51 protein-coding genes, 4 tRNA genes and 1 riboswitch (1 of these 56 only partly in view) are annotated in these 57111 nt (G+C 60.5%); of the genes, 19 read left to right on the forward strand and 36 right to left on the reverse strand.

Going from position 1 to position 57111, the window contains the following annotated elements; all coding sequences use genetic code 11:
* From ACYASU_RS07660 to ACYASU_RS07690, 7 genes are all read right to left on the reverse strand, one after another.
* Positions 1-253: hypothetical protein (locus ACYASU_RS07660; protein WP_463582446.1), on the reverse strand; the 253-nt coding region annotated here is incomplete at its 3' end.
* Positions 254-420: 167 nt separating this feature from the next.
* Complete coding sequence (locus ACYASU_RS07665; protein WP_074890378.1) at positions 421-603, reverse strand: hypothetical protein; 183 nt, start codon at positions 601-603, stop codon at positions 421-423.
* Positions 604-786: 183 nt separating this feature from the next.
* A complete protein-coding gene (locus ACYASU_RS07670) occupies positions 787-1956 on the reverse strand; it encodes a lactonase family protein (protein WP_463582447.1) in 1170 nt (389 codons plus the stop codon).
* 240 nt (positions 1957-2196) lie between these two features.
* Positions 2197-2502: a DUF5629 family protein gene (locus ACYASU_RS07675; RefSeq protein ID WP_282372188.1), complete on the reverse strand. Its 306-nt coding sequence runs from the start codon at positions 2500-2502 to the stop codon at positions 2197-2199.
* Between the two features lie 83 nt (positions 2503-2585).
* Complete coding sequence (locus tag ACYASU_RS07680; protein ID WP_423572652.1) at positions 2586-3911, reverse strand: MFS transporter; 1326 nt, start codon at positions 3909-3911, stop codon at positions 2586-2588.
* Positions 3912-4127: 216 nt separating this feature from the next.
* A complete protein-coding gene (gene araD1 / locus ACYASU_RS07685) occupies positions 4128-5120 on the reverse strand; it encodes an AraD1 family protein (protein ID WP_463582448.1) in 993 nt (330 codons plus the stop codon).
* 51 nt (positions 5121-5171) lie between these two features.
* On the reverse strand, positions 5172-6488 hold the full coding sequence (locus ACYASU_RS07690) for an MFS transporter (RefSeq protein ID WP_192171020.1): 1317 nt from the start codon (positions 6486-6488) through the stop codon (positions 5172-5174).
* A gap of 230 nt (positions 6489-6718) precedes the next feature.
* On the opposite strand from ACYASU_RS07690, the gene ACYASU_RS07695 reads away from it, so the two are divergent.
* Positions 6719-8461: an IlvD/Edd family dehydratase gene (locus ACYASU_RS07695; RefSeq protein ID WP_346625420.1), complete on the forward strand. Its 1743-nt coding sequence runs from the start codon at positions 6719-6721 to the stop codon at positions 8459-8461.
* Between the two features lie 409 nt (positions 8462-8870).
* Positions 8871-9593: a FadR/GntR family transcriptional regulator gene (locus tag ACYASU_RS07700; protein WP_133773389.1), complete on the forward strand. Its 723-nt coding sequence runs from the start codon at positions 8871-8873 to the stop codon at positions 9591-9593.
* Between the two features lie 91 nt (positions 9594-9684).
* Here ACYASU_RS07700 and ACYASU_RS07705 read toward each other — a convergent pair whose 3' ends face one another.
* Positions 9685-10377 carry a sensor histidine kinase gene (locus ACYASU_RS07705; RefSeq protein ID WP_463582449.1) on the reverse strand — a complete coding sequence of 231 codons (693 nt, stop codon included), beginning with the start codon at positions 10375-10377 and terminating at the stop codon, positions 9685-9687.
* Positions 10374-11978: a tetratricopeptide repeat-containing response regulator gene (locus ACYASU_RS07710; RefSeq protein WP_192171017.1), complete on the reverse strand. Its 1605-nt coding sequence runs from the start codon at positions 11976-11978 to the stop codon at positions 10374-10376. The genes ACYASU_RS07705 and ACYASU_RS07710 overlap by 4 nt, the downstream gene beginning before the upstream one ends.
* Positions 11979-12288: 310 nt before the next feature.
* On the opposite strand from ACYASU_RS07710, the gene ACYASU_RS07715 reads away from it, so the two are divergent.
* From ACYASU_RS07715 to ACYASU_RS07730, 4 genes are all read left to right on the forward strand, one after another.
* Positions 12289-13929 (forward strand): methyl-accepting chemotaxis protein, encoded by a 1641-nt coding sequence (locus ACYASU_RS07715; protein WP_463582450.1) that lies wholly within the window; start codon positions 12289-12291, stop codon positions 13927-13929.
* Between the two features lie 378 nt (positions 13930-14307).
* Positions 14308-15948, forward strand: a complete 1641-nt coding sequence (gene mqo, locus ACYASU_RS07720) for a malate dehydrogenase (quinone) (protein ID WP_192171015.1) — start codon at positions 14308-14310, stop codon at positions 15946-15948.
* Between the two features lie 205 nt (positions 15949-16153).
* Complete coding sequence (locus ACYASU_RS07725; protein ID WP_463582451.1) at positions 16154-16750, forward strand: chemotaxis protein CheB; 597 nt, start codon at positions 16154-16156, stop codon at positions 16748-16750.
* Positions 16751-16770: 20 nt separating this feature from the next.
* The gene (locus tag ACYASU_RS07730) at positions 16771-18348 is read left to right on the forward strand and encodes a sensor domain-containing diguanylate cyclase (protein ID WP_463582498.1); all 1578 of its coding nucleotides are present in this window, start codon (positions 16771-16773) and stop codon (positions 18346-18348) included.
* Between the two features lie 83 nt (positions 18349-18431).
* Here ACYASU_RS07730 and ACYASU_RS07735 read toward each other — a convergent pair.
* Positions 18432-18503, reverse strand: a tRNA-Arg gene (locus tag ACYASU_RS07735).
* Between the two features lie 286 nt (positions 18504-18789).
* Between ACYASU_RS07735 and ACYASU_RS07740 the strand changes: the two genes are divergently transcribed.
* From ACYASU_RS07740 to ACYASU_RS07750, 3 genes are all read left to right on the forward strand, one after another.
* Complete coding sequence (locus ACYASU_RS07740) at positions 18790-19038, forward strand: hypothetical protein (RefSeq protein WP_282372432.1); 249 nt, start codon at positions 18790-18792, stop codon at positions 19036-19038.
* Positions 19039-19112: 74 nt separating this feature from the next.
* On the forward strand, positions 19113-19310 hold the full coding sequence (locus tag ACYASU_RS07745; protein ID WP_463582452.1) for a PA3371 family protein: 198 nt from the start codon (positions 19113-19115) through the stop codon (positions 19308-19310).
* Between the two features lie 414 nt (positions 19311-19724).
* Complete coding sequence (locus ACYASU_RS07750) at positions 19725-20051, forward strand: Arc family DNA-binding protein (RefSeq protein ID WP_192171010.1); 327 nt, start codon at positions 19725-19727, stop codon at positions 20049-20051.
* A 126-nt stretch (positions 20052-20177) separates the two neighbouring features.
* On the opposite strand, the gene mgtE is transcribed toward ACYASU_RS07750, so the two are convergent.
* A complete protein-coding gene (gene mgtE / locus ACYASU_RS07755; protein ID WP_192171009.1) occupies positions 20178-21620 on the reverse strand; it encodes a magnesium transporter in 1443 nt (480 codons plus the stop codon).
* A gap of 321 nt (positions 21621-21941) precedes the next feature.
* On the opposite strand from mgtE, the gene ACYASU_RS07760 reads away from it, so the two are divergent.
* Positions 21942-22427, forward strand: coding sequence for a DUF4124 domain-containing protein (locus ACYASU_RS07760; protein WP_463582499.1), 486 nt, complete (start codon positions 21942-21944; stop codon positions 22425-22427).
* 41 nt (positions 22428-22468) lie between these two features.
* Here the strand turns inward: ACYASU_RS07760 and ACYASU_RS07765 are convergent.
* From ACYASU_RS07765 to ltaE, 7 genes are all read right to left on the reverse strand, one after another.
* Positions 22469-22545, reverse strand: a tRNA-Arg gene (locus ACYASU_RS07765).
* Between the two features lie 139 nt (positions 22546-22684).
* Positions 22685-22761, reverse strand: a tRNA-Arg gene (locus ACYASU_RS07770).
* Between the two features lie 107 nt (positions 22762-22868).
* Positions 22869-22959, reverse strand: a tRNA-Ser gene (locus tag ACYASU_RS07775).
* Between the two features lie 62 nt (positions 22960-23021).
* Entirely contained in the window at positions 23022-23210 is a 189-nt protein-coding gene (gene csrA, locus ACYASU_RS07780) for a carbon storage regulator CsrA (protein WP_002554426.1), read from the reverse strand.
* 178 nt (positions 23211-23388) lie between these two features.
* Entirely contained in the window at positions 23389-24621 is a 1233-nt protein-coding gene (locus ACYASU_RS07785; protein WP_065986190.1) for an aspartate kinase, read from the reverse strand.
* A gap of 90 nt (positions 24622-24711) precedes the next feature.
* Positions 24712-27330, reverse strand: a complete 2619-nt coding sequence (alaS, locus tag ACYASU_RS07790) for an alanine--tRNA ligase (protein WP_282372434.1) — start codon at positions 27328-27330, stop codon at positions 24712-24714.
* Positions 27331-27472: 142 nt separating this feature from the next.
* Positions 27473-28477 carry a low-specificity L-threonine aldolase gene (ltaE, locus tag ACYASU_RS07795; RefSeq protein WP_463582453.1) on the reverse strand — a complete coding sequence of 335 codons (1005 nt, stop codon included), beginning with the start codon at positions 28475-28477 and terminating at the stop codon, positions 27473-27475.
* 183 nt (positions 28478-28660) lie between these two features.
* A riboswitch (FMN riboswitch) is annotated at positions 28661-28819 on the forward strand.
* 125 nt (positions 28820-28944) lie between these two features.
* Between ltaE and ACYASU_RS07800 the strand changes: the two genes are divergently transcribed.
* Positions 28945-29439, forward strand: coding sequence for a 6,7-dimethyl-8-ribityllumazine synthase (locus ACYASU_RS07800; RefSeq protein WP_463582454.1), 495 nt, complete (start codon positions 28945-28947; stop codon positions 29437-29439).
* Between the two features lie 291 nt (positions 29440-29730).
* On the opposite strand, the gene astE is transcribed toward ACYASU_RS07800, so the two are convergent.
* The 14 genes from astE to acs form a co-directional block, all read right to left on the reverse strand.
* Positions 29731-30738, reverse strand: a complete 1008-nt coding sequence (gene astE / locus ACYASU_RS07805; protein WP_463582455.1) for a succinylglutamate desuccinylase — start codon at positions 30736-30738, stop codon at positions 29731-29733.
* Between the two features lie 20 nt (positions 30739-30758).
* Positions 30759-31052: a topoisomerase II gene (locus ACYASU_RS07810; protein WP_065986195.1), complete on the reverse strand. Its 294-nt coding sequence runs from the start codon at positions 31050-31052 to the stop codon at positions 30759-30761.
* Between the two features lie 76 nt (positions 31053-31128).
* Positions 31129-32475, reverse strand: a complete 1347-nt coding sequence (gene astB / locus ACYASU_RS07815) for an N-succinylarginine dihydrolase (RefSeq protein ID WP_463582456.1) — start codon at positions 32473-32475, stop codon at positions 31129-31131.
* Between the two features lie 70 nt (positions 32476-32545).
* Positions 32546-34015 carry a succinylglutamate-semialdehyde dehydrogenase gene (astD, locus tag ACYASU_RS07820; RefSeq protein WP_463582457.1) on the reverse strand — a complete coding sequence of 490 codons (1470 nt, stop codon included), beginning with the start codon at positions 34013-34015 and terminating at the stop codon, positions 32546-32548.
* On the reverse strand, positions 34012-35037 hold the full coding sequence (gene astA / locus ACYASU_RS07825) for an arginine N-succinyltransferase (protein ID WP_108121441.1): 1026 nt from the start codon (positions 35035-35037) through the stop codon (positions 34012-34014). Before astA ends, astD begins: the two co-directional genes overlap by 4 nt.
* Before the next feature lie 121 nt (positions 35038-35158).
* Positions 35159-36190, reverse strand: coding sequence for an arginine/ornithine succinyltransferase subunit alpha (gene aruF / locus ACYASU_RS07830; protein WP_192171002.1), 1032 nt, complete (start codon positions 36188-36190; stop codon positions 35159-35161).
* A 193-nt stretch (positions 36191-36383) separates the two neighbouring features.
* A complete protein-coding gene (locus ACYASU_RS07835; RefSeq protein ID WP_463582458.1) occupies positions 36384-37604 on the reverse strand; it encodes an aspartate aminotransferase family protein in 1221 nt (406 codons plus the stop codon).
* Between the two features lie 224 nt (positions 37605-37828).
* Positions 37829-38812, reverse strand: a complete 984-nt coding sequence (gene argR, locus ACYASU_RS07840; protein ID WP_192171000.1) for a transcriptional regulator ArgR — start codon at positions 38810-38812, stop codon at positions 37829-37831.
* A gap of 149 nt (positions 38813-38961) precedes the next feature.
* Complete coding sequence (locus tag ACYASU_RS07845; protein ID WP_192170999.1) at positions 38962-39726, reverse strand: ABC transporter ATP-binding protein; 765 nt, start codon at positions 39724-39726, stop codon at positions 38962-38964.
* Between the two features lie 21 nt (positions 39727-39747).
* Positions 39748-40860: a succinylglutamate desuccinylase/aspartoacylase family protein gene (locus ACYASU_RS07850; RefSeq protein WP_282373507.1), complete on the reverse strand. Its 1113-nt coding sequence runs from the start codon at positions 40858-40860 to the stop codon at positions 39748-39750.
* A 1-nt stretch (position 40861) separates the two neighbouring features.
* Positions 40862-41560, reverse strand: coding sequence for an ABC transporter permease (locus ACYASU_RS07855; RefSeq protein ID WP_133773343.1), 699 nt, complete (start codon positions 41558-41560; stop codon positions 40862-40864).
* The gene (locus ACYASU_RS07860) at positions 41557-42246 is read right to left on the reverse strand and encodes an ABC transporter permease (protein ID WP_065986205.1); all 690 of its coding nucleotides are present in this window, start codon (positions 42244-42246) and stop codon (positions 41557-41559) included. Before ACYASU_RS07860 ends, ACYASU_RS07855 begins: the two co-directional genes overlap by 4 nt.
* A gap of 91 nt (positions 42247-42337) precedes the next feature.
* Positions 42338-43114: an ABC transporter substrate-binding protein gene (locus ACYASU_RS07865; protein ID WP_463582459.1), complete on the reverse strand. Its 777-nt coding sequence runs from the start codon at positions 43112-43114 to the stop codon at positions 42338-42340.
* A gap of 1295 nt (positions 43115-44409) precedes the next feature.
* Positions 44410-46365, reverse strand: a complete 1956-nt coding sequence (acs, locus tag ACYASU_RS07870; protein WP_122624629.1) for an acetate--CoA ligase — start codon at positions 46363-46365, stop codon at positions 44410-44412.
* Positions 46366-46814: 449 nt separating this feature from the next.
* Here acs and ACYASU_RS07875 point away from each other — a divergent pair, with 449 nt between their 5' ends.
* Positions 46815-47081 (forward strand): DUF2790 domain-containing protein, encoded by a 267-nt coding sequence (locus ACYASU_RS07875; protein WP_133773333.1) that lies wholly within the window; start codon positions 46815-46817, stop codon positions 47079-47081.
* Positions 47082-47224: 143 nt separating this feature from the next.
* Here the strand turns inward: ACYASU_RS07875 and ACYASU_RS07880 are convergent, their stop codons facing one another.
* Positions 47225-48778, reverse strand: coding sequence for a sigma-54-dependent transcriptional regulator (locus ACYASU_RS07880; protein WP_346631111.1), 1554 nt, complete (start codon positions 48776-48778; stop codon positions 47225-47227).
* A 271-nt stretch (positions 48779-49049) separates the two neighbouring features.
* Between ACYASU_RS07880 and phhA the strand changes: the two genes are divergently transcribed.
* From phhA to ACYASU_RS07905, 5 genes are all read left to right on the forward strand, one after another.
* Positions 49050-49838, forward strand: coding sequence for a phenylalanine 4-monooxygenase (gene phhA / locus ACYASU_RS07885; RefSeq protein ID WP_463582460.1), 789 nt, complete (start codon positions 49050-49052; stop codon positions 49836-49838).
* A gap of 52 nt (positions 49839-49890) precedes the next feature.
* Positions 49891-50247, forward strand: coding sequence for a 4a-hydroxytetrahydrobiopterin dehydratase (locus ACYASU_RS07890; RefSeq protein WP_074890313.1), 357 nt, complete (start codon positions 49891-49893; stop codon positions 50245-50247).
* Positions 50248-51444: an amino acid aminotransferase gene (locus ACYASU_RS07895; protein ID WP_463582461.1), complete on the forward strand. Its 1197-nt coding sequence runs from the start codon at positions 50248-50250 to the stop codon at positions 51442-51444.
* A 180-nt stretch (positions 51445-51624) separates the two neighbouring features.
* The gene (locus tag ACYASU_RS07900; protein ID WP_192170990.1) at positions 51625-51762 is read left to right on the forward strand and encodes a hypothetical protein; all 138 of its coding nucleotides are present in this window, start codon (positions 51625-51627) and stop codon (positions 51760-51762) included.
* A gap of 235 nt (positions 51763-51997) precedes the next feature.
* Positions 51998-53212, forward strand: a complete 1215-nt coding sequence (locus ACYASU_RS07905; protein WP_463582462.1) for an MFS transporter — start codon at positions 51998-52000, stop codon at positions 53210-53212.
* Between the two features lie 15 nt (positions 53213-53227).
* Here the strand turns inward: ACYASU_RS07905 and arfB are convergent, their stop codons facing one another.
* Together arfB and ACYASU_RS07915 are read right to left on the reverse strand one after the other, a co-directional pair.
* Positions 53228-53641: an alternative ribosome rescue aminoacyl-tRNA hydrolase ArfB gene (gene arfB, locus ACYASU_RS07910; RefSeq protein ID WP_172611221.1), complete on the reverse strand. Its 414-nt coding sequence runs from the start codon at positions 53639-53641 to the stop codon at positions 53228-53230.
* 53 nt (positions 53642-53694) lie between these two features.
* Positions 53695-55119 carry an amino acid permease gene (locus ACYASU_RS07915; RefSeq protein WP_463582463.1) on the reverse strand — a complete coding sequence of 475 codons (1425 nt, stop codon included), beginning with the start codon at positions 55117-55119 and terminating at the stop codon, positions 53695-53697.
* A gap of 484 nt (positions 55120-55603) precedes the next feature.
* On the opposite strand from ACYASU_RS07915, the gene ACYASU_RS07920 reads away from it, so the two are divergent.
* Positions 55604-55741, forward strand: coding sequence for a hypothetical protein (locus tag ACYASU_RS07920; RefSeq protein WP_163022139.1), 138 nt, complete (start codon positions 55604-55606; stop codon positions 55739-55741).
* A 69-nt stretch (positions 55742-55810) separates the two neighbouring features.
* Complete coding sequence (locus ACYASU_RS07925; protein ID WP_463582464.1) at positions 55811-56779, forward strand: M29 family metallopeptidase; 969 nt, start codon at positions 55811-55813, stop codon at positions 56777-56779.
* Positions 56780-56862: 83 nt separating this feature from the next.
* Here ACYASU_RS07925 and rluB read toward each other — a convergent pair whose 3' ends face one another.
* Positions 56863-57111 carry the end of a 23S rRNA pseudouridine(2605) synthase RluB gene (rluB, locus tag ACYASU_RS07930; RefSeq protein WP_192170986.1) on the reverse strand. It continues 999 nt past the right edge of the window, so the window shows 249 of its 1248 coding nt (coding positions 1000-1248); its start codon lies off the right edge, out of view; the stop codon is at positions 56863-56865.

Consider the following 57111-nt stretch of genomic DNA (forward strand, 5'->3'; position numbering starts at 1 on the left):
CATGCTTGGCCGCAAACTCGCTCGGATCGCGTTCTCCCTGATGAAAAATCAGAGCGAATATCAACCGAAAGGGGGGATTTTGGCTTGATGACAACCATAGAATCTCCCACATGATCGGTGTCTGCTGTCGGGAACCGGGCGTCGCCCCCTTGAATTCAAACCACAAAAAAACCCCATCGCTTATCCAGCAGACGGGGATCAAAGGGGAGGAATTCAGCGCTTTCGCGAACAAGCTCGCCGGCACTTGATGCATGGCCTGACACGCAGTGGTCAGTGGGTCGCATCAACCTGTAGAAGACGAAGTTGCTCGCGAAAGCGTTTCCGATTATCAAAGTTGCAGTTCACATCAGGTTCTTACAAATCCATTCCCCGGCAACGATACGTTCGTTAACGGGGAATGGATTCACTTCGAAATACTATTCATTGTTGAATCTTGTGATCCAGAGCGGCGTAGAAGTTGGCGCTTTGTTGCAGGTACTTCGGGGTGTAGCTCTGGGTCGAGCTGACTTTTTTGTCGGTCGCTTCAACACTCGCACTGGCAGGCAATGCAACAGTAGCGGAGATGGCGGACGCGGCGATGATGGAGAAGATATTGAAGTTCATGGTGGATACCTCGCTGTGGTGTGTCGTTTCAAGTCTTGACCGTCGTGGCCGTGGAATGAAAGTTACGCCCGAGGATGTTCTGGAAAAAATCTTTTCTGGCACTAGCCCTTATCACCTGAATTGATACAGGCCCAGAGCCCTTGAAAATCAAGGGATGGGCCTGCGTCAAAGCGTCACGGGGTGTCAGTGTGCGGTGAGGAAATGGAAGTCGGACGGCGAATCGAAGTCGACTTTCTGCACGGTGTCGCCCAGCAGACCGGTTTTCGGGTCAACGCGGACGGTCACAATCTGGTTGCTTTTCTGGTTGGCGATCAGCACGAAGTGGCCGCTCGGGTCGAAGGCGAATTCGCGAGGTTCCTTGCCTTCCACGGTGCGGCGCTGGACTTCCTTGAGCTGGCCGTTCGCGGCATCGATGCTGAACACCAGCAGCTCGTTCACTTCGCCACGGTTGGCAACGTAGAGGAACTTGCCATCCGGCGACGTGTGCAGGCCCCCGGCGGCACGGTTTTGTTGACCTTCCTTGTTGGCGAGGTCAACCAGTTGGGTCTGCTTGAACACGCCGTTGTGATAATCAAACACCGCGACCTGGGCGCTCATTTCCATCGTCAGCCAGGCGTGCTTGCCGTCTTTGCTGAAGGTCAGGTGGCGCGGACCGCTGCCCGGTGGCAGGTCGACTGAAGGCACTTTCGCCGGCTTCAGCGGCTGAGGCTGTTTGGCGTCGTAGTTGAAGACAAACATCTTGTCAGCGCCCAGGTCCATGGCGATCAGGTACTTGCCGTCGGGCGTGGGTACCGCCGCGTGAACGTGGGACGAAGCCTGACGCTCCGGATTCACCTTGCTCGCTTCGTGGGTCGTGGTCTGCACCACCGGCGCCAGTTTGCCGTCCTTGCCGACCGGCACCACCGCCAGCACGCCACCCGGTTGCGGGTGGACGGCGTAGTTGGCGACGAAGAGGAAACGCCCGTCCAGGCTCAGGCTGGAATGGGTCGGCTCGTCGCCCTTGGTTTCGATCTGATTGAGGAACGACACCGCGTGGGTCTTGGGGTCGATAGCGTAGCTGCTGACCTTGCCGACGACGTCTTTCTGGCCCGGGCCGTTCTCGTTGACCGCGAACATATGACGCTGGTCTTTGGAGAGCGTCAGCCAGGACGGGTTGTCGCTCTTGATCACCTGATGCGGTTTGGCGTCGAGCTGGCCGGTCTGGGTGTTGAAGCCGAAGCGGTAAATGCCTTCGCTGGCGCCGGCGGTATAGGAACCGACCAGTACGTCGTAATCAGTCATGGGTTTGGCCTGAACGGAGAGCGCGGAAAGGCTGCTGGCGAGCGCTAACCACGGCAGAAGTCTGGGAGTCATTGGGCTGTTCTCTTTTTGGAGTTGTTGGCGCGCCGTGCACGCAGATGGTCACCGGCTATGACAGCGTATTGCGTAGAGTAGTTGCCGAGTGGGTGCTGTGAAACTGCGGGGACATGGCGCTTGGCGGGGCTGGATTGATTTATGGTTGGGCCGCGCGCGCCCGGGGACAGATTGATTTACGGTGAAGCGTTGTAAATAAATCAGTCCCCTCGATATTCACTGCAGTCCAATAGTGCGCGGTTATTCCTGCTCGCCCTCTTCATCGTCATCCTCGTCACTCGCCGCAATCCCTTGCAGCACGACAATGCGGTGGTCGGCGTTGCCGTCGTTGATGACCCAGCTCTGGAGCGCGGCATCGAACTCGGCGGCGTCGATCTGCGCCAGGGAGAAGCGCCAGACCTTGCGCTCGCGGCCGTCCATGCTTTCGATCTGGAGCATTTCATCGAGGGTGAATTCGAAAGCGTGCAGGCCGTCGATTTCGATCATGCTCTGGGCGGTCAGCGCGGTCTGGAGCTCAGTGCGCAGGGATTGCGGTGTGGTGGTCATGGCAGTGGTTCGCATCAGTGAAAGCGCGAATGATAGGTGAAAAGACGCCGAAGCGCTGGCCTCGGCGTCTGACGACCGCAGGGTCAGTCCTGAACCGCTTCTTTCACGTAGTAGCGCGACGGGATGCCCCAGACAATCAGCGCGATGGCCAGCACGCTGACGGCGAATAACGCGAACAGCGCGGGCGTCGCCGTGCCGGTAAGGTCCTTGATCCGACCAACCATGAACGGCGCGATGATCCCGCCCAGTTGCCCGAGGGAGTTGATGAGCGCGATGCCCGCAGCGGCAGCGATACCGGTGAGGAAGCGCGGCGGGATGGTCCAGAAGATCGGCATCCAGGCGATGATGCCAGTCATGATCATGGTCATGCCGATCATCAACGGCACCAGTTGCCCGGGAAACAACGCACAGACCAGATAGCCCGCAGCAGTCAGCGTCGCGCAGCCCGCCATGTGCCAGCGGCGCTCGCCGTGGCGGTCGGAGCTGGCGCCGATCAGCAGGTTGCCGATCACCGCGCCCACGTACGGAATCACTGTCAGCAGACCAATATTCAGGGTGTCGGTCACGCCAGCGGTTTTGATCAGCTGCGGCATCCAGAACAACAGCCCGGTCAGCGCCATGACCAGACACAGGTAAATGCCTGACATGACGTAGGTGGTCGGGTGTTTCCAGATGTCTTTGACGGTCTGCTTGACGACGGGCTGGGCCTCTTTCGCCATGCGCGCCAGCACCACCTGTTTCTCCTGATCACTGAGCCAGGTGGCGTCTTCGATGCGGTCCTTGACCAGCCAGAACACCACGGCGCCGAGCAGGATGGACGGGATGCCTTCGATCAGAAACAGCCAGCGCCAGCCGGCCAGGCCCATGACACCGTCGAAGTGACCGAGGATCAGCCCGGCAATCGGACCGCCGACGATACCGCACAGGCAAATTGAGCTCTTGAAGTAGGAGTTCACCCGCGCCCGACGTGAGCCCGGATACCACTGGGTGAAGAAGTACAGCACACCGGGGACGAAGCCGGCTTCCATCACGCCGATCAGAAAGCGCAGCGTGTAGAACCAGAATTCGGTCTGCACGAACATCATGCAGGCGGACGCGATGCCCCACGAGACCATGATCCGCGCGATCCAGATCCGCGCGCCGATCTTGTGCAGCAGCACGTTGCTCGGCACTTCGAACAGGAAGTAGCCGACGAAAAACAGGCTCGCGCCCAGGCCGTAAACGGTTTCACTGAAGCCAAGGTCGCTGGCCATCTGCAGCTTGGCAAAGCTGATGTTGACGCGGTCCAGGTAGGCAAACAGGAAACAGGCGATGAACAACGGCACGATTCGCCAGCTCACCTTGCGGTAGATGCTGTCCTCGAGGGCGTCGGCATCGAGGCGTTCCAGCGGGATGGCAGTGGCGGTCATGGGTCGCACCTCGTTTTGTTTTTATGGGTGTCGTATCGAGCGCAGCAGCCAGCCACTGTAGGAGTGAGCTTGCTCGCGATAGCGAAATTCCGGTCACCCCTTTCAGTGACTGGATCACCGCTTCGCGAGCAAGCTCACTCCTACAGGATTTCTGCAACGCGGCGAATCACCACGCATGCAGTCCTGGCCATTCAAGCGTTCCGCAAGAGCGGGACATCAAAGCTGCTTGATGCCACCCGGCTGGAAAACCGCCTCGGCCGGCGCAATGCCGTTGATCAACGGCGCGCCAAACTCATGCTGGCTGATCTCGAACTTGTCCCCCGGCTGGGTCTTGATGCCATCGGCAAATGACAGCGTCGCGGTGCCAAAGAAATGCACATGCACATCCCCCGGCCGCAGGAACTGGGCGTATTTGAAGTGGTGGTATTCGAGGTTTTCCAGGCTGTGGCACATGTTGGCCTCGCCGCTCAGGAACTCCTTCTCCCACAGCACTTGCCCGTCGCGGCGGATGCGGCTGGTACCCGCCAGGTTCTGCGGCAGATCGCCGACGCGCAGCTCCGGGCCGAACGAGCAGGCGCGCAGCTTGGAATGGGCCAGGTACAGGTAGTTCTTACGCTCCATGATGTGATCGGAGAATTCGTTGCCGATGGCGAAACCCAGGCGGTAAGGCTTGCCGTCGTGACCGATCACGTACAGGCCGCTCAGCTCAGGCTCTTCGCCGGCGTCTTCGGAGAATGGCGGCTGCGGGAACGACTCGCCCGGACGGATGGCGATGCTGCCGTCGCCCTTGTAAAACCACTCCGGCTGCACGCCTGGCTGACCGGCTGCTGGCTTGCCGCCTTCCAGGCCCCATTTGAAGATGCGCATGGTGTCGGTCATGCCCGCTTCGTCATTGCCCTGCTGGTGCATTTTGTCCCGCGCCGACGCGCTGCCCAGATGGGTCAAGCCGGTGCCGCTGACCAGCAAGTGCGCGGGATCCGGGTGATCCAGCGGCGGCAGGATCATCAGATCGGCACGCAGCTGCGAGTAATCGTGGTTATCCCCCAAGCCCAGGCTGTCAACCTGCTCGGCGAGGGAGATCTTCTTGCCGATGGCCGCCAGGGCCAGATCACGGGTGCTGGTGGCGCCCTGGATTTCGCGCACCAGCGGACCGTCCACCAGACCGACGCGACGCTGGCCATTGCCCAGCTCGAACTGTACTAAATGCATGGGGTTCTCCTGTTTGGGGTCTACACCGCCACTCCACAGAGCGGCCTGAGGTTAACGAGAGCCGCGCGCGCTGGCGGCAAATTTCGATTCGGGCAAGGCGTGCTTGCGCTCCAGAACACGGTAGACCACACCGGTCAGAATCAGGCCGCAGATCATCACGCCCGAGAGGAAGTACAAGCCGCTGGCCAGGTTGCCGGTCAGTTCTTTCAGCCAGCCGATGACGAAGGGGCCGATGTAGCCGCCCAGATTGCCCACCGAGTTGATCAGCGCAATGCCCGCTGCGGCACTGGCGCCGGCGAAGAAACGACCAGGCAAGGTCCAGAACACCGCGGTGCAGGAGAACAGCGAGAACGCCACCAGCGACAGCGCCGCCAGTTGCAACACCGGCACCGTCAGGTAAGCGCTGAGGAACAAACCGATGGCGCCGATCACGTACAGCACCGCCAGATGACCATAGCGGTCATTGAGCCGATCGGAACTGCGCGGGACGATCAACAGGCCGACGATGCCAAAGATGTACGGCACCGCAGAAATGAAGCCCGTGGTCAGGTCGCTGCCGCCAAACTGTTTGATCAGCGTCGGCAGCCACAAGCCCAGGCCATAAATGCTCAGCGTGACGGGGAGATAAAACAGCGCCAGCAGCAGAACGCGTTTGTCTTTGAGCGCATGCAAGGGGTTGCCGTGGCGGGTCTGGCCGTATTCCTCCAGGTCTTTTTTCAGCTCGCCAGCGAGCCATTGTTTCTCGACCGGATCCATCCACTTCACGTCCTTCGGGCCATCAGGCAACCAGCGCAACACCGGCAAGGTGAGCAGAATCGCCGGAGCGCCGATGCACAGGAACAGCCACTGCCAGCCGTGCAGACCGGCCACGCCTTCCATGCCGAGCAAACCGCCGGAAATCGGGCCGGTGATCATCATCGCGATGGGTTGGGAAAGGATGAACAGGCCGAGGATCTTGCCGCGATGGCGGACCGGAAACCATTGGGTGATGTAGTACAGAACGCCGGGGAAGAAGCCCGCCTCGGCCGCGCCGAGCAGAAAGCGCATGACATAGAAGCTGGTCGGGCCCTGGACGAAGGCCATGCCCATGGTGATCGCGCCCCAGGTGAGCATGATCCGCGCGAACCAGCGCCGCGCGCCAAAGCGTTCGAGCATCAGGTTGCTGGGGATTTCCAACAGGAAGTAGCCAATGAAGAACAGGCCGGCGCCCATGCCATAGGCCGCGTCACCGATGCCGACGTCCGCGCCCATGTGCAGCTTGGCGAAGCCGACGGCGGAGCGATCCACATAAGCGATCAGGTAGAGCAGGATCAGAAAGGGAATGAGTTTCAGGGTGATGCGACGAATAAGCCTGAGTTCCTGGCTCATGGATGCGGTCCTCATTGTTTTTGTTATGGAAGCCTGCGGGGATCGCCTCTGCCTTCGTGTGCGCATTGCTGCGGATGAAGCCGGCGGGGTCGTCCCTCGGTTGAGATCGACTATATAGTATTACTATTTAAGACTACAACTCTTCCACTCGCGACATTTTCGGCCTATTTTAGTCAGCACCTGCAGCCTTTAGTCTTACAAATAAAGCCTAACAATAAGAGTGCCGATTTATGTCTGATTCCGCCAAGAAACCCGTGCTGCGCTCCGCCCAGTGGTTCGGTACCGCCGACAAGAACGGCTTCATGTACCGCAGCTGGATGAAGAACCAGGGCATCGCCGACCATCAGTTCCAGGGCAAGCCGATCATCGGCATCTGCAACACCTGGTCCGAACTCACCCCCTGCAACGCCCACTTCCGCACCATCGCCGAACACGTCAAACGCGGCGTGATCGAAGCCGGTGGTTTCCCGGTTGAATTTCCGGTCTTCTCCAACGGCGAATCGAACCTGCGGCCGACCGCCATGCTGACCCGCAACCTGGCGAGCATGGACGTTGAAGAGGCCATTCGCGGCAATCCCATCGACGGCGTGGTGCTGCTGACCGGTTGCGACAAGACCACCCCTGCCCTGTTGATGGGCGCTGCCAGCTGTGACATCCCGGCCATCGTCGTCACCGGCGGGCCGATGCTCAACGGCAAGCACAAGGGCAAGGACATCGGCGCCGGCACCATCGTCTGGCAGATGCACGAATCCTATAAAGCCGGACAGATCAGCCTCGACGAATTTCTCTCTGCCGAATCCGGCATGTCGCGCTCGGCCGGTACCTGCAACACCATGGGCACCGCTTCGACCATGGCGTGCATGGCCGAAGCGCTGGGTACGTCGCTGCCGCACAACGCGGCGATTCCTGCCGTCGATTCACGCCGTTACGTCCTGGCGCACATGTCCGGCATGCGGGCGGTGCAAATGGTCAACGAAGACCTGCGGCTGTCGAAAATCCTGACCCGCGAAGCGTTCGAAAACGCCATTCGCGTCAACGCGGCCATCGGTGGTTCGACCAACGCGGTGATCCACCTCAAGGCCATCGCCGGTCGCATCGGCGTGGACCTGGAACTGGACGACTGGACCCGCATCGGTCGCGGCACGCCGACGCTGGTGGACCTGCAGCCTTCCGGGCGCTTCTTGATGGAAGAGTTCTACTACGCTGGCGGCCTGCCTGCGGTGTTGCGTCGTCTGGGCGAGAACAACCTGATTCCCCACCCCGACGCCTTGACCGCCAACGGCAAGACGCTGTGGGAAAACGTGCAGAATTCGCCGATCTATGGCGACGACGAAGTGATCCGCGCCATCGACAATCCGCTGGTGGCCGATGGCGGTATCTGCGTGCTGCGCGGCAACCTTGCACCGCTGGGTGCGGTGCTCAAACCGTCCGCTGCCACGCCTGCGCTGATGAAGCACCGGGGTCGCGCGGTGGTGTTCGAGAACTTCGACATGTACAAGGCGCGCATCAACGATCCGGATCTGGACGTGGATGCCAGCAGCATTCTGGTGATGAAGAACTGCGGGCCGAAGGGTTATCCGGGCATGGCCGAAGTTGGGAACATGGGTCTGCCGGCCAAGCTGCTGGCCCAGGGCGTAACCGACATGGTGCGGATTTCCGATGCGCGCATGAGCGGCACGGCGTATGGGACTGTGGTTTTGCACGTGGCGCCCGAAGCAGCAGCGGGTGGTCCGTTGGCGGTGGTGCAGGAGGGGGATTTCATCGAGCTGGATTGCGCAACCGGCCGCCTGCACCTGGACATCCCGGAAGCGGAACTGGCCGCGCGTCTGGCTGACTGGCAAGCACCGCCACAGCTGTTGATTGGCGGATACCGTCAGCTGTACATCGATCATGTGATGCAAGCGGATCAGGGTTGCGACTTCGACTTCCTGGTCGGCATGCGCGGCTCGGAAGTGCCACGACACTCTCATTGATTGAAAGCCATTGATTGAACGCGCCACGCCGCCGGACCTGCGGCAGCGACCGGGGTGGCGCTCCACCTTGCTCGCGAATGCTGACTTCCAGCCGCTAGATGTCCAGCGGCTGGACTGGCGTCTTCGTGAGCAAGCTCACTCCCACAGGTCCTCGGCATGGCTCGAAATCTCAAGTCACCCACGGTCTCGTGGGAGCGAGGTTGCTCGCGAATACTGATTTTCCGCCACTAAAGATGCGGTGGCTGGACTGACTCTTTCGCGAGCAGGCTCGCTCCCACAGGATCTGCGTCAGTCGCGGGAATCCAGTTTGTTCAGCCGCAACCAATCCGGGTCATTTCGAGCGGCGCGTCTCTTTGTCCGCCAATGCTATGATGCGCCGCATTCACCGCTCAGGATTGCCCCGCGCCCCATGGATTACCGTAAGCCCTCCGACCGTAAAAGCATGCACTCGCGCATTGTCCAGGACATCGGCATGCAGATTGTCTCGGGCCGCTTCAAGCCCGATGACAAACTCCCCGCCGAAGCCCTGCTCTGCGAAGAATATGCCGTCAGTCGTCCTGTGCTGCGCGAAGCCACGCGGGTGTTGGTCGCCAAAGGGCTGGTGTATTCCCGGCCACGGGTGGGCACGGTGGTCAAGCCGCGCCGCGAATGGCACATCCTTGATCCGGACGTGCTGCACTGGCTGATGCAAAGCTCGCCGCAGAACGAGTTTTTCGCCCTGCTCACCAGCGTGCGCAGCATCATCGAACCGGCGGCCGCCGCCCTCGCCGCGCAACACGCCACCCCCGAAGACATCACCGCCATCGGCGAGGCCTACGAGCGCATGGCCGCCGCGCCGACCGTTGAAGACGTGCTGCAACCGGACCTCGATTTCCACAGCCGCATCGCCGACGCGACCCACAACGACTTGCTCGCGCACTTGTGCAACATGCTCTCGCTGGCCTTGCGCGAGGCGTTGAAGCATTCCAACAAACGCCCGAACCTGCACGAGCTGGCATTGCCCCGCCATCGTGCGATCCTCACCGCCATCGAAAATCGCGATGCGCTGGGCGCCCATCACGCCACGCTGGTGCAACTGGACGATGCGCGCAACGCGCTGAATGTGGTGCTGGGGCAAGGCGTGAAGTTGTAGCCCCGTGAAAACGAATAAGGGCGTCTTGCTGAGCTCGACAGCAGATCAAAGGCTTCCCGGCTGAAGCCGGTCCTACTGACTGCACACAGTCTCAGGGCAGATAAATGCTGAACAGCCCGCCGCCCAGCTCGCCGCCGTTGGCGATTTCGATGTGGCCATGGACGCCTTTGCGCTGATGCTGTCTGGCGATGTTCGCCGCGAAATACAACCCCAACCCAGTGCTCCCGCTGTTCTGGTTGATGCCCAGCACGTAATCGGTCTGTTCCTCGATCATGCGTAGCGGAAACCCCGGTCCGTCGTCGTTGATGCTGATCACCAGTTGCTCGCCGACCTGCCCTGCCGTAATCAACACTTCACTGCGCGCAAAGCGAATGGCGTTGATGACCACGTTGGACACCACTGAACCGATCAGCTCGCGATCAAAGAAGCCCGGCAGACCGAAGTCGTTTACCGCATAGCGCGCCGTGATGCCACGACTGACGAGCACTTCCTGATGGAACGCCAGCTGCGCTTCGATGAAGTCATCCAGCTCGTGATAATCGGGGCGCATCGGCAGCTGGTTCACCCCCAGCTTGTAGAGCCCGAGCAGCTGCACCAGCATGCCATTGAGGTGGGCGAACTCGTAATCGATGACGCCTTGATCCGGCGTACCACGACAGGCCTCCGGGAGCTGCTTGACCCATTGGCCGTGGGCCTGGATCAACGACCCCAGCGCGTTCTTCATGTCGTGAACGGTGGACGCAATCACCATCGAGAAGTCGAGCCCGAGATCCTGATCTTTCATTCGCCGAAAGCCCTGAGTCGCAGTTTCTGGAAACGCTCGAAGCGCGGGTCTGTCTCCGGCATCTTGCCGACCATCTTGAGACTGCTCTGGCATTCCGCCAGGCTCGCCGCGTCGAGATTCTGGACGCCCATGTGCAGCAATGACTGCGCCATGTTCAGGGCGATACTGATGTTCTTCGGTTGCAGGGCCAGGCCCTGGCGGAACAGGTCCTGCGCCTCGCCGAGCTTGCCGGCGCGGTAGCAGCGAATGCCCTGAATATTGAAATCGATGGCCGCTTTGCCGGCGCCGAGAATCTCGGGATCGTCGGTCTGCCTGGCGATGTTCTGCATCACCACTGGATCGTCGCCATAGATTTCGGCACAGCTTTTCAGAATGCCCGCGCCAGCGTCTTCCTGACCGAGCGCCTTGAGCTGCGAAGCCACCGCCAGCGCCGCATCGGCGCTGAGAAACTGCTCCATGCCCTCAAGCCGTTCCATTGCCTGCTCGGTCAGTTTGGCGGCCATTTCCGGATCGGAGGATGCGACGCTGGTGGCCTTCATCAAACGCGCGCGCACTTGCAGGCCAGCGTCGTTGCCGTTTTCCTTGGCGACTTCGGTGAGGGTCTGGTTGATCTCGATGCGGGTGCGGGCATCCAGCCCGCGCTCGCCGCCACGGCTGATCAGTGCCTGAGCAAAACCGAGGTTGGTTTCCGGGTCCTTGAAGCGGGAGAACTGGCCTTGGGAAACGGCCTGACGGTAGGCCTTTGAAGCGCCGTCGAAGTCCTCGTTTTCCAGCGCCAGCTTGCCCAGCAGACGCTGACGGCGCACAGCATACGGCGATAACCGCACCGCCTCTTCCAGCATCTTCTGCGCACGCTTGTTGTCGCCGCTGGCCACCAACACGTCGGCCAGCCCGTCGTAGAGCACCGGCATGGCATTGAAGGCGCGAATCGCTTCTTCGTACACGCCCTGCGCTTCAGCGTTGCGCCCGCGCTTGAACAGCAGCTTGCCCAGCGCCACATATGCCCAGGGTTGCGGGCGGTCGGCGAGGATCGACTTGAGAAAGGCCTCGAGCGGCTCGTGCTGATTGAGGTCACGCAGTGCATCGGCTTTGTAGCGCAGGCACAGCGGCGCAAAACGTGGGTCCTGCTTGGTCAGCGCAGCACAGGCCGTCAACACTTCGGTCGGATTGCCACGGTCAAGCGCTTGCAGGATCGGCTTGAGCAGGGTTTTGCGCTGGACGATCTTCTCCAGACGCTGAGCCAGGCTCGCACGGTTGAACGGCTTGGTCAGGTACGCATCCGGCTCCCACTCCAGCGCGCTCATCACCATCGCCTGGCTGTTCTCGGCAGTGACCATGACGAACACGCTTTCGTGGCTGATCAGTCGATCGGACATCAGGTCTTCGAGCACCTGCTGGCCGTTCTTCTTGCCGTCACCCAGATTGAAGTCGTGGAGGATGAAGTCGTAGCGCTTCTGCGCGCACATCTTCAGCGCCTCCTCGCCGGTGTCGGCAGTGTCCACCGCCTTGACGCCCAACTCGCGCAGCATCGAGCGGACCGAACTGCGGAAGTCGGAAAAATCGTCGACGATCAGAAAGGTTTTTTGGTTCCACGCCAGCATCGAGATTCCTGTCACCGGATAAATAGTCGGCCCTGAGGCACTTGCAAGGGCGGCGGTCTCGTTCCCGGTCTGGGCAGAGAGGGCCAATAAAGTTGCGGCATGACGCCACTTGTCCGAGTTATCGGCGGCAGCAGGACAAAGCTTAGGCACGCCATGCGGGAAAAAATCACGCCCTCGCGCCGTGTTGACGGGGCATCGATGCCAAAGGAGGCATACGCAAACGGGTAAAGTCCTTGGGTGTGCAGCCGATATCCAGTCATGCAACGCGTACCCAACCAGCCGCAACCCTATCCCCGTCCGAGTGCACTCCATGTCCTGGCTGACCGACCTGAAATTGAAGACCAAGCTCCTTTCGGCTTTCTGTCTGTGTGCGATGATCACCGTGGTGGTGGGTGTACTGGGGCAGAGTGGTATTTCCCGGCTGTATGAACTGTTTGAAAATACGGTGAGCGACAATCTGGTGTCGATCGCCAAGGTCGATTCAGTGAAGGCCAACGTCATCGCCACCAACCGCGACTTTTTCAAAGCCATCGGACTGAGCGTACTCAAGGCCAACCCGGACGACATCAACGCAGCCATCCAGTCCCTAAAGGAAAACCAGGCCCAGGCCGAGACCGACTTCAGGACCTACCGCGCCACGCCACTTGATCCGGATGAAAAAGCCGCAGGCGATGACTTCGAACGCGACTGGGCCGCTTACATCAGCGCCGCCCTCAATGCGCTGTCTGTGGCGCAGAGTGGCGACCTTGAGCAAGCCAGCAAATTGGCCGCCACCAGCGTAACGCCTAGCTATCGCAAGACCATGGGCGAGCTGAAAATCATGATTGAATCCAACCTGCGCCAGGCCAACGAACAGGCCCAGCAAGGCATCGAAACGGACAAGCAGGTGACGTGGATTCTGATCATCGGTTCGTTGATCGCGGTGGTGTGCGCCATTGCGTTGGGGCTGATCGTCACCCGCATGATCACCCGGCCGATCTATCAATCCGTGGCCAGCGCCACCCGAGTGGCGGGCGGTGATCTGAGCCAGGCCATCGCGGTCGGCGGTCAGGACGAAACCGGCCAGTTGCTCAAGGCGCTGTCTAACATGCAGGGCAGCCTGAAGGGCACGGTTCAGCAAATCGCCACCGCTTCGGATCAATTGGCGTCCGCCGCTGAAGAACTGACCATGGTGACCGACGACAGCACCCGCGGGCTGATGCGTCAGAACGATGAAATCCAGCAAGCCGCCACGGCCGTCAACGAGATGACCGCCGCGGTGGAAGAAGTGGCGCGCAACGCCGCGAGCGCTTCGCAGGTGTCTGCGCAGACCTCCGAAGATGCCATCAAGGGCCAGCAACAAGTGCAGCAGGCTGTCACCGCGATGAACACCATGACCGTGGAAATCACCGAATCGACCCAACGCGTCGAAGCGCTGGCCGGGCAGATCCGCGACATCACCAAAGTCCTCGACGTGATCCGCGGGATCGCCGAGCAGACCAACCTGCTGGCGCTCAACGCCGCTATCGAAGCGGCCCGCGCCGGCGAGCAAGGCCGTGGTTTTGCGGTGGTGGCGGACGAAGTACGTGCCCTCGCCCACCGCACTCAAACCTCCACCGGCGAAATCGAATCGATGATCACCAAGGTGCGCAATGGCGCCGACGAAGCCGTGCAGGCCATGGGCAAAAGCCAGGCGATCGCCGTGCATACCCAGTCACTGGCCACCGAAGCCGGCCACGCACTGGAACGCATCAGCGAAGGCGTCAGCCAGATGAACGAACGCAACCTGGTGATCGCCAGCGCAGCGGAGGAGCAGGCGCAAGTGGCCCGCGAAGTGGACCGCAACCTGGTGAACATCCAGGACCTGTCGACCCAAACCGCAGCCGGCGCCAATCAGACCAGCGCGTCGAGTCAGGCGTTGTCGCGGCTGGCCGTTTCCTTCCACTCCATGGTGGGCAAATTCACCCTTTAAACGGCTCGGCTTTTCGGCGCCCGGCCAGCCAATCGCCACCCTGAGACAAAATGGCGTATTGACTAATTTGACACCCGATTTGTCGAAAATGACATTTCGGGTACAATCCCCGCCCGCCGCAGGGGATGGACCTGATGACCAGGTCCTGCGGTGGATGATGTTTACTCAAGCTGCTGATTCCAATGATCGAATAAAAAGCACAGCACCGAGGGACATAGAACACGAGGTCGACCTTTTCACTGGCCTTTTGACCCTTCCTCCTCGTTTTCCGAGAGCGAAGCCTGTCTGACGTTCGCGCCGCACACTGGCGCCCGGCATCGCAGGACGTTGCGCGACGATTGCTGCAGGCGGATAACTTTCTATCTATTGGATGATTCGATGTTCAAGAAAACGAGCACCGCTCTACTGGGCCTCGCGATTTCGGCCACCTTCCTGCAAGCCCATGCCGCAGAAAGCAAGAAAGTCGATGTACTGCTGATCGGCGGCGGCATCATGAGTTCGACCCTGGGCGTCTGGCTCAATGAACTCGAGCCGAGCTGGTCGATGGAAATGGTCGAGCGACTCGACGCCGTCGCCGAAGAAAGCTCCAACGGCTGGAACAACGCCGGCACCGGTCACTCCGGCCTCGCCGAGCTGAACTACACGCCTGAAGACAAAGACGGCAAGGTCAACATCTCCAAAGCCATCGAGATCAACGAAGCCTTCCAGGTCACCCGTCAGTTCCTGTCCTGGCAGGTCCGCCAGAACGTCCTGAAGAACCCGCCTTCGTTCATCAACACCACACCGCACATGAGCTTCGTGTGGGGCGATGACAACATCAAATTCCTGAAAAAGCGTTATGACGCGCTGCAAGCCAGCCCGCTGTTCCGCCCGATGCAGTATTCCGAAGACCCGGCACAGATCGCCAAGTGGGTCCCGCTGATGATGGAAGGCCGTGATCCTTCGCAGAAGCTGGCGACCACCTGGACGCCGATCGGCACCGACGTCAACTGGGGTGAAGTCACCCGCCAGTACGTGTCGTACCTGCAGACCCGCCCGAACTTCGATTTGAAGCTGTCCAGCGAAGTCAACGACATCACCCGCAACGACGACGGCTCGTGGCACGTTGAATACAAGAACCTGAAAGACGGCACCACCACCGGTACCGACGCCAAGTTCCTGTTCATCGGTGCAGGCGGCGGCGCATTGAAGCTGCTGCAGAAATCCGGCATTCCCGAAGCTCAGGACTACGCAGGCTTCCCGGTTGGTGGTTCGTTCCTGGTCACCGAGAACCCGACCGTTGCCATGCAGCACATGGCCAAGGCCTACGGCATCGCCTCCACCGGCGCGCCGCCCATGTCGGTTCCGCACTTGGACACCCGCGTGCTGGACGGCAAGCGCGTGATCCTGTTTGGCCCGTTTGCGACCTTCTCCACCAAGTTCCTGAAAGAAGGTTCGTACTTCGACCTGTTCAGCAGCATGACCACCCACAACTTCTGGCCAATGACCAAAGTGGGCGTTGAGCAGTACCCGCTGGTGGAGTACCTCGCCGGTCAGTTGATGCTGTCCGACGACGACCGCTTCAAAGCGCTGCAGGAATACTTCCCGCACGCCAAGAAAGAAGACTGGCGCCTGTGGCAAGCCGGTCAGCGCGTGCAGATCATCAAGCGTGATGCCGACAAGGGCGGCGTGCTGAAACTGGGCACCGAAGTCGTTTCTTCTCAGGACGGCACCATCGCTGCCCTGCTGGGCGCATCGCCAGGCGCGTCGACCGCTGCACCGATCATGCTCAACGTCCTGGAAAAGCTGTTCAAGACCCAGCTCGCGACGCCTGAGTGGCAAGCGAAGGTCCATCAGATCGTGCCGAGCTATGGCACCAAGCTGAATGACTCGCCAGCCGCTGTTCAGCAAGAGTGGAACTACACCGCCGAAGTGCTGCAACTGGGCAAACCGCCAGTGCTCGATCAGAGCGTCGGCACCAGCACTGCCGCGCCGGGCAAGCCTGCTGAAAGCAAGCCCGCCAGCGACATGGCGCTGTAACAACGCCTGACCGGTTTGCATCTACTCTGATGCGGCTGTTCACGAAAGCCACGAGACTGCGCATCTCGTGGCTTTTTTATTGCCTGTTGAACAGCCCACGGCCGCCCGACGCACGTTGTGACGTTCATCAGCGCTTGAAGACGTGAAAATGAACGGCAAGCGCTTGCGCTGTGTCCATCCTATGGAACCATTCAGGAAGAAAGGTATGGACGCTGAAAACACGCAAGTGATGAGGGATGTCATCGTGATCGGTGGTGCGCAAGGCGCCACGGAAGCCCTGCGGCACCTGCTCGTCAAGCTACCGAAGGATTTTCCGGCTGCCGTGCTCATCGTGATTCACACGAACCCGACAGGTCCGGACTACATGGCGTCGGTGCTCGGTCGCTACTCGACGCTGCCTGTCGGCTACGGCAAAGAAGGCGAGCCGGTACTGCCTGGCCGTGTGTACCTGGCACCTCCTGACCGGCATCTGGAGATCGTCTCCCCCGGGATCATTCATCTAGACGACGGCCCCAAGCTGCACCTCGCACGTCCTGCCGCCGATCGCCTGTTCGCCACAGCTGCCGACGTATTTCGCGAGCGGGTGATCTGCCTCGTGCTGTCTGGCGGCGACTCCGATGGTGCGGATGGCGCGGTAGAGGTCAGGAACGCCGGCGGGTTGAGTTTCGTGCAGCGTCCCGAGGAAGCGCCCGTGCCCAGCATGCCGATCGAGACGATGCGCAAAACCGTGTTGAGCCCTCAACTGAGCGCGGAAGAAATGGCAGACGCGCTGATCAAAGCGGTCGGCAGCGTCCACAGCTGACTATCAGGAGGCCAATGAGCATGCCAGGAGGCGAACAGCATCCACCGCCGTCAGGCGCCTTCGATCTATTGGACTTGGGCCCGGGGCGCAACACGGCCGTCTTTCGCCTCACCCTCGCATTCATGATTCTGGTGCTGCTGACGTTCGTATCGGTTGAGGGGTGGCGCGCGTGGCGCGATTACAACCACGCCTACGACTTCGCCCGGGACTCGGTCACCAACCTGGCCCGTGCCACAGCCCAGCACGCGGAGGACGCCATCAGGCAGGTCGACATCCTGACCTACGCCATCGGTGAGCGTGTCGAGGGCGATGGTCTGGCCAATATCGACGTTCCACGTATCCACGCCCTGATGATGCAGCAATCCAGACTCATGCCTCAGCTTCACGGGTTGTTCATCTACGGCGCCGACGGGCGATGGATCGTGACCGATAAAGACGTGACCCCGGACACCGCAAACAACGCAGACCGGGACTACTTCAACTATCACCGCACCCATACCGATCAAAGCGTGCGCATCAGCAACGTGGTCAAGAGCCGCTCCACCGGCGAGTTGATCATCCCCGTCTCCCGCCGGCTGAACAATCCTGATGGCTCGTTCGCGGGCGTGCTGCTGGGGACTATCAAGCTCAGCTACTTCATGGATTATTACGGCGACTTCAAGATTGATGATCGCGGCGCGCTGGTGCTGGCGATGCGGGACGGCACGATCCTGGTCAGGCGTCCGTTCATGGATTCCGTGGTGGGGCAAAGCCTGGCCGACAGCGAGATCTTCAAACGCTACCTGCCGACCGCCAATGAAGGGACTGTGGAGATCAAAGCCGTGGTGGACGGCACGTACCGGTTGTACGGCTTTCGTGCGCTGTCGAGTTATCCGCTGGTGGTCGCAGCCGGGCTGTCGAGAGAATCCTTCGTCGGGCCGTGGCGTCATGACCTGCTCAAGTCCGGACTCGTGCTGTTGGTCCTGATCGCCGGGTTTATCGGATTTGCCTACATCGTCCTCACGCAGTTGCGCGGCCGCATGGCCATGGAGAGCGAGATTCGCCTCGCTCATCAGGCGGTCAAAGACATGGCGCTGACCGATAGCCTGACCCGACTGGGCAACCGGCGGCGACTCGACATGGCGCTCAACAGCGAGATCGGCCGCGCAAAACGACAGCGTTACCCGCTCGCCTTGATCATGCTCGACATCGATTACTTCAAACGCTTCAACGACCGCTACGGCCATGCGGCAGGTGACGACTGTCTCCAGCAGGTCGCCCAGGCCATCAGCGGGGTGTTGAAACGCCCTGCCGACCTCGCCGTCCGCTACGGTGGCGAGGAATTCACCGTGCTGCTTCCGGACACCGACATTCAGGGCGCGGGCCTTCTCGCCGAGGACATTCTGCAAGCCATTCGGGGGCTCGCGCTGGCGCACGCCGATCACCCCGAGCAGATTGTCACTGCAAGTGCCGGCGTCACAGCCAGGTTCCCTGCGATGGAAGACACGACGCCTGCCGGCATGATCAAAGCAGCGGATGCCTATCTTTATTACGCGAAAAATAATGGTCGCAATCGGTGGTACGCGGATCAGCACACTCAAGCGAGCGCGCGCGCATAAACGAGGGAGTGTTCGAACGGCCGGGGGACCGAGAGGTTTTATGTGAGAGATGACGTGCTGAAGCGGGAGGAGTAGATCAGATATGTCCCCTGCAGGAATCGAACCTGCATCTAGCCCTTAGGAGGGGCTCGTTCTATCCGTTGAACTAAGAGGACACCAAAACAGACGGCGTGCATCTTAACGACAAGGCGCTGGCTTGTCATGTCGTCATTATCAACAGACGCCGTAGGATGCTGCCTGCCAGTCACATCAGAGGGCTATCGTGCAGAATGCAAGGGCGGCCATGGGCCATATTGCAAATCGCAACCCTACAATCCCTAAAATGCGATCTATGCTATTGGTTTATAAGGGATTTATCCGCCATAGAGATTGGCACGCAGACTGCACTAGTTTCTTTCGCGAATCCCCCCTCTGAACGCCGTCCCAGCGAAGGTACCCGAGATGAACATGACACTGTCCCTGCTCAACGCTGCCGCGCTTGTCGCATTGGTCGCCTTTCATTTTCAGGGTGATGGCAGCCAGTCAGAGGCGGTGAAATCAGAGACCGTCGCCGTCCAGGCTCAGCCTCATTACCTCCTGCAACAGACCCCGCGGTTCGCAGCCATGCCAAGCCAAGGCACAGAAGCCATTCTGGCCCATGACAATGAAGAAGCCGTGCCGGTTATCCGTTCGGAACGCTGGGTGTTTTGACCAGCAGTCACTGTCAGCCATTCCAACGGCTCCGACCCGCCCTCTGTCAGAGAGCACCCCATTAGAGAGCAGCTATGTCCAAAGCAGCAATTTCGTTCCTGATCCTGTCCCTGATGGCTATCGCCGCAGATCAGCTCATGGATCCGTCAATGGAAACCCTGAGCACCTTGGCTAAAACAGCTGCCGGGGTTTTCGCCAGCCTGTTCGTGGCGGCGCTGTTCGTGGGCCGCCGTATCAAGTTTGATCCGGTATTACGCCAGGCCAAGCCCTGAGCGCTCGCTGATCTGGAGCCAAGGCAATCGCCGTCTCTCCGGCAGCTTTCCTGAAGCGTGAGCTGCCTCGAAGCATTCGACCCTTCGTCTCTTTCTTGACTGGCCCCTCGTATTATCCCCACTCTCCCACTACGCTGGAGACAGATAGCCATCACGGCGTCGTCCAGCGCTGCCGGGATGTTCATTATCCACTTTGCAAACCAGAACGCATTTCGGATAATTGGTGCTGGCTAAAAGCCTTTATCTAGTTCAATATTTGTCACACATTTGACGCCAAGGATCCGACGTATTGATGCAGGATGGCGGTCCTTTATGCGGGTGGTTGAACATTTCAGCTAAAAGACAGTCAGAGCATGACATCTCGCGGCCTAATGCAAGAACCGCCTCTCTCTTTGAACTAATTCGGTTAAATATATGAGCCCTATGAAACAGGCCAATTATTCCAGTCGCACAGCTGACAAGTTCGTAGTTCGTCTACCGGAAGGCATGCGCGAGCGTATTGCGGACGTTGCCAAACATCATCATCGCAGCATGAACTCGGAAATTATTGCGCGTCTTGAGCAGAGTCTGATTCAGGAAGGTTCACTGGGTGACGAGCCAAGTCTGCGCCTGGACAGCCCTGAGCTTTCGCTTCACGAACGCGAGCTGCTGCAGCGCTTCCGTCAGTTGGCTCACCGCCAGCAGAACGCACTGGTTTCCCTGATTGCACACGACACTAGCCTGGCAAACGACGACAAATAAGTCGTTTAAACCAGAGACTTGAAAGCCAGCGCTCTGCTGGCTTTTTTGTGCCTGAAATTAATGCCGCCGGTGTTTCGCGCCCATTAAAAAACCGCCCTGAAGGCGGCTTTGTTTGAACCGTGGGGGTCAGAGTAAAAATAATGTCGCCAGCCCGAGAAAGATGAAGAACCCGCCGCTGTCGGTCATGGCCGTGATCATCACACTGGCGCCCATCGCCGGATCGCGACCGAACCGCGCGAGGGTCATCGGGATCAACACACCCATCAATGCCGCCAGCAGGAGATTCAATGTCATGGCGACGGTCATCACCACCCCAAGGGACCAGCTGTGATACAGCAGATAAGCGACGATCCCTATCACCCCGCCCCACACCAGGCCGTTGATGAGCGCGACGCCCAGCTCCTTGCGCATCAGGCGTGAGGTATTGCCGGTGTTGACCTGATCGAGGGCCATGGCCCGAACAATCATTGTGATGGTCTGATTGCCCGAGTTGCCCCCAATCCCTGCCACGATCGGCATCAACGCCGCCAGCGCCACCAGCTTCTCGATGGAGCCTTCGAACAGGCCGATCACCCGCGAGGCGAGAAAGGCAGTAATCAGGTTGACGGCCAGCCAGGACCAGCGGTTGCGCAGGGATCGCCAGACGGAGGCGAAGATGTCCTCCTCCTCCCGCAAACCCGCCATGTTGAGCACTTCGGTCTCGCTCTCCTCACGGATGAGGTCGACCATCTCATCGATGGTCAGACGGCCGATCAGCTTGCCGTTCTTGTCGACCACCGGGGAGGAAATCAAGTCGTAACGTTCGAACGCCTGGGCGGCTTCATAGGCATCGCCATCAGGATGGAAACTCACCGGATCACTGGCCATGACCTCTGACACTTGCTTCTCGGGGTCGTTGACCAGCAGACGCTTGATGGGCAGCACACCCTTGAGGACGCCATCGGAGTCGACCACGAACAGTTTGTCAGTGTGACCGGGCAGCTCTTTCAGACGGCGCAGATAGCGCAGAACGACTTCCAGGCTGACATCCTCGCGGATGGTCACCATCTCGAAGTCCATCAGGGCGCCGACCTGCTCCTCGTCATAGGACAGGGCGGAGCGCACGCGCTCGCGCTGCTGGCTGTCCAGCGCCTCCATCAGCTCATGGACAACATCGCGCGGCAGCTCTGGCGCAAGGTCGGCGAGCTCGTCGGCGTCCATTTCCTTGGCGGCGGCCAGCAGCTCGTGATCGTCCATGTCGGCGATCAGGGTTTCCCGAACGGAATCGGACACTTCGAGAAGGATGTCGCCGTCACGCTCGGCCTTCACCAGTTGCCAGACCGTCAGACGGTCTTCGAGGGGAAGTGCTTCGAGGATATAGGCAACGTCGGCGGAGTGCAGGTCGTCGAGCTTACGCTGCAGCTCGACGAGGTTCTGCCGGTGAACGAGATTCTCGACGCGATCCTGGTGCTGGCCTTCCTGACGGTGTGTCAGGTCTTCGACGATACGCTGACGTTGCAGCAAGTCGATGACTTGGGCGAGACGATCCTGAAGGCTTTCCTGCGTCTTTTTTACTTCGATTTGTGTCATAGGCGAACTCCACTCCCAGCAGTGGAACCCGCCAGAAGATCAATCAGTCGATTCTTGATTGGTGAAACTTAGTGTTGAGTTGCTACTGGGTAAGTCCATGGAGGTAGTCCACAAGCCCCGGCGGGGCTGACGGGCGCAATCATACACCGCTTGCCGTGGCGGGAGGCTAAAAATTCAACGTGAAACAATCGGTTGCAACACAACCTTCATCGCTGTCCGAGTCAGCGAGGCCGCCCGGTCACATCCGGTGAACAAAACCCGCTCGCCGTGAGAAATCCTCATCGCTACCCTTCTCGGACACTGGTCAGGGAGGACATCGCGATGCCGCTGAACACTGAAAAGCTCTTCATCACCCTGCTGCTGTTTTCGCCACTCGGCGCAGGCGCCACCACCGTCAATCGTTGCCAGGATCAGAGCGGCAACGTGACGTTCACTACACTGGCTTGCCCCAGCGGGCACACGACAGCGGCGCAGGGTATCAACCCGGCTTCAGGCACGACCTTCGCAGTCCCTCCTCCGCCTGCAAAAACGGACACCCTGCAAACGCGCAAAAGTAACGAAGTGGTGGTCGTGGGTCAGCGTGATGATGGTTGCGGAAATATCCTGAGTGCGGAGCAACGGCGCAAGGCGATCATCAATCAGCAGACGCCAACGGGGATGAGCAAACGCGACGTGGAAAACCTGTTGGGGCGACCGGACAAGATCATCAGCCGTAACGCTGAGGTCCGTTATGTTTATGAGGAGAAGAAGGGACGCAGCAGACAGGTGTCATTCGATGAACACGGCTGTGTAAAAGGCAAACGCTAGAAAGCAAAAAGCCCGCATTTGCATGCGGGCTTTTCGTTTTATGGTGCACTCGACAGGATTCGAACCTGTGACCGCTCGGTTCGTAGCCGAGTACTCTATCCAGCTGAGCTACGAGTGCAGATGGCGCTTTTTAAACCAGTTCACCTCTGGGCATCGCATTTTACTTCTGGAAGTGAGTGGTGCTTCCGAAGACCTGTTGAAGCCAGGCTCTTTCTAACTTAAGACTGTTATTCGTATCACTACAAACAACGCTTAAATGGTGCACTCGACAGGATTCGAACCTGTGACCGCTCGGTTCGTAGCCGAGTACTCTATCCAGCTGAGCTACGAGTGCATTTGTTGCCGCGCATTATAGGCCGTCAAATCTCTTGGTCAAGCACTTTTTCTAGTAAATTCAACAACTTACAGATCAAGCCAGATTACAACGTACTACGCAAATAATGGCGGAGAACGGGGGATTCGAACCCCCGACACCCTTTTGAGGTGTACTCCCTTAGCAGGGGAGCGCCTTCGGCCACTCGGCCAGCTCTCCGCAACACGGGGCGTATAATAACCACCCTTTTCCCCGTTTGCAAACCAAAAATTCAATAAAAATTAATGGCTTGGTTCTTCGTCCTTCTCTTTCTTTATACGCAGGTAAATCTCTTCGCGGTGAACAGCCACTTCCTTGGGCGCGTTGACCCCTATGCGCACCTGATTGCCTTTTACGCCGAGCACGGTCACGGTGATTTCACCATCACCAATGATCAGACTTTCCGCACACCGGCGAGTCAGAATCAGCATACCTATCTCCTTACGGCTTACATTCAAGGGATTACAGTCTGCACAGACAAACGGCATGATCCCGAGCCAGAGGCCGCAGGTCCATGCCTCAGTATCGACCAGCGCCGGAAAAAGAATAGCGACTTGCGCACATCCACTCGCAGAAGGCGCAGCAGAAACCGCGCCCTCTGCCCAAGGCTTACTCGCCCTGACGCGGTGCGTCGAGTTCGAAGGCGGTGTGCAGCGCGCGCACGGCCAGCTCCAGGTACTTCTCCTCGATCACCACCGAGACCTTGATTTCGGACGTCGAGATCATCTGGATGTTGATGCTCTCCTTGGCCAGCGCTTCGAACATGCGGCTGGCAACCCCGGCATGGGAACGCATGCCGACACCGACGATGGAAACCTTGGCGATCTTGGTGTCGCCAATGACTTCGCGAGCGCCGATTTCGTTGGCGGTGTTCTGCAGAACCTGCAGCGCGGCCTGGTAATCATTGCGGTGAACGGTGAAGGTGAAATCGGTGGTGTTATCGTGCGAAACGTTCTGCACGATCATGTCGACTTCGATGTTCGCGCCGCTGATCGGGCCGAGAATCTTGAACGCAACGCCCGGGGTGTCTGGCACGCCACGGATGGTCAGCTTGGCTTCGTCGCGGTTGAAGGCGATGCCCGAAATGATCGGCTGTTCCATGGATTCCTCTTCATCAATGGTAATGAGGGTGCCTGGACCCTCCTTGAAGCTGTGCAATACGCGCAGCGGGACGTTGTACTTGCCGGCGAACTCGACCGCGCGGATCTGCAGGACCTTTGAACCGAGGCTCGCCATCTCCAGCATTTCTTCGAAGGTGATCTTGTCCAGCCGCTGGGCCTGCGACACAACACGCGGGTCAGTCGTATAGACGCCATCGACGTCGGTGTAGATCTGGCATTCATCGGCTTTCAATGCCGCGGCCAGCGCCACGCCGGTGGTGTCGGAACCGCCACGACCCAGGGTCGTGATGTTGCCGTCTTCATCGACACCCTGGAAACCGGCGACCACCACCACACGACCGGCCTTCAGGTCAGCGCGAATCTTCTGATCATCGATCTGCAGAATCCGCGCCTTGTTATGGGCGCTGTCGGTCAGGATGCGAACCTGATTGCCGGTGTACGACACAGCCGGAACGCCGCGCTTGATCAGCGCCATGGCCAGCAGTGCGATAGTGACCTGCTCGCCGGTGGAAACGATGACGTCCAGCTCGCGTGGCACCGGTTGATCGCTGATCTGCCGGGCCAGTTCGATCAGGCGATTGGTTTCGCCGCTCATGGCCGAAAGCACGACCACCAGATCATCGCCCGCATCACGGAATTTCTTGACCTTGTCGGCCACCTGTTCGATGCGCTCTACCGAGCCCACCGAGGTGCCGCCAAACTTTTGTACGATTAAAGCCATCTCAAAGCCGCCTCAGCCCATGAAGGGCGCCCGTTATCATTCAAACCGCGAAGCGCCGGAACCCGAATGACAGGCTCCGGGTGGGTCGACTTAAATACCTTGTTCGGCGAACGGAACAGCCAGTGCCAGCGCTGCTTCGAGTCCGGCAGCATCAACACCGCCGCCTTGCGCCATGTCAGGACGACCGCCGCCTTTACCGCCTACAGCGGCAGCCGCTTGCTTCATCAAATCACCGGCTTTGAGTTGGCCAGTCAGGTCTTTGGTGACGCCTGCCACCAGCACGACCTTGTCTTCATGCACCCCGCCGAGCAGGATCACTGCGCGGCCGAGCTTGTTCTTCAATTGGTCAACCAGGGCCAGCAGCGCCTTGCCATCCTGACCGTCGAGACGGGCAGCAAGGACTTTGACACCCTTGACGTCCACTGCCGAGCCCGACAGATCGTCGCCCGCAGCACTGGCCGCCTTGGCCTGCAGTTGTTCCAGTTGTTTTTCCAGCAGACGATTGCGTTCCAGCACCGCCGACAGCTTGTCCAGGACGTTGTCGCGATTGCCTTTGACCAGGTTCGCGGCTTCCTTCAATTGTTCTTCAGCCGCGTTCAAATACTCCAGCGCCACGGCGCCGGTAACCGCTTCGATACGGCGCACGCCTGCGGCCACACCGCTTTCGCTGATGATCTTGAACAGCGCGATGTCGCCGGTACGGTTGGCGTGAATGCCACCGCACAGCTCGACGGAGAAACCGCCGCCCATGCTCAGCACGCGGACGTTGTCGCCATACTTCTCGCCGAACAACGCCATGGCGCCTTTCTTCTTGGCGGTCTCGATGTCGGTTTCTTCAGTCTCGACGGCCGTATTCTTGCGGACTTCGGCGTTGACAATGTCTTCAAGCGCCTTGATCTGCTCGGGCTTGATGGCTTCGAAGTGGCTGAAGTCGAAACGCAGGCGCTGACTGTCGACCAGCGAGCCTTTCTGCTGAACGTGATCGCCCAACACCTGGCGCAACGCCGCGTGCAGCAAGTGCGTGGCGGAGTGGTTCAACGACGTGGCCTGGCGCACTTCGGCAGCCACTTCGGTGCTGACGGTGGTGCCGACTTTCAGGCTGCCCGACACTTGAACACCGTGGTGCAGGAACGCGCCGCCGGTCTTGGTGGTGTCGCTCACGTCGAAGCGCGCATCGCCCGCGGTCAGGTAACCGCTGTCGCCAATCTGGCCGCCGGACTCTGCGTAGAACGGGGTCTGGTCGAGGATGACCACGCCGTCCTCGCCTTCGCTCAATTGCTCGACCGCGAGGCCGTCTTTGTACAGGGCGACGACTTTGGCCTCGCCTGCGGTGGCTTTGTAACCGGTGAACTGCGTGGCCACATCAACCTTGACCAGGCTGTTGTAGTCCATGCCGAAGGAGCTGGCAGAACGCGCGCGTTCACGCTGGGCGTCCATCTCGCGTTCGAAACCGGCCTCGTCGAGGGTCAGGTTGCGCTCGCGGGCGATGTCGCCGGTCAGGTCCATCGGGAAACCGTAGGTGTCGTAGAGCTTGAACACCACGTCGCCGGGGACGATGGTGCCCTTGAGTTCGGCGAGATCCTGCTCGAGGATCTTCAAGCCCTGCTCCAGGGTCTTGGCGAACTGTTCTTCTTCGGCCTTGAGCACACGCTCGATGTGCGCCTGCTGGTTTTTCAGCTCAGGGAAGGCTTCGCCCATTTCGGCGACGAGCGCGGCGACGATCTGGTAGAAGAAGCTGCCCTTGGCGCCCAGCTTGTTGCCGTGACGGCAAGCGCGACGAATGATGCGGCGCAGCACGTAGCCACGGCCTTCATTGGACGGCAGCACGCCGTCGGCGATCAGGAAGCCGCACGAACGGATGTGGTCGGCGACGACTTTCAGAGAGGCTTGATTGTCGTTGCTGCAACCAATGGCTTTTGCAGCAGCGGCGAGCAGGCTCTGGAACAGGTCGATTTCGTAGTTGGAATTGACGTGTTGCAGGACGGCGCTGACGCGCTCGAGGCCCATGCCGGTGTCGACCGATGGCGCTGGCAGCGGGTGCAGAACGCCGTCGGCCGTGCGGTTGAACTGCATGAACACGTTGTTCCAGATCTCGATGTAGCGGTCGCCGTCTTCTTCCGGCGAACCCGGCGGGCCACCCCAGATGTCGGCGCCGTGGTCGTAGAAGATCTCGGTGCACGGGCCGCACGGGCCGGTGTCGCCCATCGTCCAGAAGTTGTCGGAGGCGTACGGCGCGCCCTTGTTGTCACCGATGCGCACCATGCGCTCGGCCGGCACACCGATTTCCTTGGTCCAGATGTCGTAGGCTTCGTCGTCCGAGGCGTAAACCGTGACCCAGAGTTTTTCCTTGGGCAGGTTCAGCACGCCGGTGAGGAAGGTCCACGCGTAGGTGATTGCGTCGCGCTTGAAGTAGTCGCCGAAGCTGAAGTTGCCCAGCATCTCGAAGAAGGTGTGGTGACGCGCGGTGTAGCCGACGTTTTCCAGGTCGTTGTGCTTGCCACCGGCACGCACGCACTTCTGGCTGCTGACGGCGCGGGTGTAGGCCCGTTTTTCCTGGCCGAGGAAGCAATCCTTGAACTGGTTCATGCCTGCGTTGGTGAACAGCAGGGTCGGGTCGTTGCCCGGGATCAGGGAGCTGGAGGCGACTCGGGTGTGGCCTTGCTCTTCGAAGAAGCGAAGGAAGGCTTCACGGATTTCTGCGCTTTTCATAGGTTCTTCCACGGAAACTGCGGCCTGGCACATGCATAGCGTCGTTCGACGCAGCGACGGCAAAGGGCCGCATTATATAGGCGTTGTACGCTCGGTACAGCGTGTTATTCGATAGAAACCGGCAATCGGGCTGATCACCCGATCAGCGAACGCCAAATTCGGCAAATGCCGCAACCACCTTGTCCAGATGCGCAGCCGTCACATCCAGATGGGTGACCATGCGCAACCGCGGCGCAGCACTCAGCACGATACCGCGCTCGGCACACAGGGCGTTGAGCGCCTGGGCACGATCGCCGATCCGTACGTAAACCATGTTGGTCTGCACCGGCTCGACGTCAAAACCGAGGTCCGCAAGCGCTTTGCCCAAGGCGGTGGCGTTAGCGTGGTCGTCGGCCAGACGCTCGACCTGATGCTCCAGCGCGTACAACCCCGCTGCTGCCAGGATGCCGGCCTGGCGCATGCCGCCGCCGACCATCTTGCGCAGACGCCGGGCCTTGGCGATGAACTCACTTGAGCCGCACAGCACTGAGCCGACCGGCGCGCCGAGCCCTTTGGATAAGCACACGGAAACCGAATCGAAATGCCGGGCAATCTCACGCGCGTCCACACCCAGCTTGACGGCGGCGTTGTACAGGCGAGCGCCGTCGAGGTGCAGGCTGAGGCCCTTTTCCCGAGTGAATGCCCGGGCCGCCACGAGATACTCCAATGGCAGGACCTTGCCCTGCATGGTGTTTTCCAGGGCCAGCAAGCGGGTGCGGGCGAAATGGAAGTCGTCGGCCTTGATGGCAGCGGCGACCTGATTCAGGTCCAGCGATCCGTCCGCCTGGTTGTCGAGGGGTTGAGGCTGGATCGAGCCCAGCACCGCCGCGCCGCCGCCTTCGTATTTGTAGGTGTGCGCCTGCTGGCCGACGATGTATTCGTCACCGCGCTCGCAGTGAGCCATCAGGCCGAGCAGGTTGCTCATGGTGCCGGTCGGCACGAACAGCGCGGCGGCGAAACCGAGACGCTCCGCCAGCCATGATTCCAGCCGGTTGACCGTCGGGTCTTCGCCATACACGTCATCGCCAAGGGGCGCGCTGGCCATGGCGTCGCGCATGCCGGCCGAGGGTTGAGTCACGGTGTCACTGCGCAGATCGATAAGCGCCACGATGAAGCTCCCGTTCATTAGGGTCGAGCCTCAGTTCTGAGGCCCGGGGCATCGATAATCAAGGCTTGGGACTGGAATGCCAAGACGCCTTATAAGAAAAGCTGATGAAAACCATCAAAAAGGCTCCAAGCGAATCCCGGAAATCTATGTTACAAACTGCACGCCGACGGAAAACGCCGTTGGCAACGTTCTCAGGGCGGGGTGCGATTCCCCACCGGCGGTAATGGCGCGCAATGCGTCTAGCCCGCGAGCGCTTGCAGCGAGCTTACCCTCAATGCAAGGTCAGCAGACCCGGTGTGATCCCGGGGCCGACGGTATAGTCCGGATGAAGAGAGAACGGGACTGGCACAACAGGATCGTTCGAGACGAATCCAGGCGCTTGGCGTCGCGGACGGTTTCGCACGTACCCTGGCATCCCATTCGATCCAAAACGCCCTGTTTTTTTCATTAAACAGGAGTCAGAACACATGCAACCTACCGCCATTCACGCTCACGAGCGCATCGCTTTCATTCAAGCCTGCTGGCACAAGGAAATCGTCGATCAGGCGCGCAAGGGCTTTGTCACCGAGATGGCGCAACACGGTTACGCCGAGACCGACATCGATTTCTTTGAAGTCGGCGGCGCGTTCGAAATCCCGCTTCACGCCAAGTTGCTGGCCAAGTCAGGTCGCTACGGCGGTGTCGTGGCTGCAGGTCTGGTGGTCGACGGCGGCATCTACCGTCACGAGTTCGTCGCGCAATCGGTGATCAGCGCACTGATGCAGGTTCAGTTGGAAACCGAAGTGCCAGTCTTCTCGGTCGTGCTGACCCCGCACCACTTCCACGCCGGTGAAGAGCACCAGAAGTTCTTCTTCGATCACTTCGTACACAAGGGCCAGGAAGCGGCCAAGACCTGCGCGGACACGTTGACAAAACTGCGTGCAGTGCGTCGGGTGAGTGAGGGGCAGAAAGCGGCGGGTTGATCACGAGGCGCCCACTGAAACCGGCGCTTCAACGGCAAGATATATAGGGCCGTTGAAAACACCGCAATGTGGCGTAGTGAACACGGTCATGTGGGAGTGAGCTTGCTCACGAAGACGGCATTTCAGCCGCTACAAATTTAGCGGATGTACCGGCCCCTTCGCGAGCAAGCTCGGCTCCCACAAGTCCGCATTAGCGGGAAAATCACCGATGCCCCGCCTGACTCAACCAGAGCCGTCACAACCAAGTGCGCTCCTGCAATCATTGAGCGACTGCGATTTGAACAGGTCGCGTCAGGCCAATGTCTCGTCCGTCGCTGGCACGATCAGAATCCCCGCCCGCAGCCCGTTCTTGACGTTCGGGTTGGGGAAGATGATCCGGGCGCCCTCTTCTTCTATGACCCAGCGTGAATCGGCCAGGTCTTCGGCCAGCACGTAGCCTTTTTCCAGTTCCGTGAAGTTCTCGATGTCCGCTGGCAAGTTCAGGCGGAAGGCGTCGCTGTGCTTGATGATCTCCCGGGCTACGCTGAACAGCTGCAACCCGGCCAGATCCCCAGGCTCATCGGCTTCGGTGCCGGTGATCAGGCGTTCGAGGCAGGATTTCAGCTTGTCGAGATTGACCTGCTGGTTCTGTCCGAACGGGCGTGCCTTGCCCAATTCCAGGGTGAAGGCTTCGGCGTCGAGCTTGTCGTAGGTGTAGGCGCTGAACACGATCGACGACTTGTTCTGCAGCAGCACCGCTTCCATGCCGGCATTACGCAGCCGGGCGAGTTCGCGGCGGGAATGAGCGCGACCCTCCTTCCACGGATACAGCGCGAACTGCTCGATCTTCGAACCGCGAATCGCCGTGTGCAGGTCGTAATGCAGGCGGTAGCGGCCCGGAATATTGAAGAAGCTGGCGGCCAGACGCTCGAGTTCGCAGGCGCGCAAGGCTTCGCTGCCGCCGCTGTGCTCATGACGGCCATTGAACAGCCGGTTGACGTCCTGCTCGACGTAACGCCCGCCGCTGCGCATCGCTTCGGGATTGCCGAACAGGAATAGAATACGTGCGCGAGGCTTGAGTTCGCCCCGGGCGATGGCGTGAATCAGCGCGTCGAGCAACTCGATGGGCGCGGTTTCATTGCCGTGGATGCCGGCGGACAGCAGCAGGTCGGTGCCATTGTCACGCGCTTCGGGAGGCCGGACTTCCAGCGCTCCCTCGGCGAGCCAGCGCATGCGAACGCCGTCGACGGTCAGCTGAGTCTTTTCCGCGGGTTCGCGACCCGCGAGGGTCAGTTCAAGCAGTTTGCCGAGGGCGAGCATGGGAAGCTTCCTGCGCAGGCTTAGTCGTGGGTGCAGTCTGGGCCGTGCACGTGGCCTTCTTCGTCGTCGCCGCTCATGTCAGCCGGTTCCATTTCCAGCTGCAGGCTGACCAGATTGGTCGCCAGTGGACGCAGCAGCAGGTTGGCGTATTCGGCATCGCCTTCTTCGACGTCAACGCCGATCAGCAACTGACCACGGCCGTCCTGTTGAATCCAGACTTCTTTGCCCTGCCAGATAACGGCAAGACGGGTGCAGGACGTTTCCAGCTGAGTGCCGTCGGTGTCTTCGAGGATCAAACGCAGCGCGTCGGTCATGGCAAAACTCTCTCTGTAAAAGCAAAAACATCGCCGCCTGACGCCACTTGGGCGCAGGCGTAACGGATGGGGTGCATCAATTGATCTGGAAAGGATAGACCGCGCCCAGTTTCAGGTGCTGCGTCAGCTCGTCCAGCGCCGTACGGCATTCAATCAGCAGTTGGGGATCGGCCAGATCACTGTCGCTCATGCGGTCGCGATAGTGCTTGTCGACCCACTGCGTCAGCGTGTGGTACAGCGGCGCGGTCATGATAACGCCTGGATTGACCGCCGCCAGTTCGGTTTCATTCAGGGCCACGCGAAGACGCAGGCACGCCGGGCCGCCGCCGTTCTGCATGCTCTGCTTGAGGTCGAATACCTTCACCTCACTGATCGGGCTGTCGTCCGCCATCAGGCGCTGCAGGTAATGCCACACACGCTCGTTGCTGCGGCACTCTTCCGGCACGATGAGCAGCATCGAACCGTCGGCGCGGGACAGCAACTGGCTGTTGAACAGGTACGAACGCACCGCGTCTTCCACGGCTACTTCACTGCGCGGCACGCAAATGGCCTGGAAGCGACCGCCACGTTGACCGAGTTTGTTGTGCAGTTCGGCGAGCATGGGCTCGGTATTGAGGAATGCGTCCTCGTGATAGAACAGGACCTCGCCATTGCCCACCGAGATCACGTCGTTATGAAACACGCCCTGATCGATCACGGCCGGGTTCTGCTGGGCGAAGACGACGCCTTCGGCGCTCAGGCCATGCAGACGCGCAACGGCCTGGGACGCTTCGAGGGTCTGGCGGGCCGGGTATTTCTGCGGCGCGGGGAAACGGCTGTCGAACGCGGCGCGGCCGAAGACGAAAAACTCGACGCCGGGCTCACCGTAGCTGCGACAGAAGCGCGTGTGGTTGGCAGCGCCTTCGTCGCCGAACTGGGCAACGGCAGGCAGCGCCGCGTGGTGGGCGAAATGCTGCTGATCGGCGAACATTGCGCCGAGCACGCGGCTGGTGGTCGGGTGCTCGATGCTGCGGTGGTATTTGCAGTTGAGGTTGGCGGCGGTGAAATGCACGCGGCCGTCGGCGGTGTCGGCGCTCGGGCTGACCGTGGCGGCGTTGGCCACCCACATGCTCGACGCCGAGCAACTGGCGGCCAGCAGCGGCATGGACTCTTTGGCCGCGCGTTCAATGACCTGTGCGTCGCTGCCGCTGAAGCCCAGCTTGCGCAGACCCGCCACATCGGGACGTTCCTGGGGGGCCAGCACGCCCTGGGTGAAACCCATCTCCATCAACGCTTTCATTTTGGCCAGCCCCTGCAAAGCGGCCTCGCGCGGATTCGAGGATTGCTGGCAGTTGTTCTGGGACGCGACGTTGCCGTAGGACAGCCCACCGTAGTTGTGGGTCGGGCCCACTAGACCGTCAAAGTTGACTTCACAGGATTTCATCGGTGAGGCTCCGTGGATCTGTTTTTATGTGCACATTCTTCGACGTGCGCTGCGCTATCAAGGAGCGCGGTCAGTTCAGGGTGATGCCGGGCGTCAGGCTGGCAGGCAGCGCCAGGGTTTCCGTCTCCAGCGACGCCACCGGGTACGCGCAATAATCCGCCGCGTAGTAGGCGCTGGCGCGATGGTTGCCCGAGGCGCCGACACCGCCGAACGGTGCCGTACTCGCCGCGCCGGTCAGTTGCTTGTTCCAGTTGACGATGCCTGCACGGCTCTGCAGCCAGAACTGCTGATAGCGCGCCTGGGAATCCGACAACAGCCCCGCCGCCAACCCGTACTGTGTGGCATTGGCCTCTTCGATGGCTGCGTCGAAATCAGCGTAGCGAATCACCTGCAACAGCGGCCCGAACAGCTCCTCATCCTCACGATCTGCCACGTCACTGACGTCGATGATGCCCGGCGTCAGCAGCGCTGATTGCGCGGCAGGCTGGGTCATTTCGAGCAGGGCAACTGCGCCGTTGGCCAGCATCACTTCCTGGGCATCGATCAGTGCCTGCGCAGCGGCCAGGGAAATCACCGAGCCCATGAACGGCGCCGGCTGTTGATCGAAGGCGCCGACCTGAATGGTCGAGGTCACCTCAACCAGCCGCGCCAGGAATGCATCGCCCCAGGCACCTTGGGGCACCAGCAGGCGGCGGGCACAGGTGCAGCGCTGGCCGGCGGAAATAAACGCCGACTGAATCACGGTGTAGACCGCGGCATCGACGTCCGCGACCTGATCGACCACCAGCGGATTATTGCCACCCATTTCCAGGGCAAGAATCTTGTCCGGGCGACCGGCGAACTGTTGATGCAGGGAATTGCCGGTGCGGCTGGAACCGGTGAAGAACAACCCGTCGATCCCTGAATGGCCGGCCAGTGCGATGCCGGTGTCCCGCGCGCCTTGCAGCAGATTGAGCACGCCCGCCGGCAGACCGGCTTCGATCCAGCATTGCACGGTCAGTTCGGCAACTTTGGGGGTCAGCTCGCTTGGCTTGAACACAACAGTGTTGCCCGCCAGCAACGCTGGCACGATGTGCCCGTTAGGCAGGTGACCCGGGAAGTTGTAAGGACCGAACACCGCCACCACACCGTGGGGCTTGTGTCGCAGCACGGCGGTGGCGTCGCCCAGCGGGCCGCTCTTCTCGCCGGTCCGCTCGCGGTAGCTCTGAATCGAAATCGCCACCTTGTTGGCCATGCTGGTCACTTCTGTCGCCGATTCCCACAGCGGCTTGCCGGTTTCCTCACCGATGCAACGGGCGATTTCATCGGCGCGGTTTTTCAGCGCAGCGGCGAAGGCTTCGAGCACAGCAATGCGCTCGTCCAGACTGCGCGTCGCCCAGGCCGGAAAAGCCTGACGGGCCGATTTGACCGCCGCATCAACCTGTTCAGCTGTGGCGCTTTGGCCCGACCAGATCACCTGCTGGGTCACCGGGTTCAGGGAATCGAATGCGTCGCCCTGCCCGTCCTGCCAGGCACCGGCAATGTACAAAGTGTTCATCAAATACTCTCCCGAGCGGGCGACAGTTGCACAGCGCGAACCTGATCACCGGCGCTGAGACGCAAGCGCTTGGCAGTCTGTGGATCGACCACCAACGTGCCGGCGGCAAGACGCGCAGGCGCAGCGGTCACGCGGCAGTCTTCGCGCTTGCGGTTGTGGATAAGGAATGGCGTCGCGTCATCGCCCGGCGTGCCGACAGCCAGCACCAGCGCCTGGCTGTCGCGGACTGCGCGGATCTTGCTGGTCTCGCACTCGATGGCCGGGCCGGCGTCGAAGATGTCGACGTAACCCTGATAGCTGAAGCCTTCGGCCTTGAGCATGGCCAGCGCCGGTTCGGTGCTGACGTGTACGCGGCCAATGACCTCACGCGCGGCTTCTGAGAGGAAGCAGCTGTACAGCGGAAACTTCGGCATCAGCTCGGCAATGAACGCGCGGTTGCCGACCCCGGTGAGGTAGTCGGCCTGGCTGAATTCCATTTTGAAAAAGTGTCGGCCCAGGCTTTCCCAGAACGGCGAATGGCCCTGTTCGTCGGAGATGCCGCGCATTTCAGCGATGGTCTTGGTGCCGAACAGCTCCGGGAATTCGGCGATGAACAGCATCCGCGCCTTGGACAGCAACCGGCCATTGAGGCCATTGCGGTAGTCGGCGTGGAGAAACAGCGAACACAGCTCGGAGTTGCCGGTGAGGTCGTTGGCCAGGAACAGCGTCGGGATCTCCCGATAGATATTCAGCTCTTGAGAAGCGCTGACCGTCAGGCCAACCCGGTAGTTGTACCAGGGCTCGCGCAGCCCGACTGCGCCCGCGACGGCGGAAATGCCCACGACTTTCTCGTCGTCATCTTCGAGCACGAACAGGTAGTCGGCGTCGCCCCGCCCGGCCTCGCCACGGAAGGTTTTCTCGGCCCAGCCGACCCGGTGCGCCAGACGCTCTTCATTGGCCGGCAAGGTGGTCAGGCCTGCGCCGGTGCTGCGCGCCAGCTCGATCAGCGCCGGAAGGTCACTGCTGCGTACGGGACGAACGATCATGCTTTCTCCTCATGCCGGTGGTTCTGCAACCGCCGGCGAACTCGCTAACCTGCTTTACGGCGTCGGCCTGCGACTGCAGCGCCCATCACCGTCAACTCATCTCAACCATCGAGCCCGGCTTTCAGACCGCGACAATGCGCACGCTGGCGCCTTCGCCGACACCCAGCGCTTCGGCCGCGGCCAGGCTCAGGGCCACTGGCTTGCCCGGCACCCAGTCCAGTTCCAGCATCACCGCGCGGTAATCCTGCAGCTGGCCGTTGGAAACCAGATAAGGCCGCCCGCCCTTGACCGCATCACCGGTACTGACCGTGTCGACCTTGACCGGCACGACGCGGCTCTGGGCGATGGAGCGAATGCCGGACACCCGCGCGTGCAGGGTCGGCCCGCCGTCGAAGATGTCGATGTAATGATCGGTCTCGAAGCCTTCACGCATCAGGATGTCGAAGGTGATCTGGGCACGCGGATGAACCTGGCCCATGGCTTCCTGCGCTTCATCGGGCAGCAGCGGCACGTAGATCGGGTAATGGGGCATCAGCTCGGCGAGGAAGGTCCGGCTTTTCAGCCCGCACAGGCGCTCGGCTTCGGCGTAGTTGATGTCGAAGAAGTTGCGGCCGATGGCGTCCCAGAAGGGTGAGTCGCCGTGGTCGTCGCTGTAACCGACGATCTCGGTCACCACCGAATCGGCGAAGCGCTCCGGGTGGCTGGCGACGAACAGCAGACGGCCACGGGAATTGAGTTCCGACCACAGCGTGCCGACCAGCTCAGGCAGCACGTAGAAGCTGGTCAGCAGGCTGTTGCCGGTGAGGTCGTGGCACTGCGAGAGCACGTGGATCTTGTTGTGGATCTTCAGTTCACGGGAGGCGTGGACGAAGGTTTCGTTGCGAAAACTGTAGAACGGCTCGGAATAACCCGCCGAGGCGACGATCCCGGAGCAGCCCACCAGACGACCGGATTCGGTGTCTTCGAGGACAAAGAAGTAGGTCTCTTCGCCGTTGAAACTGACTTCCGCCGCGAACGAGGCTTCGGACGCGGCAATCTTGTCACTCAGACGTCCAGCGTCATCCGGCAGGGACGTGACACCAATCGGGCTGTCTGCCGCGAGTCGTTGAACCTCGCTCAGATCCGCCATTTGCGCGGGGCGCATCACCAGCATGGTGTCACTCCTTGAGAAAAAAATCGGGCCGGTCGTCCGGCACAGGAAAAAACAAAAGCTGAAGCGGCGCTCAACCTTGTGGGAGCGAGCTTGCTCGCGAATGCGGCGTGTCTGATCCAAGCGTTTCGCTGACACACCGTTATCGCGAGCAAGCTCACTCCTACAGAGGTTATGCGTCCATTAGCGAAGGGCTTTACACCCCGGCCAGCTTGGCAACCGCACGTTCGAAGCGGTTCAGGCCTTCTTCGATGTCGGCGTCTTCGACCACCAGGCTCGGCGCGAAACGCACCACGTCGGGACCGGCCTGAAGCACCATCACGCCTTCCTGCTCGGCGGCGTTGAAGAATTCTTTGGCCTTGCCTTTCCAGGCGTCGGTCAACACGCAGCCGATCAGCAGGCCCATGCCACGCACCTGGCTGAACACGCCGTATTGCTGACCGATCTTCTCCAGACGGGCCTTGAACAGTTCGTGCTTGGCCTTCACCCCCGCCAGCACTTGCGGGGTGTTGACCACGTCAATGACTGCCTCGCCCACCGCGCACGCCAGCGGGTTGCCGCCGTAGGTGGTGCCGTGAACGCCAACAGCCAGGTGCTTGGCAAGTTTTTCAGTGGTCAGCATGGCCGCCATCGGGAAGCCGCCGCCGATGCTTTTCGCGCTGGAGAGAATGTCCGGCGTCACGCCGTAATGCATGTACGCAAACAGGTGACCGCTGCGGCCCATGCCGCTCTGCACTTCGTCGAAGACCAGCAGCGCGTTGTGCTCGTCGCACAATTTGCGCGCGCCTTGCAGGTATTCGAGTTCGGCGGGCAGTACGCCGCCCTCGCCCTGGATCGGCTCCAACACCACCGCGCAGGTCTTGTCCGAGACGGCGGCCTTCAGCGCGTCCAGGTCATTGAAGGGGACGTGGGTGATGCCGGTGATTTTCGGGCCGAAGCCGTCGGAGTATTTCGGCTGACCGCCGACGCTCACGGTGAACAGGGTGCGGCCGTGAAAGCTGTTCAGGGCCGCGACGATTTCGTACTTGTCCGGGCCGTACAGATCGTGGGCCACGCGACGCGCCAGTTTGAACGCGGCTTCGTTGGCTTCGGCGCCGGAGTTACAGAAGAACACGCGGTCGGCGAAGGTGGCGTCAACCAGCTTCTTGGCAAAACGCAGCGCCGGTTCGTTGGTGAAGACGTTGGAGACATGCCACAACTTGTTGGCCTGCTCGGTCAGCGCGCCGACCAGCGCAGGGTGCGCGTGGCCCAGCACGTTGACCGCGATGCCGCCGGAGAAATCAACCAGTTCGCGACCCGACTGATCCCAGACGCGAGAACCCTGACCGCGCACGGGGATGAAGGCTGCCGGGGCATAGTTGGGGACCATCACCTGGTCGAAATCGGCACGTTGCACCGGTACTTGCTCAACGGACATCGGAGTCTCCTGAAGAGGAACGCCTGCCTGGAACTGGCGAGCGATGGAAGGATTGTAAGGACTGATTCGGGCCGGGCCTTGCCGCCAAGCGACAACTTCTTATAGCGCCAAACCGGCTTTTTACGGGGTTTTCGGCAATGCGACAAATTGCGTCACAAAGGCGCAGTTTAAACACTGGCGTGCGGTTGAGGCACTGTTGAGTTCAGGGCGACCCGTCTGGATTTTCAACCGCGCTCGGCGGGCACCGATGACAATTCGAACGGGCTGCTGCTGCGACGCTGATTGCGGTCTTCGCGAGGGGTGGCGCCGAAGAAGTTACGGTAGGCGCTGGAGAAATGCGGCCCCGAAGAGAAACCGCAGGACAGGCCGATCTGAATGATCGATTTGCTCGTCTGCATCAGCATCTGCCGCGCCTTGTTCAGGCGCAGTTCGAGGTAATACTGGCTCGGCACCCGATTGAGGTACTGCTTGAAGATGCGCTCCAGCTGACGTCGCGACACGCACACGTGCTGGGCGATTTCGTCGGTGGTCAGCGGTTCTTCGATGTTGGCTTCCATCAACAGCACCGCCTGGGTCAGCTTCGGGTGGCTGGAACCCAAGCGGTTCTGCAACGGAATCCGCTGCCGCTCGCCGCCTTCGCGGATGCGCTCCACCACCAGTTCTTCCGACACCGCGCCGGCCAGCTCGGCACCGTGGTCACGGGCCAGCACCGCCAGCAACAGATCCAGCACCGACATGCCGCCGCAGGCCGTCAGGCGATCGCGATCCCAGTCGAACAAATGGCTGGTGGCGATGACCTTGGGGAAGCGCTCGGCGAAATCGTCCTGCCAGCGCCAGTGCACCGCCGCACGGTACCCGTCGAGCAAACCCAATTGCGCCAGCGGATACACACCCGCCGACAACCCACCGATCACGCAACCGGCGCGGACCAGTTGCTTGAGCGCGCCGCCGAGGGCGGAAGACATCGGCGCCGGTGGCTCGTCGGCCAGAAGAAACAGCTTCTGAAACCCTTCCAGACGACCGACCCACGGCTCGCCCGGCAATTGCCAACCGCTGCCATCAATCGGCGGTTCGGCCTGCAGAAACGACAATTCGTACACCACTTCGGGGTGGACGCGCTGAGCAACACGCAGGGCTTCCTCCGCCAGCGCCAGGGTCAAGGCTTTGGTGCCGGGCCAGATGAGAAATCCGATTCGATGGGCAGTCATGGCGTGCAATCCGAAACGTGTCGCTAAAAGGGGTCGCACGCCTGGCATGCGATGGGATTCTGTAACCTTCAGTCAATGGCTGCGGCCTGAATGACCCGCAGCATGAACCGTTCTGAAGCAAAACGCACCGCTCTCACGTGGCGGGCGGGTTACTTCAAACTGCCTGACAGGAACTGCTGCAAACGCTCGGATTTCGGATTGACCAGCACTTCACGGGGATTGCCGGACTCTTCAACCAGGCCCTTGTGCAGGAAGATCAGCTGATTCGACACTTCACGGGCAAAGCCCATTTCGTGAGTCACCACCACCATGGTCCGGCCTTCCTGAGCCAGCGCCTGCATGACTTTCAGCACATCACCGACCAACTCGGGGTCCAGGGCGGACGTCGGTTCGTCGAACAGCATGACTTCCGGCTCCACTGCCAGCGCCCGGGCAATCGCCACGCGCTGCTGCTCGCCGCCGGACATGTGCCCTGGATAAGCATCCTTGCGGTGATAGACGCCGACCTTGTTCAGATAATGTTCGGCCTTTTCCAGCGCTTCTTTCTTCGGCACGCCCAGGACGTGCACGGGCGCTTCGATGATGTTTTCCATCGCCGTCATGTGCGACCACAGGTTGAAGTGCTGAAACACCATCGACAGGCGCGAACGCATGCGCTGCAGCTGTTTCGGGTCAGCCGCCTTCAGGCCGCCGTCCTTGTTGGAGACCAGCTTGAGCTCTTCGTTGTTGAGCAGAATGCGGCCGGATTTCGGCTGCTCCAGCAAGTTGATGCAGCGCAGAAACGTACTCTTGCCCGATCCGCTGGAGCCGATGATGCTGATGACATCGCCGGCCTTGGCAGTCAGCGAAACGCCTTTGAGCACTTCGTGACTGCCATAGCACTTGTGCAGGTCCTGGACTTCCAGTTTGTTCATGATGTCGGTTCTCACAAGTAATCAGTCACTGAGCAGGCGGCCGCTGCGCAACGGTGTGCGGCCGGCCACTTTGGCCATCCAGAAACCCGGCTGGGCGTAACGCAGTTTTTCGATGGCGAACAGCACGCCGGCGGTACCGGCACAGACGGTGGTAGCGCGATCGGTCAACGGGTCGATGACGTCGAACAGCGGTTCACCGGGCTCGACCCAGGCCCCCGCTGGACGCAAGAAAGTCAGCACGCCGGGATGGGGCGCATAAATCATTTCGGTGCCTTCGAACGGCATGCCTTCGCAGGCTTCGTGGCCAGGTTGCGGCCACTCGCCGCTGATCAGACCCTGCTCGGCCAGAAACGCCAGAATGCCTTCGGCGTAGGCCTCGGCTTCGGCCTTGCCGGTGTTGGCCTGACCGCCCAGTTCGAGGGTAGTCGCCAGGCAGGCCAGCGGTATCTGCGCGTCCGGAAACTGCTTGGACAAGCGCAACCACGGCAGCGAACAGGCTTCGTCGAACGAGCTGCCGCCGGAATCTTCGGCCAGCAGCGCGACGGTCACCCCCAGATGCGCCGACAGCGAACGCCACTGCGGCCAGTGCTGCGGCAAGGCGTACATGTGCAGCGAAGCGTCGGTGTCGCAATGCAGGTCCAGCACCACGTCGGCGTTGCAGGCATGACTGAGCAAGACGCGCTGCATCCCGGCCAGTTCGCTGCCGGCCGGCGGCAATTGCTCGAGCACATCGGCCATGGCCTGACGGATCAGTTTGACGTTGGCGTGGGGGTCGTCACCGAGCTTGCCTGCCAGCGCCTGGGCGACCGGCTCGCTCAGCTCCGTGAAATCGCGATTGAAATTCTTGCCGCTGCCGTACTCGAAACGGCCCTGGTGGTTGCCCTGCAGCAACTGGCCCAGACCGATCGGATTGGCGACCGGCACCAGCTCGATGACGCCCTTGAGCAGGCCCTGTTCTTCCAGCTGGGTCAGGCGTTTCTTCAATTCCCAGGCGGTGCGCATGCCCGGCAGCTCGTCGGCGTGCAGGCTGGCCTGAATGTAGGCCTTGCGCTCGCCCTGACCGAAACGGAACACACTCAGGGTGCGCTGGGTGCCGAGATTGCCCCACGGCAGATCGTGATCGATGCGCTGCATATCAGTGCTTCCTCGGGGCGAGGTAACTGAGCCAGCGGCGCTCGGCCAGCTTGAACAGTTTCACCAGAATGAACGTCAGGCAGAGGTAGAAAACGCCCGCCGTGATGTAGGCCTCGAACGGCAGGTAGAACTGCGCGTTGACCGCGCGCGCCGCACCGGTGATGTCCATCAGCGTGACGATGGAGGCCAGACTGGTGGTCTGCAGCATCATGATCACTTCGTTGCTGTACTGCGGCAGCGCCCGGCGCAGGGCCGATGGCAGCAAAATCCGGCGGTACATCTTGGCTTTTGACATGCCGATTGCCCGCGCCGCTTCGATCTCGCCCGGCGGCGTGGATTTCAGGCTGCCGGCAATGATTTCAGCGGTGTAAGCGCTGGTGTTGATGGCAAAGGCCAGGCACGCGCAGAAGGTCGCACTCGACAGCCACGGCCACAGGATGCTTTCACGCACCGCTTCGAATTGCGCCAGCCCGTAGTAGATGAGGAACAGCTGCACCAGCATCGGCGTGCCGCGAATGACGTAGGTGTAGCTCCACGCCAGCAGATTGACCCAGGCGATTTTCGACACGCGCATCAGGCCCAGCGGCAGGGCAGCGAGCAGGCCGAAAAACAGCGACAGCGCGAGCAGTTTGAGGGTGATCAGCAGGCCGCCGAAATACAGCGGCAGGCTTTCCCAGACGACGTTGTAATCGAAAATCATAGGTCTGCCACCCTCACGCCGGCCGAGTAACGTTTTTCGATGTAGCGCAGTACCAGCAGCGAGACGCTGGTGATCACCAGGTACATGGCCGCGACTGCGAGGAAGAAAGTGAAGGGTTCGCGGGTGGCATCGGCCGCCTGCTTGGCCTTGAACATCATGTCCTGCAGACCGACCACGGAAATCAGCGCGGTGGCCTTGGTCAGTACCAGCCAGTTATTGGTGAACCCGGGGATCGCCAGACGAATCATCTGCGGCACCAGAATGCGGAAGAACACCCGGCCACTGCTCATGCCGTAGGCCATGCCTGCTTCGGCCTGCCCTTTCGGGATGGCCATGAACGCGCCGCGGAAGGTTTCCGACAGGTACGCGCCAAAGATGAAACCCAGCGTGCCGATACCGGCCACCAGCGGGTTAAGGTCGATGTAGTCGTCGTGACCGAGCAGCGGCGCGATGCGGTTGAGCAGGTCCTGACCGCCGTAGAAAATCAGCAGAATCAGCACCAGATCGGGAATGCCGCGGATCACGGTGGAGTACAGATCGCCCAGCCATGCCAGCCAGCGCACCGGCGACAGCCGCAATGCCACGCCGATCAGGCCGAGCACGATCGCCAGCGCCATGGAGCACAGAGCGAGCTGCAAGGTCAGCCATGCACCGTCGAGGATGACGGCTCCGTAACCTTTCAACATGTTGTTTGGCCCTCAAGCGCGGGATAGAAAAATGGCGCAATCAGTCGGTGCGGTGACCGGCTGCTTGCGCCATTGACGGCTTCAAACCACGTTATTTGCCGTAGATGTCGAAGTCGAAGTACTTGTCTTGAATGGCTTTGTATTTGCCGTTGGCACGAATGGCCGCGATGGCTGCGTTGAGCTTGTCCAGATCAGCCTTGTCGCCCTTGCGCACGGCAATGCCGACGCCGTCGCCGAAGTAGTTGACGTCGGTGAAGGCTGGGCCGACGAATGCGTAGCCTTTGCCGGATTCGGTATTGAGGAAGCCGTCCTGCAGCAGGGTGGCATCCGCCACGGTGCCATCGAGACGACCGGCGCCGATGTCCAGATAGACTTCGTTCTGCGAGCTGTACGGCTTGATTTCAGCACCCAGCGGGGCCAGGACTTCGCGGGCGAAACGCTCGTGGATCGAGCCACGCTGCACCCCGATGTTCTTGCCCTTGAGTTCGGTCAGCGCGTCGCTGACGACGGTGCCCTCCTTCATGACCAGACGGGCCGGGGTGTTGTAGTACTTGTTGGTGAAGTCGACGGACTTCTTGCGGTCTTCGGTGATGGACATCGAAGACAGGATGGCGTCGATCTTGCGCACTTTCAGCGCCGGGATCAGGCCGTCGAATTCCTGCTCGACCCATACGCACTTGACCTTCATTTCTTCGCACAGGGCGTTGCCGATGTCGTAGTCGAAACCGACGATGCTGCCGTCCGGCGCCTTGGAGGCAAACGGAGGGTATGCCGCTTCGATGCCGATCTTCATGGGCTTTTCATCGGCGAATACGGGCTGTGCCAATACGGTCAGTGCCAGCGCACCCAGCAGCATGAGCTTTTTCATTTCTTGGAACTCCATCGGTATAACGCGACAAATGGCAGTGAGCGAGACGCTCAATGAACAGGAGGAATCAGAAATTGCGACGCGAGGTGCCGGCGGGTCTCTGGACCCGACAAGCCTTCGGCGAGTGGTCGGCATTTTAGCGGCAGGCTGAAAGTCGATATTTCTTCAATGCGACAACTAGTTACAGAAGCACATGAAATCGTGATCAGGCCAATTGACATCCAAAAAGCTTTATGCAAGTGCCAGAGTTGGCAAACCTATCAACGAAGCAAATAACGCGCCCATTATTGGCAAAGCCTTATGATCCGGCAAGTCCAGCGTGGGAGCGGGTTGATTCGGGGCGATGAAATGCTTTGTTTGCGGGTGGAAAGACCTCACAGCGGGGCGGGAGGTTACCGGGGCGGGTGTGGGGTAACAAATCGATATTTCCCGATTCGCGAGTGTTGAGGATCAAGAGCGTCCGCCTGGGGGCGGACTGTTTCGCCTTCGGCGAGTTACTTGGAAAAGCACCCCAAGTAACCAAGGGTGCTTGCTCTCGGTTGGGCCCTTCGTTCCTCAGGGTTCCCTCACTCCGGCCTCGCTCCGTGGGCCCGCCGCCATCCGCCATCCATGGCGGGGGGCGGCTCTCGCGGCATCCATGCCGCTCGGCCCACTCCACGAGACCTGCGTTCAGCCTGCACCCAAGTCGCGATTGGCGGTGTCTGAGCCTTTTGCATATGAAGATCAAAAGCAGATCAAAGGCCAATCAAGGGCAGATCAAACGCTGAGGACTTGTGGGAGTGAGCTTGCTCACGAAGGGTTTGGTACACCCATCGAATATCTGGTGATTGGAATACAGCATTCGCGAGCAAGCTCGCTCACAGGGAGGGGGTGTGATCGGCAAAATTGTTGGCGCCTGGACTGGCCTCTTCCCGGCTAAAGCCGGTCCCACTGACAGCAGCGCGTTCAGTCAGTAGGACCGGCTTCAGCCGGGAAGCTTTTGCTTTTGCAGTTGATCTTCTACGCGATAGTCCAGACACCACCAAACGCGACTTGGGTGCAGGCTGAACGGAGGTCTCGCGGAGTGGGCTGAGCCGCATGGATGCGGCGAGAGCGCCGTCAGGACATGGATGTCCGTTCGGCGCGGGCCCACGGAGCGGGACCGGAGTGAAGGAACCCGACGAAGTCGGGCCCAACCGAGAGCAAGCACCCTTGGTTACTTGGGGTGCTTTTCCAAGTAACTCGCCGAAGGCGAAACGTCTGCCGTTAGGCAGACGCTCTTGATCTTAGCGATTGTCGCTCCGGAAGCACGACCGTCAGGCCGCAGTCATGGTCTTGTGGGTCTCAACCAGATGCGCAACCACACTTGGATCGGCCAGCGTCGAGATATCGCCCAGCGCGTCGTACTCCCCGGTGGCGATCTTGCGCAGGATACGTCGCATGATCTTGCCGGAACGGGTCTTCGGCAGACCCGGCGCCCACTGAATCACATCCGGCGAAGCAATAGGACCGATCTCCTTGCGCACCCAGTTGCGCAACTCGATACGCAACGCTTCGTCCGGAACCTCACCGCCATTGAGGGTGACGTAGACGTAGATGCCCTGCCCCTTCAAATCGTGAGGCACACCCACGACGGCCGCTTCGGCGACTTTCGGGTGGGCCACCATCGCGCTCTCGATCTCGGCGGTGCCCATGCGGTGGCCGGACACGTTGAGCACGTCGTCGACGCGGCCGGTGATCCAGTAGTAACCGTCTTCGTCACGACGGGCGCCGTCGCCGGTGAAATACATGCCGCGGAAGGTCTTGAAGTAAGTGTCGACGAAACGGTCATGGTCGCCGTACAGGCTGCGCGACTGACCCGGCCACGAGTCGAGAATCACCAGATTGCCTTCCGCTGCGCCTTCGATGAGGTTGCCCAGGTTATCCACAAGGGCCGGAATCACGCCGAAGAACGGACGCGTCGCCGAACCCGGCTTCAAGGCAATGGCGCCAGGCAGCGGGCTGATCAGAATGCCGCCGGTTTCGGTCTGCCACCAGGTGTCGACAATCGGGCAATTCTTCTTGCCGACCGTGTTGTAGTACCAGTTCCAGGCTTCCGGATTGATCGGCTCGCCCACCGAACCCAACAAACGCAGGCTCGAACCGTCAGCACCTTCTACGGCTTTGGTGCCCTCGGCCATCATGGCGCGGATGGCGGTCGGTGCGGTGTAGAGGATGTTGACTTTGTGCTTGTCGACGATTTTCGACACGCGGGTGATGTCCGGGTAATTCGGCACCCCTTCGAACAACAGCGTGGTCGCGCCATTGGCCAGCGGGCCGTAGACGATGTAGCTGTGGCCGGTGACCCAGCCAACGTCGGCGGTGCACCAGTACACTTCGCCCGGACGATAGTCGAATACGCGCTCGTGGGTCAGCGCGGCGTACAGCAGATAACCTGCGGTGGTGTGCAACACGCCCTTTGGTTTGCCAGTGGAGCCCGAGGTGTAAAGGATGAACAGCGATTCTTCGGCGCCCATTTCTTTCGGTGCGCAGGTGCTCGATGCCACGTCCAGCAGCGAGTGGTACCAGATGTCGCGATGACGGTTCCACTCGATGTCGCCGCCGGTGCGTTTGCACACGATGACCTTCTGTACGCTCGCCGTTTCCGGGTTGGTCAGCGCACGGTCGACGTTGGCTTTCATCGCGGTCTTCTTGCCGCCACGCAGCCCTTCGTCAGCGGTGATCACCACTTTCGATTTGCAGTCGATGATGCGACCGGCCAGTGCTTCCGGGGAGAAACCACCGAACACCACGGAGTGAATCGCACCGATGCGCGCGCAGGCCAGCATGGCAACCACGGCTTCCGGGATCATCGGCATATAGATGGTGACGACATCGCCGCGATGGACATCCTGCCCGCGCAGCGCGTTGGCGAACTTGCAGACTTCTTCGTGCAGTTCGCGGTAGGTGATGTTGCGGCTCTCGGAAGGATCGTCGCCTTCCCAGATGATCGCGATCGAATCGCCGCGCTCGGCCAGATGGCGGTCGAGGCAGTTGTAGGAAACATTCAGGGTGCCGTCGGCGAACCACTTGATGTCGACGCGGTGGTCGTCGAACGAGGTCTGTTTGACGGTGGTGAATGGCTTGATCCAGTCAAGGCGCTGGGCTTGTTCGCGCCAGAAGCCATCGGGATTGACCACCGACTGCTGGTACATCGCCTTGTAGGTCGCCTCGTCAGTCAGCGTATTGGCTGCCACTTCAGGGCGGACGGGGTACAGGGAAGCCGCACTCATCTTTCTTACCTCGGTGGAAATGTTGTTGTTTTATGACCCTGTTGTATCCGCCGATGGCTGCAAAGGCCATTCGACGATGGTCTTACCGACTCCGAGCATAGCGCCGAAAGCAGGTCCAGTGCCCGATTCCAGGCAAATCTTCATGTCCCGGCTACGACTGAAGAACCATCGAGCGCCTGGCCACAACCCGACAACAGCGATTGTTGCCGTTTCGCTCAATAGACTTTATCAAAATGGTTTCTATATGAATTCAGAACAGGGGCATAGAATCCGTTCCGCCAACACGGCAAATGATTGATAAACAACAGCCCCCCACACTGGACTGTCAATCAACTAAACCTACCCGGTCATGATTCGCTTCACGCAGAGCCCCAAAAAGGTTTTGTGCACCCTGTCTACCGCAGTTCTTGCGACGCAGTGTGAATGAAGCAACTTAGAGGAAATGAGTAATGAAAGCTGCACTGGTTGTAATGGCTCTTTGTGGTTTCAGCGCCATGGCAATGGCAGAAGAATCCGGCGCAAAAGTGGCCGCTCAGCAACAGCGTGTCGAGGAGTACACCTATTCCACTAAACTGGATATCGCGAAAGTCATTTCGGTGGACGAAGTGCCTAACGTCTGCCAGGTCGTCCCGCAGCACATGACTTACGAAGACTCGCAGGGCAAACGCCACGTGCTTGAGTATCAGGTCATGGGTAACGGTTGCAGCAACGGTTGATCAGCACGCTCTGTTGATCAGTTGCGCGCGCCGCTTACTTGCAGGAACGCGCTTGCCGGTGAATTGCGGTGCATGAGTTTATATATCCGCCAGCAGTATTACCGATTCGCGGGCAAGCGCACTTCTGAAGTCATCACCCACTATTAACTCTGGCCTATTCCATAGTGCTTCAACTTATTGGCGACAGTTGTATGGGAAACACCCAATCGCTTGCCTAATAAGCGGCTGCTCGGGTGTGCCGCATAGAGTTGCTCAAGTACTGCCTTCTCGAATCGCCCGACAATATCTTCCAGCCCGCCTTCCAGAGAGAAGTCGCCCAAGGGTGGGCGCACGCCGTAATCCGGCAGGCGAATATGTTCGGCTTTCACCCATTTGCCGTCGCACAGCGAAACAGCCTGGAACAATACGTTTTCCAGTTGCCGTACATTGCCGGGCCAATCGTATTGGCTGAGGCGCTCCATTGCCGCTGGCGCCAGCCGGGGCAAAGTGCAGCCGATCTGTCGGCTGGCCTGATCGAGAAAGTGCTCAACCAGCGGAGCGAGCCCATCCAGGCAGTCGCGCAGGGGCGGAATGTGCAGCGATAGCACGTTGAGCCGGTGGTAGAGGTCCTGGCGGAATTCACCCCGGGCACAAAGTTCGGAAAGATCCACCTGCGTCGCGCAGATGATGCGCACGTCCAGGTAAACCTCTTCGTCGCTGCCTACGCGTCGAAAGCAGCCTTCCTGCAAATAGCGCAACAGTTTCGCCTGCAACCGCGCACTCATTTCCGCAACGCCGTCGAGAAACAACGTGCCGCCCGAGGTCAGCTCCAGCAGCCCCAACTTGCCTTCGGCGCGGGCACCTTCGAACGCGCCGGGGCCGTAGCCGAACAGCTCGGTCTCGGCCATGGATTCGGAGAACCCTGCGCAGTTGAGTGCCATCATCGGGGACTGGCCGCGAGGGCTGGCCAGATGACAGGCCCGCGCGAGCAGTTCTTTACCCGTTCCGGTTTCGCCTTCGATCAGCAACGGCGCATCCAGCGGCGCCATGCGCCGGGCCTCCCGGACCACAGCCGCCATCACTTTCGAGCTTTGAAAGATGCTGTCGAACCCCCGCAGCTCCTGCTTGCGCACGTTATAGATGTGCTCGCCGACCCGGTCAGCGCGGTGCAGCGTCAGCACCGCGCCGGCCATGGCTTCGCTGTCTTCGTGCTCGGACTGCAGGGGCGCGATGTCAGCCAGAAAGATGTCGCCCTTCACTTTCACGCGCAGGCCGTTGATGCGCGAGCGATTGGCGCGCACCAGTTGCGGCAGGTCGAAATCCTCGGCGTAACGGGACAGCGGAATGCCCGGCACTTCATCGACCCGCACGCCCAGCAACTGCGCGGCGGCGCGGTTGGCCGCGACGATGGAGCCGCCCATGTCGATGGAGAGCACGGGAAACTCAAGGGCGCCAAGCAAGGCGTTTAGCTCCATGTGCCGACGCTCGCTGGGCATTAATCCCACACGCTTGACGCCAAATACCCCAGCGACGGTCTCGAATTTCGGCACCAGCGCCTGGAACTGCAGATTGATCAGGTTTGGGCAGCGCAGATAGATGGCGTCGCCATGCTCACCGCCGACTTCTCCGCCGGAGACGTTGACGCCGTAGGCCACCAGTAGCTCGAGGATGTCGCGGAGGATGCCGACGCGGTTCTGGCAATGGACTTTGATACGCATGGAGGGCTCGCGGGGTGGCATCGATTTCGGGTTGGCCCGAGTTTATCGTCAAGAATACGTTACGGCGCAAGGGCCAGACGAGACAGCACGGCGAATGTATTCAGGCGAACCCGGTCAACCGTCACGATTTCTTTACGAATTATCGGACAAGGCTGCGCAAATCGGGCTGGAGCCTTGCAGTTGAGAGGCGCCAAATCAGCTATCAATAGCCCCATCAGTTTTACCCCCAATCGCATTGCTCCATATAAGAACAAACCATCAGGAGAGCCCCATGAGTACGCAGTACGTCGCCCGCGAGCCGGACGCCACCGGATTCATTCATTACTCGGAAGCCGAGCACAGAATCTGGAACACCCTCATCACCCGCCAGCTCAAGGTGATCGAAGGCCGTGCGTGTCAGGAGTATCTGGATGGCATCGAGCAGCTCGCCCTGCCCCACGACCGTATTCCGCAGCTTGGCGAAATCAACCGCGTGCTGGGCGCGACCACGGGGTGGCAAGTCGAGCGCGTGCCGGCGCTGATCCCCTTTCAAACCTTCTTCGAGTTGCTGGCGAGCAAGCGATTTCCGGTCGCCACATTCATTCGCAGCGAAGAAGAGCTCGACTACCTGCAAGAGCCCGACATCTTTCACGAGGTTTTCGGACACTGCCCCTTGCTGACCAACCCCTGGTTTGCAGAATTTACCCACACCTACGGCAAGCTCGGTCTGGCAGCCAGCAAAGAGCAGCGCGTGTATCTTGCCCGCCTCTACTGGATGACCATCGAATTCGGCCTGGTCGACACGCCCCAGGGGCGCAAGATCTACGGCGGCGGCATCCTCTCCTCGCCCAAGGAAACCGTTTACAGCGTGTCAACAACCCCTGAACATCAGCCCTTCGATCCGATTGAGGCCATGCGCACGCCCTACCGCATCGACATTCTGCAGCCGGTGTATTTTGTGCTGCCGGACCTCAAGCGCCTGTTCGACCTAGCCCATGAAGACATCATGGGCATGGCCCGCACGGCGGCTGAACTGGGGCTGCACGCGCCGAAATTTCCACCGAAAAATAAAGCCGCTTAAAACAAAAGCCGCCCCAAAAAAAGCAGCCCGAACCCGATCAAGGAATCTTTCAATGACCGCTCTCAACCAATCCCAATGCGAAGCCTGCCGCGCCGACGCCCCACAGGTCAGCGACGCCGAGCTGCCGGATTTGCTCAAGCAGATCCCGGACTGGAACATTGAAGTGCGTGACGGCGTCATGCAGCTGGAAAAAGTCTTTCTGTTCAAGAATTTCAAATTTGCGCTGGCGTTTACCAACGCGGTCGGCGAAATTGCCGAGGCCGAAGGTCACCACCCGGGTCTGCTGACCGAATGGGGCAAAGTGACCGTGACCTGGTGGAGCCATTCCATCAAGGGGCTGCACCGCAACGATTTCATCATGGCCTCCCGCACAGACGAGGTGGCCAAAAGCGCCGAGGGCCGTAAGTAAATGCATTTTTCACAGATCCAGCGCGTACCGGACGATCCCATCCTGGGCCTGATTCAGGCCTACGCCAAAGACCCGGATCCGAACAAGTTCGACCTGGGCGTGGGCGTCTATAAAGATGCGCAGGGCCTGACCACCATTCCCCGCGCGGTGAAAATCGCCGAGCAACGGCTGGTCGATTCCCAGCCCACCAAGAGCTACATCGGTGGCCATGGCGAACCGCGTTTCGGCACGCTGATCTGTGAGCTGGTCATGGGCGCCGATTCACCGCTGATCGCCAGCAAACGCGTCGGCGCTACTCAGACCCCTGGCGGCACGGGTGCGCTGCGGTTGAGCGCCGACTTCATTGCCAACTGCCTGCCGGGCAAAGGCATCTGGCTGAGCGATCCGACCTGGCCGATTCACGAAACCATCTACGCCGCTGCAGGCCTGAAGGTCAGTCACTACCCCTACGTGGGCAGCGACAACACGCTCAACGTGCAGGCCATGCTGGCCACGTTGAAGACCATTCCGGAAGGCGACGTTGTCCTGCTGCATGCGTGCTGTCACAACCCGACCGGGTTCGACCTGTCCCGTGATGACTGGTACGCGGTGCTGGAAATCGTCAAGCAACGCAATCTGCTGCCGCTGATCGACTTCGCGTATCAGGGCTTTGGCGACGGTCTTGAAGAAGACGCCTGGGCGGTTCGTCTGTTTGCCGGCGAACTGCCTGAGCTGCTGATCACCAGTTCGTGCTCGAAAAACTTCGGCCTGTACCGCGAGCGCACCGGCGCCTTGCTGGTGAGCGCTGACACCACCGAGAAGCTGATGGATGTGCGCAGTCAGCTGTCGGCGACCGCACGCAACCTGTGGTCGAACCCGCCGGATCATGGTGCCGCCGTCGTGGCCGAGATCCTGGGCGATCCTGAGTTGAAAGCCCTGTGGGCTGGAGAAGTGGAAGAGATGCGCAGCCGAATTGCGCAGTTGCGCGTCGGGCTGGTGGAGGCGCTGACACCGCTGGGCCTGGGTGAGCGCTTCGCCCACATCGCCGTGCAGCGCGGCATGTTTTCCTACACCGGCATGAACGACGATCAGGTGGCGCGTCTGCGCAACGAGCACAGCGTGTACATGGTGGCGGCAGGTCGAGCCAACGTTGCGGGGATTGATGCCACGCGGCTGGATGAACTGGCAGCGGCGTTTGCGGCGGTTTGCAAAGACTGAGGCGATCACCGATCCAACGCTTTTAGCGGGCCGCGCGGATGTTGCAGGAACCCATCCTCACTACATGACCGGCGGCCCGCATTTAAAAGTCTGATTGTCATTTGTACTGCTGTATCCTCCCTGAGCGTTTTAGGACGCGCTGTTCAATTCAGCCGCAACACACTTGTGAGGAGCGACGATATGCATGAAATCCCGAACTTCCCCTTCCCAAGCCAAACCCAGCAAAGCGCAGCAGCCCGCCAGGAACTCGGTCAGCCGATCGAGATGAAAGCCAGCGGTAAACGCAACGAGAGCAGCAAAGCCCAAAGCCCGCGCTGAAGGCTAATTATCCAGCCCCTATGGAAGAGCGTCTTCAAGGTGTATTTCCATAAGGGCTGAATCATTCGCGACAAGCTTCACCTCTGCTCCACTCCGACCCAGATCCACCCATCCGCCACTCCCATGAACCGCCGTGCCTCGTTATCATGTGCCCTCGCGCGGATTCAAGCGTCTACGCTTCAACCCGATTGCCCCCTCGCTATTCTTTTTCCGTCGTAACCGTGGATCTATGCCCATGCCAGACGCTTCGAGCGCTGCCCCTCAACGTCCTATGGCTGTCACGCTGCAGGTTGTTTCCATCGTGCTGTTCACCTTCATCGGCTACCTGAACATCGGTATCCCGCTGGCCGTATTGCCCGGTTATGTGCACACCGACCTTGGCTTCGGCGCGGTCGCCGCCGGGCTGGTGATCAGCGTGCAATATCTCGCAACCCTGCTCAGCCGCCCTTACGCCGGGCGCATCATTGACACCCGGGGCCCGAAGAAAGCGGTGATCATCGGCCTGTTCGGCTGCGGGTTGAGCGGCGTGTTCATGCTCCTCGCCGACTGGCTCGAGGCCTGGCCGATGGTCAGCCTGATCAGCTTGTTTGTGGGCCGGCTGGTGCTTGGCAGTGCAGAGAGCCTGGTTGGCTCCGGCTCGATCGGCTGGGGCATCGGCCGCGTTGGCGCCGCCAATACGGCCAAAGTGATTTCATGGAACGGCATCGCCAGTTATGGCGCACTGGCCATCGGCGCGCCGGTGGGTGTGTTGCTGGTCAACGCGCTGGGGCTGTGGAGCATGGGCGTCAGCATCATGCTGCTGGCAGCGCTGGGTATTTCCCTGGCCTGGAAGAAAACCCCGGCGCCGCTGGTGCATGGGGAGCGTTTGCCCTTCCTTCACGTGCTCGGCCGCGTGCTGCCCCACGGCACCGGGCTGGCGCTGGGTTCGATCGGCTTCGGCACCATCGCGACCTTCATCACCCTGTATTACGCCAGCCACACCTGGCCGAATGCGGTGTTGTGCCTGAGCCTGTTCGGCGCCTGCTTCATCGGCGCACGCCTGCTGTTCGGCAACCTGATCAACCGCATCGGCGGCTTCCGCGTGGCGATAGCCTGCCTGTCAGTGGAGACGTTGGGGTTGCTGCTGCTGTGGCTGGCGCCCAACCCGAATCTGGCGCTGGCCGGTGCGGCGCTGACTGGCTTCGGCTTCTCGCTGGTGTTCCCGGCGCTCGGCGTCGAAGCGGTCAATCTGGTACCGCCGGCCAGTCGCGGTGCGGCAGTGGGGGCTTATTCGCTGTTCATCGACCTATCGCTGGGGATTACCGGGCCGGTGGCGGGCGCCGTGGCGGCAGGTTTCGGCTTTGCGTCGATCTTCCTGTTCGCCGCGCTGGCTTCGCTGAGCGGGCTGGGGCTGAGTGTGTATCTGTACAAGCACGCCAACAGGACACGGGAAAAGCCGGTCGCCAGCTGATCCCGTCAACGCTGTTTAAAAATCGACCTTACCCCGCCCTGCCTTGATCGACCCGCGCTTGGTCTTTGATTCCAGCCGGCGGGTCTTCGAGCCCAGGGTCGGCTTGGTCGGCCGGCGCTTCTTCTCGACCTTCCCCGCACTGACGATCAGCTCACTCAAACGCTCCAGCGCATCGGCACGGTTCTGTTCCTGCGTCCGGTACTGCTGCGCTTTGATGACGAGCACGCCGTCGCTGGTGATGCGGCTGTCACGCAGCGCCAGCAGGCGTTCCTTGTAGAACGGCGGCAGCGACGAGGCGTTGATGTCGAAGCGCAGGTGCATGGCGCTGGACACCTTGTTGACGTTCTGACCACCCGCACCCTGGGCACGGATGGCGGTCAGCTCGACGTCGCTGTCCGGCAGATGGATGTTGTTGGAAATGATCAGCATGGCAACCTGTGTCCTGGTTCGAAGCCGCCGCGACGTCACCGGCGGCTCTCGCCTTATTTAATGATCGACGTCCGCTGGGCCATTGACTCGCTATCGGCCCGACGCTTGTTCTTGATCAGGTAGAACACCCACATCGCCGCCAGCCAGACCGGGATCGCGTAGACCGAAATCCGGATGCCGGGAATCATCAGCATGATCCCGAGAATCAGCACCACAAACGCCAGACAGACGTAGTTGCCGTACGGGTACCACAGCGCCTTGAACAGCGGCTGCTGGCCGACCCGGGTCAGGTGCTGGCGGAACTTGAGGTGCGAATAGCTGATCATCGCCCAGTTGATCACCAGCGTGGCGACCACCAGCGACATCAGCAGCTCAAGGGCATTTTGCGGCATCAGGTAGTTGAGCAGCACGGCAATCAGCGTCACTGCCGCCGACACCAGAATCGCCCGCACCGGAACTCCCCGGCCGTCGACCCGCGCCAGTGACTGCGGCGCATCGCCCTGTTCGGCCATGCCAAACAGCATGCGCGCGTTGCAATAGGTGCCGCTGTTATAGACCGACAACGCCGCCGTCAGTACGACGAAGTTGAGTATGTGCGCCGCCGTTGTGCTGCCCAGCATCGAGAACACATGCACGAACGGGCTGCCGCTGTAGGCATCGCCAGAGGCATTGAGGTCGATCAGCAAAGCGTCCCATGGCGTCAGCGACAGCAGTACCACCAGCGAGCCGATGTAGAAAATCAGAATCCGGTAGATGACCTGATTGATCGCCTTGGGAATGATGGTCCGCGGCTGATCCGCTTCGGCTGCGGTGAAGCCGAGCATCTCAAGGCCACCGAACGAGAACATGATGAACGCCAGCGCCATGACCAGCCCGCTCACGCCATGGGGGAAGAAGCCGCCCCGGTCCCACAGGTTGCTGACCGACGCTTGCGGACCGCCCTCGCCACTGACCAGCAGATAACTGCCTAGGGCAATCATCCCCAGAATCGCCACGACCTTGATGATCGCGAACCAGAATTCAGCCTCGCCAAAGACTTTTACGTTGGCCAGGTTGATGACGTTGATCATTACGAAGAACACCGCGGCCGAGGCCCACGCCGGGACTTCCGGCCACCAGTACTGGATGTACTTGCCAACGGCGGTCAGCTCGGACATGCCCACCAGAATGTACAGGACCCAGCAGTTCCAGCCCGACAGGAAACCGGCAAAGCCGCCCCAGTATTTGTGGGCGAAATGGCTGAACGACCCGGCCACCGGCTCTTCGACGATCATCTCGCCCAGCTGGCGCATGATCATGAAGGCGATGAAGCCGCAGACGGCGTAGCCAAGGATCATCGACGGGCCAGCGGACTTCAGCACCCCTGCCGAGCCCAGAAACAGACCCGTGCCGATCGCGCCACCGAGGGCGATCAGCTGGATGTGACGGTTCTTCAGACCACGCTTCAAGTCACCCGAATGGGACATGTTTTCACTCATTGGCAAACCACCTTGGCGCGCTTGTCTGTGACGGAATCGAACCCGACGCGCTCATGACGCGGCGGAGGGAAACGGAGTGGGTAACCCCGAGGGATTGGCGTCCATACGCCGGTGGATCACAGAAAAAACGGGCGCGCATTGTACACCGCTCACACCGGATTGCGCGGAAGAGTAGGACCGGCTTTAGCCGGAAATCTGTTATTGACTGGGCTCTCAATCACTCTGCCGACACAATTCTGTCGCAAAAATAATTCCCCGAAATCGAAAGCTCCCTAACGTTGTTTTCGCAGGAAGTTTCGATAATTCCGGCGAAATGCCAGCATTTATCTCCCATTTTTTATTTTGCAACACTCCGGTTCTTGCACTAGTTTTTTCAGTGCTTGCTGGCCACGAAGGTCAGTGTGCTTCCATGACGAGGACCCGGGGCTCAGCCCTCTCGTCCTCGCTGCATTCGGCAAGTACGTCATTCTCAGGAGATTCACCTATGCAAACAGTTGAACTGGCTCTGGAAGAAGAACTGCAATTGGACGATTGGTTTGAAGCACCGACTCATGATGCCGCTGTGGAAATGATGCAGGCTGACGCCGTCGTGCCGTTTGGCACCGCGATGTGGCCGTTCTAAAACAGCTGAAGGGCGAACGTGGCTAACGCGTTCGCCCTCTTGTTTTAAGCATTCGGAGCGGAGCGCACTATGGATAACAGCAGCGCAATCGAACATTTCCTGTATTACCTGCAACGCCACCCCGCCATCGCCGGCATGAACACTCCCCAAGTACTACTGGCCCATACCCCGGAATACCGCAGCATCGTCAATGGCATCATCGAAAGCGCTACGGCGCGGGATTTCTTCCGGTTCAGCACTATGCCGCTGGACACGTCTCCTATCAGCGAACTGACAGAAGCCATCACCGATTCCGATCTCTTCGTCCTGTTCTACGATTCCTCAACGCTGCCCAATCCTCGCGCGGAGGGGCCACCGTTCATACGCCAGTTGCAGGAAGTGATGTCGGCGCAGTGGAAGAAGTCTCTGCTGTTCAAAGATTACGGCGACTATTTCTACGACGCCTTCAGCGTTGAGCCCGAGCGCATCGCGCAGCTGAATGCGGCACTGATCGACACCATGAACCAAGGCGAGACCCTCAGCTTCAGCGACGATCACGGTTCATACTTTGAGGCCCCGCTGCGCGAGCTGAAGAAATGGACCAACATCAACGGCGTCGGCAACTACGACCTGGCCCCCGGTGAGATTGCCACCCACAGCGAATCCATCAACGGTCATGTGCGGTTTCTCGGCACGTTTCTCAGCACCATCCCTTTCGCGCGCAAATACGGCATCATCGAATCGCCGCTGGAATTGTGGATCGAGAACTCCGTGGTGACCCGCATCGCCACGGACGTGCCGGGGCTGGAGCACGACTTCAATAAATACCTGGACGCCAATCCCTCGAACCGGCGCATCGAGGAATTGGGGATCGGCACCAACGAAGGCGTCAGTCAGCTGTACGCACGCAACGCAGGGTTCGAGGAGCGCCACTGCGGGCTGCATCTGGGCCTGGGCGGCGGCGCCAAGGGCAGCCATCACATGGACCTGATCTTCAACAGCGGATCGCTGGCCGTGGACAAGCGAGTGGTGTTCGACGGGACTGCCTACGTCGTCTGACTCCCAAGCGGGCATAAAAAAACGCCAGTCTCTCGACTGGCGTTTTTCGTAGTGCAGACCGCTGTCAGTATTTCACAACGCCATTACTCAGGCTTGCGGCGACCGAAGCCCGGACGCTGACCGGAGCCGCTTGGCGGGCCGCGGCGTTTGCCGGACGGGGTCTTGTCGTCCACCAGACCGATGCCGGGACGCGAAGGCTTCGGCTTGGCAGGACGCTTGTTCATGTCGCTCGGACGTTCCGCCACCGGCGTGCCACGACCGCTTTCGCTGCGGGCGCTGTCGCCACGTGGATTGCCGCCACGGGCAGTGTCGCCACGACCACCGATGGCCGG

This window comes from Pseudomonas sp. HP_12 (assembly GCF_055283955.1).

What these genes read in the sequence shown, in the direction of transcription:
- ACYASU_RS07665 (WP_074890378.1), bottom strand. Translation starts at nt 603, where the DNA reads ATGAACTTCAATATCTTCTCCATCATCGCCGCGTCCGCCATCTCCGCT.
- ACYASU_RS07670 (WP_463582447.1), bottom strand. Translation starts at nt 1,956, where the DNA reads ATGACTCCCAGACTTCTGCCGTGGTTAGCGCTCGCCAGCAGCCTTTCC.
- ACYASU_RS07675 (WP_282372188.1), bottom strand. Translation starts at nt 2,502, where the DNA reads ATGACCACCACACCGCAATCCCTGCGCACTGAGCTCCAGACCGCGCTG.
- ACYASU_RS07680 (WP_423572652.1), bottom strand. Translation starts at nt 3,911, where the DNA reads ATGACCGCCACTGCCATCCCGCTGGAACGCCTCGATGCCGACGCCCTC.
- araD1 (WP_463582448.1), bottom strand. Translation starts at nt 5,120, where the DNA reads ATGCATTTAGTACAGTTCGAGCTGGGCAATGGCCAGCGTCGCGTCGGT.
- ACYASU_RS07690 (WP_192171020.1), bottom strand. Translation starts at nt 6,488, where the DNA reads ATGAGCCAGGAACTCAGGCTTATTCGTCGCATCACCCTGAAACTCATT.
- ACYASU_RS07695 (WP_346625420.1), top strand. Translation starts at nt 6,719, where the DNA reads ATGTCTGATTCCGCCAAGAAACCCGTGCTGCGCTCCGCCCAGTGGTTC.
- ACYASU_RS07700 (WP_133773389.1), top strand. Translation starts at nt 8,871, where the DNA reads ATGGATTACCGTAAGCCCTCCGACCGTAAAAGCATGCACTCGCGCATT.
- ACYASU_RS07705 (WP_463582449.1), bottom strand. Translation starts at nt 10,377, where the DNA reads ATGAAAGATCAGGATCTCGGGCTCGACTTCTCGATGGTGATTGCGTCC.
- ACYASU_RS07710 (WP_192171017.1), bottom strand. Translation starts at nt 11,978, where the DNA reads ATGCTGGCGTGGAACCAAAAAACCTTTCTGATCGTCGACGATTTTTCC.
- ACYASU_RS07715 (WP_463582450.1), top strand. Translation starts at nt 12,289, where the DNA reads ATGTCCTGGCTGACCGACCTGAAATTGAAGACCAAGCTCCTTTCGGCT.
- mqo (WP_192171015.1), top strand. Translation starts at nt 14,308, where the DNA reads ATGTTCAAGAAAACGAGCACCGCTCTACTGGGCCTCGCGATTTCGGCC.
- ACYASU_RS07725 (WP_463582451.1), top strand. Translation starts at nt 16,154, where the DNA reads ATGGACGCTGAAAACACGCAAGTGATGAGGGATGTCATCGTGATCGGT.
- ACYASU_RS07730 (WP_463582498.1), top strand. Translation starts at nt 16,771, where the DNA reads ATGCCAGGAGGCGAACAGCATCCACCGCCGTCAGGCGCCTTCGATCTA.
- ACYASU_RS07740 (WP_282372432.1), top strand. Translation starts at nt 18,790, where the DNA reads ATGAACATGACACTGTCCCTGCTCAACGCTGCCGCGCTTGTCGCATTG.
- ACYASU_RS07745 (WP_463582452.1), top strand. Translation starts at nt 19,113, where the DNA reads ATGTCCAAAGCAGCAATTTCGTTCCTGATCCTGTCCCTGATGGCTATC.
- ACYASU_RS07750 (WP_192171010.1), top strand. Translation starts at nt 19,725, where the DNA reads ATGAGCCCTATGAAACAGGCCAATTATTCCAGTCGCACAGCTGACAAG.
- mgtE (WP_192171009.1), bottom strand. Translation starts at nt 21,620, where the DNA reads ATGACACAAATCGAAGTAAAAAAGACGCAGGAAAGCCTTCAGGATCGT.
- ACYASU_RS07760 (WP_463582499.1), top strand. Translation starts at nt 21,942, where the DNA reads ATGCCGCTGAACACTGAAAAGCTCTTCATCACCCTGCTGCTGTTTTCG.
- csrA (WP_002554426.1), bottom strand. Translation starts at nt 23,210, where the DNA reads ATGCTGATTCTGACTCGCCGGTGTGCGGAAAGTCTGATCATTGGTGAT.
- ACYASU_RS07785 (WP_065986190.1), bottom strand. Translation starts at nt 24,621, where the DNA reads ATGGCTTTAATCGTACAAAAGTTTGGCGGCACCTCGGTGGGCTCGGTA.
- alaS (WP_282372434.1), bottom strand. Translation starts at nt 27,330, where the DNA reads ATGAAAAGCGCAGAAATCCGTGAAGCCTTCCTTCGCTTCTTCGAAGAG.
- ACYASU_RS07800 (WP_463582454.1), top strand. Translation starts at nt 28,945, where the DNA reads ATGCAACCTACCGCCATTCACGCTCACGAGCGCATCGCTTTCATTCAA.
- astE (WP_463582455.1), bottom strand. Translation starts at nt 30,738, where the DNA reads ATGCTCGCCCTCGGCAAACTGCTTGAACTGACCCTCGCGGGTCGCGAA.
- ACYASU_RS07810 (WP_065986195.1), bottom strand. Translation starts at nt 31,052, where the DNA reads ATGACCGACGCGCTGCGTTTGATCCTCGAAGACACCGACGGCACTCAG.
- astB (WP_463582456.1), bottom strand. Translation starts at nt 32,475, where the DNA reads ATGAAATCCTGTGAAGTCAACTTTGACGGTCTAGTGGGCCCGACCCAC.
- astA (WP_108121441.1), bottom strand. Translation starts at nt 35,037, where the DNA reads ATGATCGTTCGTCCCGTACGCAGCAGTGACCTTCCGGCGCTGATCGAG.
- aruF (WP_192171002.1), bottom strand. Translation starts at nt 36,190, where the DNA reads ATGCTGGTGATGCGCCCCGCGCAAATGGCGGATCTGAGCGAGGTTCAA.
- ACYASU_RS07835 (WP_463582458.1), bottom strand. Translation starts at nt 37,604, where the DNA reads ATGTCCGTTGAGCAAGTACCGGTGCAACGTGCCGATTTCGACCAGGTG.
- argR (WP_192171000.1), bottom strand. Translation starts at nt 38,812, where the DNA reads ATGACTGCCCATCGAATCGGATTTCTCATCTGGCCCGGCACCAAAGCC.
- ACYASU_RS07845 (WP_192170999.1), bottom strand. Translation starts at nt 39,726, where the DNA reads ATGAACAAACTGGAAGTCCAGGACCTGCACAAGTGCTATGGCAGTCAC.
- ACYASU_RS07850 (WP_282373507.1), bottom strand. Translation starts at nt 40,860, where the DNA reads ATGCAGCGCATCGATCACGATCTGCCGTGGGGCAATCTCGGCACCCAG.
- ACYASU_RS07855 (WP_133773343.1), bottom strand. Translation starts at nt 41,560, where the DNA reads ATGATTTTCGATTACAACGTCGTCTGGGAAAGCCTGCCGCTGTATTTC.
- ACYASU_RS07860 (WP_065986205.1), bottom strand. Translation starts at nt 42,246, where the DNA reads ATGTTGAAAGGTTACGGAGCCGTCATCCTCGACGGTGCATGGCTGACC.
- ACYASU_RS07865 (WP_463582459.1), bottom strand. Translation starts at nt 43,114, where the DNA reads ATGAAAAAGCTCATGCTGCTGGGTGCGCTGGCACTGACCGTATTGGCA.
- acs (WP_122624629.1), bottom strand. Translation starts at nt 46,365, where the DNA reads ATGAGTGCGGCTTCCCTGTACCCCGTCCGCCCTGAAGTGGCAGCCAAT.
- ACYASU_RS07875 (WP_133773333.1), top strand. Translation starts at nt 46,815, where the DNA reads ATGAAAGCTGCACTGGTTGTAATGGCTCTTTGTGGTTTCAGCGCCATG.
- ACYASU_RS07880 (WP_346631111.1), bottom strand. Translation starts at nt 48,778, where the DNA reads ATGCGTATCAAAGTCCATTGCCAGAACCGCGTCGGCATCCTCCGCGAC.
- phhA (WP_463582460.1), top strand. Translation starts at nt 49,050, where the DNA reads ATGAGTACGCAGTACGTCGCCCGCGAGCCGGACGCCACCGGATTCATT.
- ACYASU_RS07890 (WP_074890313.1), top strand. Translation starts at nt 49,891, where the DNA reads ATGACCGCTCTCAACCAATCCCAATGCGAAGCCTGCCGCGCCGACGCC.
- ACYASU_RS07895 (WP_463582461.1), top strand. Translation starts at nt 50,248, where the DNA reads ATGCATTTTTCACAGATCCAGCGCGTACCGGACGATCCCATCCTGGGC.
- ACYASU_RS07900 (WP_192170990.1), top strand. Translation starts at nt 51,625, where the DNA reads ATGCATGAAATCCCGAACTTCCCCTTCCCAAGCCAAACCCAGCAAAGC.
- ACYASU_RS07905 (WP_463582462.1), top strand. Translation starts at nt 51,998, where the DNA reads ATGCCAGACGCTTCGAGCGCTGCCCCTCAACGTCCTATGGCTGTCACG.
- arfB (WP_172611221.1), bottom strand. Translation starts at nt 53,641, where the DNA reads ATGCTGATCATTTCCAACAACATCCATCTGCCGGACAGCGACGTCGAG.
- ACYASU_RS07915 (WP_463582463.1), bottom strand. Translation starts at nt 55,119, where the DNA reads ATGAGTGAAAACATGTCCCATTCGGGTGACTTGAAGCGTGGTCTGAAG.
- ACYASU_RS07920 (WP_163022139.1), top strand. Translation starts at nt 55,604, where the DNA reads ATGCAAACAGTTGAACTGGCTCTGGAAGAAGAACTGCAATTGGACGAT.
- ACYASU_RS07925 (WP_463582464.1), top strand. Translation starts at nt 55,811, where the DNA reads ATGGATAACAGCAGCGCAATCGAACATTTCCTGTATTACCTGCAACGC.